Annotated in this window: 40 protein-coding genes and 1 other RNA gene; 19 read left to right on the plus strand and 22 right to left on the minus strand. The window is 65.2% G+C overall.

The window, feature by feature from the left end:
* Positions 1–247: 247 nt before the first annotated feature.
* Together JNJ68_RS04970 and JNJ68_RS04975 are read right to left on the minus strand one after the other, a co-directional pair.
* Positions 248–1,282 (minus strand): sterol desaturase family protein, encoded by a 1,035-nt coding sequence (locus tag JNJ68_RS04970; RefSeq protein ID WP_294979760.1) that lies wholly within the window; start codon positions 1,280–1,282, stop codon positions 248–250.
* A gap of 8 nt (positions 1,283–1,290) precedes the next feature.
* Positions 1,291–2,295: a LacI family DNA-binding transcriptional regulator gene (locus JNJ68_RS04975; protein ID WP_294979762.1), complete on the minus strand. Its 1,005-nt coding sequence runs from the start codon at positions 2,293–2,295 to the stop codon at positions 1,291–1,293.
* A 198-nt stretch (positions 2,296–2,493) separates the two neighbouring features.
* Here JNJ68_RS04975 and JNJ68_RS04980 point away from each other — a divergent pair, with 198 nt between their 5' ends.
* The 14 genes from JNJ68_RS04980 (at position 2,494) to iolG (ending at position 15,787) form a co-directional block, all read left to right on the plus strand.
* On the plus strand, positions 2,494–3,519 hold the full coding sequence (locus JNJ68_RS04980; RefSeq protein WP_294979764.1) for a sterol desaturase family protein: 1,026 nt from the start codon (positions 2,494–2,496) through the stop codon (positions 3,517–3,519).
* Between the two features lie 61 nt (positions 3,520–3,580).
* Entirely contained in the window at positions 3,581–4,549 is a 969-nt protein-coding gene (locus tag JNJ68_RS04985; RefSeq protein WP_294979765.1) for a substrate-binding domain-containing protein, read from the plus strand.
* 215 nt (positions 4,550–4,764) lie between these two features.
* Positions 4,765–5,670 carry an ABC transporter permease gene (locus JNJ68_RS04990; RefSeq protein ID WP_294979767.1) on the plus strand — a complete coding sequence of 302 codons (906 nt, stop codon included), beginning with the start codon at positions 4,765–4,767 and terminating at the stop codon, positions 5,668–5,670.
* Between the two features lie 7 nt (positions 5,671–5,677).
* A complete protein-coding gene (locus JNJ68_RS04995) occupies positions 5,678–6,682 on the plus strand; it encodes an ABC transporter permease (protein WP_294979769.1) in 1,005 nt (334 codons plus the stop codon).
* Between the two features lie 78 nt (positions 6,683–6,760).
* Positions 6,761–7,717 carry a substrate-binding domain-containing protein gene (locus tag JNJ68_RS05000; RefSeq protein WP_294979771.1) on the plus strand — a complete coding sequence of 319 codons (957 nt, stop codon included), beginning with the start codon at positions 6,761–6,763 and terminating at the stop codon, positions 7,715–7,717.
* Between the two features lie 102 nt (positions 7,718–7,819).
* On the plus strand, positions 7,820–8,899 hold the full coding sequence (locus JNJ68_RS05005; protein ID WP_294979772.1) for an ABC transporter permease: 1,080 nt from the start codon (positions 7,820–7,822) through the stop codon (positions 8,897–8,899).
* Positions 8,900–8,907: 8 nt separating this feature from the next.
* Positions 8,908–9,732: an ATP-binding cassette domain-containing protein gene (locus JNJ68_RS05010; RefSeq protein ID WP_294979774.1), complete on the plus strand. Its 825-nt coding sequence runs from the start codon at positions 8,908–8,910 to the stop codon at positions 9,730–9,732.
* A gap of 107 nt (positions 9,733–9,839) precedes the next feature.
* On the plus strand, positions 9,840–10,844 hold the full coding sequence (locus tag JNJ68_RS05015; protein WP_294979776.1) for a Gfo/Idh/MocA family oxidoreductase: 1,005 nt from the start codon (positions 9,840–9,842) through the stop codon (positions 10,842–10,844).
* A complete protein-coding gene (locus tag JNJ68_RS05020; protein ID WP_294979778.1) occupies positions 10,841–11,800 on the plus strand; it encodes a sugar phosphate isomerase/epimerase in 960 nt (319 codons plus the stop codon). The genes JNJ68_RS05015 and JNJ68_RS05020 overlap by 4 nt, the downstream gene beginning before the upstream one ends.
* Positions 11,801–11,810: 10 nt before the next feature.
* On the plus strand, positions 11,811–12,119 hold the full coding sequence (locus JNJ68_RS05025; RefSeq protein WP_294979780.1) for a MocE family 2Fe-2S type ferredoxin: 309 nt from the start codon (positions 11,811–11,813) through the stop codon (positions 12,117–12,119).
* A 1-nt stretch (position 12,120) separates the two neighbouring features.
* Positions 12,121–12,894: a TIM barrel protein gene (locus JNJ68_RS05030; RefSeq protein WP_294979782.1), complete on the plus strand. Its 774-nt coding sequence runs from the start codon at positions 12,121–12,123 to the stop codon at positions 12,892–12,894.
* Between the two features lie 18 nt (positions 12,895–12,912).
* A complete protein-coding gene (locus JNJ68_RS05035) occupies positions 12,913–13,731 on the plus strand; it encodes a 3-methyl-2-oxobutanoate hydroxymethyltransferase (protein WP_294979784.1) in 819 nt (272 codons plus the stop codon).
* A 4-nt stretch (positions 13,732–13,735) separates the two neighbouring features.
* On the plus strand, positions 13,736–14,764 hold the full coding sequence (locus JNJ68_RS05040; protein ID WP_294979786.1) for a Gfo/Idh/MocA family oxidoreductase: 1,029 nt from the start codon (positions 13,736–13,738) through the stop codon (positions 14,762–14,764).
* Positions 14,765–14,791: 27 nt separating this feature from the next.
* Positions 14,792–15,787, plus strand: coding sequence for an inositol 2-dehydrogenase (gene iolG / locus JNJ68_RS05045; protein WP_294979788.1), 996 nt, complete (start codon positions 14,792–14,794; stop codon positions 15,785–15,787).
* Between the two features lie 265 nt (positions 15,788–16,052).
* Here iolG and JNJ68_RS05050 read toward each other — a convergent pair whose 3' ends face one another.
* From JNJ68_RS05050 to JNJ68_RS05120, 15 genes are all read right to left on the minus strand, one after another.
* The gene (locus JNJ68_RS05050; RefSeq protein WP_294979790.1) at positions 16,053–16,367 is read right to left on the minus strand and encodes a metalloregulator ArsR/SmtB family transcription factor; all 315 of its coding nucleotides are present in this window, start codon (positions 16,365–16,367) and stop codon (positions 16,053–16,055) included.
* 8 nt (positions 16,368–16,375) lie between these two features.
* Complete coding sequence (locus tag JNJ68_RS05055; RefSeq protein ID WP_294979792.1) at positions 16,376–16,579, minus strand: DUF2892 domain-containing protein; 204 nt, start codon at positions 16,577–16,579, stop codon at positions 16,376–16,378.
* 4 nt (positions 16,580–16,583) lie between these two features.
* Entirely contained in the window at positions 16,584–17,870 is a 1,287-nt protein-coding gene (locus JNJ68_RS05060; protein ID WP_294979793.1) for an FAD/NAD(P)-binding oxidoreductase, read from the minus strand.
* An 18-nt stretch (positions 17,871–17,888) separates the two neighbouring features.
* Entirely contained in the window at positions 17,889–21,074 is a 3,186-nt protein-coding gene (locus tag JNJ68_RS05065) for an efflux RND transporter permease subunit (RefSeq protein ID WP_294979795.1), read from the minus strand.
* Positions 21,067–22,059 carry an efflux RND transporter periplasmic adaptor subunit gene (locus JNJ68_RS05070; protein WP_294979797.1) on the minus strand — a complete coding sequence of 331 codons (993 nt, stop codon included), beginning with the start codon at positions 22,057–22,059 and terminating at the stop codon, positions 21,067–21,069. The genes JNJ68_RS05065 and JNJ68_RS05070 overlap by 8 nt, the downstream gene beginning before the upstream one ends.
* A 208-nt stretch (positions 22,060–22,267) precedes the next feature.
* The gene (locus tag JNJ68_RS05075; RefSeq protein ID WP_294979799.1) at positions 22,268–23,662 is read right to left on the minus strand and encodes an aspartate aminotransferase family protein; all 1,395 of its coding nucleotides are present in this window, start codon (positions 23,660–23,662) and stop codon (positions 22,268–22,270) included.
* A 219-nt stretch (positions 23,663–23,881) separates the two neighbouring features.
* A complete protein-coding gene (locus tag JNJ68_RS05080) occupies positions 23,882–24,538 on the minus strand; it encodes a GntR family transcriptional regulator (protein WP_294979801.1) in 657 nt (218 codons plus the stop codon).
* Between the two features lie 81 nt (positions 24,539–24,619).
* Entirely contained in the window at positions 24,620–26,194 is a 1,575-nt protein-coding gene (locus tag JNJ68_RS05085) for a glycoside hydrolase family 43 protein (RefSeq protein ID WP_294979803.1), read from the minus strand.
* A 105-nt stretch (positions 26,195–26,299) separates the two neighbouring features.
* Positions 26,300–27,433, minus strand: a complete 1,134-nt coding sequence (locus JNJ68_RS05090; RefSeq protein ID WP_294979805.1) for a Gfo/Idh/MocA family oxidoreductase — start codon at positions 27,431–27,433, stop codon at positions 26,300–26,302.
* 11 nt (positions 27,434–27,444) lie between these two features.
* Complete coding sequence (locus tag JNJ68_RS05095) at positions 27,445–28,194, minus strand: sugar phosphate isomerase/epimerase (protein ID WP_294979807.1); 750 nt, start codon at positions 28,192–28,194, stop codon at positions 27,445–27,447.
* 14 nt (positions 28,195–28,208) lie between these two features.
* A complete protein-coding gene (locus JNJ68_RS05100) occupies positions 28,209–30,581 on the minus strand; it encodes a glycoside hydrolase family 2 protein (RefSeq protein ID WP_294979810.1) in 2,373 nt (790 codons plus the stop codon).
* Between the two features lie 3 nt (positions 30,582–30,584).
* Entirely contained in the window at positions 30,585–31,664 is a 1,080-nt protein-coding gene (ugpC, locus tag JNJ68_RS05105; protein WP_294979812.1) for a sn-glycerol-3-phosphate ABC transporter ATP-binding protein UgpC, read from the minus strand.
* A 3-nt stretch (positions 31,665–31,667) separates the two neighbouring features.
* Positions 31,668–32,582: a carbohydrate ABC transporter permease gene (locus JNJ68_RS05110; protein ID WP_294979814.1), complete on the minus strand. Its 915-nt coding sequence runs from the start codon at positions 32,580–32,582 to the stop codon at positions 31,668–31,670.
* Entirely contained in the window at positions 32,575–33,471 is an 897-nt protein-coding gene (locus JNJ68_RS05115) for a sugar ABC transporter permease (protein WP_294979816.1), read from the minus strand. Before JNJ68_RS05115 ends, JNJ68_RS05110 begins: the two co-directional genes overlap by 8 nt.
* A gap of 73 nt (positions 33,472–33,544) precedes the next feature.
* Positions 33,545–34,768 (minus strand): ABC transporter substrate-binding protein, encoded by a 1,224-nt coding sequence (locus JNJ68_RS05120; protein ID WP_294979818.1) that lies wholly within the window; start codon positions 34,766–34,768, stop codon positions 33,545–33,547.
* Positions 34,769–35,089: 321 nt separating this feature from the next.
* Between JNJ68_RS05120 and JNJ68_RS05125 the strand changes: the two genes are divergently transcribed.
* Genes JNJ68_RS05125 through JNJ68_RS05135 form a run of 3 tightly spaced genes read left to right on the plus strand, consistent with a single transcriptional unit; the run spans position 35,090 to position 38,375 of the window.
* Entirely contained in the window at positions 35,090–36,145 is a 1,056-nt protein-coding gene (locus JNJ68_RS05125) for a LacI family transcriptional regulator (protein ID WP_294979820.1), read from the plus strand.
* Positions 36,146–36,157: 12 nt separating this feature from the next.
* A complete protein-coding gene (locus JNJ68_RS05130; protein ID WP_294979822.1) occupies positions 36,158–37,213 on the plus strand; it encodes a sugar phosphate isomerase/epimerase in 1,056 nt (351 codons plus the stop codon).
* A gap of 4 nt (positions 37,214–37,217) precedes the next feature.
* Positions 37,218–38,375, plus strand: a complete 1,158-nt coding sequence (locus JNJ68_RS05135) for a Gfo/Idh/MocA family oxidoreductase (protein WP_294979824.1) — start codon at positions 37,218–37,220, stop codon at positions 38,373–38,375.
* Between the two features lie 27 nt (positions 38,376–38,402).
* On the opposite strand, the gene JNJ68_RS05140 is transcribed toward JNJ68_RS05135, so the two are convergent.
* From JNJ68_RS05140 to JNJ68_RS05160, 5 genes are all read right to left on the minus strand, one after another.
* Positions 38,403–39,272: an NUDIX domain-containing protein gene (locus tag JNJ68_RS05140; RefSeq protein WP_294979826.1), complete on the minus strand. Its 870-nt coding sequence runs from the start codon at positions 39,270–39,272 to the stop codon at positions 38,403–38,405.
* 1 nt (position 39,273) lies between these two features.
* Complete coding sequence (locus tag JNJ68_RS05145; protein WP_294979828.1) at positions 39,274–39,714, minus strand: TrgA family protein; 441 nt, start codon at positions 39,712–39,714, stop codon at positions 39,274–39,276.
* A gap of 22 nt (positions 39,715–39,736) precedes the next feature.
* Positions 39,737–40,951: a cyclopropane-fatty-acyl-phospholipid synthase family protein gene (locus JNJ68_RS05150; protein ID WP_294979830.1), complete on the minus strand. Its 1,215-nt coding sequence runs from the start codon at positions 40,949–40,951 to the stop codon at positions 39,737–39,739.
* A gap of 59 nt (positions 40,952–41,010) precedes the next feature.
* Positions 41,011–42,423: a deoxyribodipyrimidine photo-lyase gene (locus tag JNJ68_RS05155; protein WP_294979832.1), complete on the minus strand. Its 1,413-nt coding sequence runs from the start codon at positions 42,421–42,423 to the stop codon at positions 41,011–41,013.
* A gap of 176 nt (positions 42,424–42,599) precedes the next feature.
* A complete protein-coding gene (locus JNJ68_RS05160; RefSeq protein WP_294979834.1) occupies positions 42,600–43,826 on the minus strand; it encodes an aminotransferase class V-fold PLP-dependent enzyme in 1,227 nt (408 codons plus the stop codon).
* A 414-nt stretch (positions 43,827–44,240) separates the two neighbouring features.
* Between JNJ68_RS05160 and JNJ68_RS05165 the strand changes: the two genes are divergently transcribed.
* Complete coding sequence (locus tag JNJ68_RS05165; RefSeq protein WP_294979836.1) at positions 44,241–45,287, plus strand: extracellular solute-binding protein; 1,047 nt, start codon at positions 44,241–44,243, stop codon at positions 45,285–45,287.
* A 396-nt stretch (positions 45,288–45,683) separates the two neighbouring features.
* Positions 45,684–45,971: a transfer-messenger RNA gene (gene ssrA / locus JNJ68_RS05170) on the plus strand; the annotation flags it as partial.

Genomic DNA, 45,971 nt, shown 5'->3' on the forward strand with positions numbered 1-45,971 from the left:
CTGCGCTTCCGACTGTGAGGTCGAGAAGCGGGACAATCGTCCCAGCCGTCATAGTGTGAGTTCAAGCGCGTCTTAATTTTGTGAATATAATCAATATGTTAATTTGGAGAAGGTTGGATATCAGGCCCACTCCCTCCGCCAGCTTCCCTTGACCCTCTAGAATGCCAGAAAATCAGGGATTCTCCCTTGCTTGGGCACTAGAATGAATACTGGACTCGGACACCGCGGCCCCTCTCCGGCAGGTGTCTCATGGTCCAGGATCCTCCCTCCTCGATGAACTTCTTGACATTGCAGAGCTGGCTTTCTTGCGCTTGAAGCGCTCGGTCATCCTTGCGTGCGCTTCGGATGTCCCGTCGTGCCAGGTGCCAAACCACTTGTCCAAGGGCAACGCTCCGTCGGCATAATTCACCTCGAAGTACTTGTGGTGGAGGTAATGCGCATAGGCGTGGGTGTCGATGGCAGTCTCTTTCCCGGTCTCGATCTTGTCGAAGCCGACATGGCCGATCACGGCCCCGGTCCCCCCGATCTGCAGGTGGTAGAGAACCAGAAGTGGATGTGACGGAAGCAAAAGGTGGATCAGCGTATCTGACCAGTAAAGCAGATGCTCGACCGGATGCATCGAAAGAGAGGACCAGGGCGAGGGGTTGACCGAATTGTGGTGGACGGAATGGACCATGCGGTACAGCGCGGGGAGGTGGATCAAGCGGTGGATCGCGAAGAAATGCACCTCGTGAACGAGGGGGAGCGCGAGTGCGAAGACTGTCAGCCAGACGGGATGGTCGCCAAACGCTGCCCAAGGCCCGATCCCGTTCGCCCAAGCCCAGAGAATCAGCACTTCATACGCGGTCCAGATCGGCAGGCCCGACATGAAGGTGCGAAGGGTATTGTCCAGGTTCTGGCTCTTGAACCAGAAGACATCGGATTTGCGGTCAGCCGGGAAACTGCCGTTGTACTTGAACCGCAAGTCCTGCCGACGATGGACATAGAGCCGCAGTTCGAGCGCGCCGAACATCAAGAGCACGACCGCCGAATTGCGGATGAACAGGAAGGCGATCCAGCCAGGCGCCAGGTTTTGCATCGTCTCCCGCGAAGGTGTGGCCCAGGCCCAGAGTGCGACGGCAAGGGCGAAGAAGACCGCGTTCCACGGCAGGAAATACCCCGGCAGCCATTTCAGCACCCGTGCGGCGTTCCACGGCCAATCCAGCAGCGGGCCTACCTGAAGGGGTTCGTGTGGTGCCCATTGGCCGCGTTTGTCCCTGGTTCCAAAGCGATGCTCGTCCATTTCTGCTCTCACACATTTTCGGGGGTGTAGATCTCGAACCCCAGGGTGACGTTCAGGGCACCAACCTCCGTTCCTGCCTTCTTGGCCCGGACCATGGTCGCTACCGCCTCGCGGGCGAAGGTTTCCATGGGGTGCGAGATGACGAAGTTCAGTGTGCCGTCGATCAAGGCTGCGCGGGTGGCGTCGAACAGTTCGTACCCGACGGCGACGAAGTCATTGCGGCGCTGGTGGGCTCGCAAGGCGGCGAGCGCCCCTGTGATGCCGCCACCCGAAATGAACAGGCCGCAGAGGTCCGGGTGTTCGGCCAGCATTTCTTCCGTGATCTCACGAGCGACGTTGGACGATTCATAGGTGGCCCTGGGCTCCAGCAGCGTGAACGCGCTGTTATGCTCACGCATGTAGGACCGAAAGCCGCTTTCGTTCAGTTCCTGGTTGCGGTAGCGGTGGTTGCCCACAAGAATGCCGATCTTGCCCGGCTCACGGACCATTCGGTCGAACGCCCAGGCGGCAGTGCGTCCGACTTTCCAGTTGTCCAGCCCGACGAAGCAAACGTTGCCGCGCGCCGAGAGGGGCGCGATCAGCCCGGTGACAGGGGTGCCAGAGGCCAGAACCGAATCGATGGCGTCCGATATCATCGGGTGTTCGGCCGCGACCAGCGCAACCGAATCGCAGTTGGTGCCCAGAGCAATCAGCCGCGTTGCAATCGTCTCGGGCGAAAGGTCATCGAGAAACTCCAGCTTGAGGTCGACCTTTCCGTCGGGCGACTGTTCGGCGGCACGCCGAAGGGCATCGCCGAGATTGCGGTAGAAGGTACGGTTTCCCTGGTGCAGGAGCACCCCGATCCGATAGGATCCTCGGCTGGATTTCACTGAATTTTCAATGGTCCGGATGCCATAGAAGCCGATTTCCTCTGCGGCCTGAAGCACCCTTTCCCGCGTCGCCTGACGCACCGAATCCGCTTCCGAGATCACCCGGTTGACGGTTGCGACGGAGACGCCGGCGGCGGCGGCCAAGTCTGGAATCGTAGGTCGCTTCACGCCCAATCCTCCTGTCATTTCGTATCTTCGGCAAACCAGATAGATACTAAATGATATGAAATTCTCCCAGATCCCCAAAATAGATTGATTTGATCCGGATCAAATCGTCAAGAAGCCGTTCAACAACGGTGGTGCAAAATGTCGCACCCCCGGCGCCGAGGGGAGGCCGGTTCAATGGACGACATGCAATTTGGAACCCGCGACAAGCGCGGCAACTGGGCGCCGAATGAGCCGCTGGAAATTGCACCCTTCTGGCTGGGCAAGTGGAACAAGATGGGGCGGTGGATCATCGCCTACCTCTGGCCGCACAACACGATCTTCATGGCGGTGACTGTCGCCTACTGGTACTTCGTGCTGCCAGACTGGGACGTCATGAGGACTTTCTCCTGGGGCTGGATCCTGTGGATCCATGTTGTGAACAGCGCAGGCGTCTTCCTGTTCTTCGGTTCGGTCGAGCTGATCTACTACGTCAAGCGCAAGCAGGGGACGCGGTTCAAGTACAACCACAAGTTCCCGTCCGAGAACCCGTCGGACATCTTCTGGTTCAAGAGCCAGAACATCGACAACTTCCTGCGCAGCTTCCTCATTACGCTGCCGATCTGGACGCTGATCGAGGTGTTCACGCTCTGGTGCTTCGCCAACGGCTTCTCGAACGCGATTGATCCGTCCGAGCACTGGCTCTGGCTCGCGGTCCTGATCCTCTTGGCGCCCGCGATCCATGAAGTGCATTTCTACTGCGGCCATTGGCTGATCCATCAACCGCCGCTCTACAAGTGGATCCATTCGATCCACCACAACTCGATCAACCCGAGCCCCTGGTCCTCGCTCAGCATGCATCCGGTCGAAGGGGCGTTCTTCATCTCCGAGATGATGTGGCACCTGCTGCTGCCCTCGGCGCCCTTCGTCGCGATGTTCCAGCTGACCAGCACCGCCTATGGCGCGATCGTCGGCCACATCGGCTTCGACAAGCTGGAACTGACCGAAGGCCAGGCGATGGATAGCCACGCCTACACCCATTACCTGCACCACAAGTACTTCGAGGTGAACTACGGCGGCGACGGGCTCATCCCGCTCGATAAGTGGTTTGGCACCTGGCACGACGGCACGAAAGAGGCCGACGAGCAGATGAAGGAACGTTTCCGCAAGAAGAAGGAACGTCTGGCCCGCAAGGCCGGCAACGGGGCGACCCCGGCCGAATAGGTCCCGGGCAAGCCGATCGAACGGCCGCGGGAAGCGGTCATCATCTGGGAGGAGACCCAAAATGAAGCTTGGAAAGATTCTCGCCGCGACGGCGATGCTGACCCTGGTGGCCGGGATGGCCAGCGCCGAAGGTGCAAAGATCTTCGTCATCGGCGGCAAGCCCGACGACCCGTTCTGGTCGCGCGTCAAGCTTGGCGCCGAACATGCTGGCAAAGTCGCAGAAGCCCAAGGGGGCTCGGTCACCTGGCTTGGTCCGCAGAACTACGACAACCTCGGTCCCGACGCTGCCGAACTGATCCGTCAGGCGATCGACCAGGGCGCGGACGCCATCGTCGGCCCCGACTGGGTTCCGGAAGCGATGGACCCGGCCTTCGAAGCTGTCGTCGCCGCGGGCATTCCGCTGGTCATCTACAACGCCGGTGGTCTTGAGGCGGCGGACCGTCTGGGCGCGATGAACTATGTCGGCGCGGTCGACTACAAATCGGGCTATGCCGGCGGCGAGTACCTCGGCAAGGCGGGTCACAAGAACGGCGCTTGCGTGAACACTCTGCCGGGCGCGGCCAACATTGAAGCCTTCTGCAACGGCTTCAATGACGGCCTGGCTGCGGCTGGCGGCACCGGTTCGGTCCTGCAATTGCCCGCAACTGCCTTCGGCGATGCGACGGCCGTTGCCCAGGCCGTCCGCGCGCACCTGCTGGAAAACCCGACGATCGACGCGATGTTCGCCATCGGCGACCAGGATACGAACGCGACGATCAGCGGCATCCAGCAGGCGGGCAAGACCGGCGCGGTCCATGTCTGCGGGATGAACTTCAACGACTCGATCCTCGCGAACATCCAGGCTGGCAGCCAGGCCTGCGCCATCGACCAGCAGGGCTATCAGCAGGGCTTCTTCGCCGTGTCGATCCTGAACAACTTCGTCAACTACGGCGTGACCATCCCGACCCGGGAAATCCTGACCGGACCGGGCGTCATCGATGCCTCGAACGTCGAGCTGGTGATCGAAGGCGTGAAACTCGGCGCCCGCTAAGGCGAACCCAAAATGCCCGCCGGCCAGACCGTCGGCGGGCAGACCTTTGCTGGCAGCTGCACATTGCTCGCCAAAGCCCCCTAGCAACAGGAACCACGCAGATGACACAGAACAGGGAGGGTCGCTCGTCCGGGATGTCGTTTGGCAGTCTTGCCAGACGGCCCGAGGCTGGTTCGCTCGTCGGGCTCGTTCTTGTCTACACATTCTTCGCCATCATGGGCGGTGCCGTCTTCGTCGGCGCACCGGGCTGGTCCAGCTGGCTGAATATCGCGGCAGAGGTCGGCATCGTTGCCTTGCCTGTCGGCCTTCTGATGATCGCGGGCGAGCTTGACATCTCGGTCGGGTCGGTCATCCCGGCCTCGCAGATGACGGCCGCCATCATCTCGGGCCATTTTGGCCTGCCGATCTTGCTGGGAATTGGCTGCGGCCTGGGCGTCGGGCTTCTGGTCGGCTACATCAACGGTCTTCTGGTCACCCGGACCACGATTCCGTCGCTCATCATCACCATCGGCACGATGTTCGGCGTCATGGGCCTGACGCTGGGTTTCGCCGTGCTGATCGCCGGATCGACCAGCGTGTTCCTGGTGCCCACCCCGCTGACCAAGCTTGTCCTGGGCACGTTCCTGGGCGGGATGTTCAACGTCTCGATCTTCTGGTGGATCGCCTTCGCGATCGTCATCTACTTCCTCTTGCATTTCTCGCCGCTCGGGAACTGGATCTTCGCCCTTGGCGGCGACCGTGACAGCGCCCGCAACGCGGGCATCCCGACCAGGGGTCTGACCATCTGGCTTTACATGCTGTCGGGCTTTGCCGCAGCCTTCGTCGGCATCCTGCAGCTGATGACCTATCAGAACGCGCAGGTCGCCACCGGCCAGTCCTTCATCTTCAACTCGATCATGTGCGTCGTGATCGGCGGGGTCATCCTGACCGGCGGATCCGGCTCGGTCATCGGCATCGTCATCGGCACCGCGACCTTCGCAATCGTGAACCAGGGCATCTTCTTCTCGGGCCTCGATCCGAACATCGGCTCGATCATCATCGGCGCGCTTCTGCTTGCGGCGGTCCTGTCGAACGACGGCTTCCGCGCGCTCGCCCTCAAGTACTCGACGAAGAAAGGCTGAGCCGCGCATGTTGAGCACATTCGCCCCCTTCCTGCGCCGCCCCGAGGCTGCCTCGATCATCAGCCTTGTCGGGATCGTCGCCTTCTACGTCATCATCGGCGGCGTGGACCTTCGCACGCTCTTCGGAGCAGCCAGCTGGGTGAACTTCGCCGCCAACCTTGGCATCGTGGCAATCCCGGTCGGCATCCTGATGATCGGGGGCCAGATCGACATTTCCATCGGGGCGATGATCCCCGCCGGGTCGATGACCATCGCCATCCTGTCCGGCTACTACGGCCTGCCGATCGAAGTCGGGATCATCGGGACGCTCGCGCTTGGCGCTGTGGTCGGCCTGGTGAACGGCCTCTTGACGGTGCGCACGACCGTGCCCTCGCTGATCGTGACGCTGGGGACGCTGGTCGTCATGCAGGGCGTCGTGCTTGCGGGCGCCAATCTTCTGACAGGGGCGGCCAGCGTCAAGCTTGAGGCTCCTGCCTGGGCAAAAGCCGCCTTCGGCAGCCTGATCGGCCCCAGCCACCAGGTCATCATCTTCTGGTGGATCGTCATTGCCCTGATCTTCGCCTTTGCCATTCACAAGACGCGCTTTGGCAACTGGGTCTACGCGATGGGCGGCGATCTGGTTTCGGCGCGGAACGCAGGTGTGCCGACCGCGCGGCTGACCATCATCCTGTTCATGCTGTCGGCAATCAGCGCGGCCTTCGTCGGGATGTGCGGCGCGATCCAGTTTAACTCCGCCCAGGTGTCGGGCGGTATGGGCTACATCTTCAACACCATCGTCAGCATCGTTGTCGGCGGTGTGCTGCTGACCGGCGGCTTCGGGTCGGTGATCGGGATCTTCATCGGCACGATCACCTTCGCGATTGTCAGCCAAGGCATCTACTTCACCGATATCGACCGCAACTGGTCGAACCTGATCATCGGCGTGACGCTGCTTCTCGCCGTCGCGATGAACGAAAGCTTCCGGAAATTCGCGCTGCGGGCCGGGCCGAAGAAGAAGGCCGCCAGCAGCTGAGAGATCGCCCAAAAGGGCGTTAACCGGTCGAAAGACCAGAGCATGCGCCGATGGTAGCGCAAGGGGGAGGAAGACACGATGAACTTCAAGGCAAAGGCATTCGCCGCGGCAGCTGCCGTCGCTCTGCTGTCCACCGGGGCCATGGCGCAGGATATCGCCGTGATCGCGGGCTCGGTCGAAGACGCGTTCATGGACAAGATCAAGAAGGGCGTCGATGACGCAACCGCCATGGTCACCGCCAATGGCGGAACCGTCCAGTACCTGCGCACGCAGAACTACGAGAACTTCGGCCCGGACCTGGTGACCCTTATCAACCAGGCGGTCGCGCAGGGCGTTGACGGCATCGCGATCCCGGTCTGGGTTCCGGATGCGCAGATTCCGGCGCTGCAGGCGGCCCGCGAAGCCGGTATCGTGATCATGCAGTACAACTCTGGCCTGCCGGTCATGGGCGATGTCGGCGCGATCAACTACTTCGGATCGGATGAGTACGCTGCCGGATTCGGCGGCGGCAAGTATCTGGCCGAGAAGGGCGCCAAGCACATCCTCTGCCACATCCAGGTTCCTGGCGCGATCAACCTGACCGAGCGTTGCCGCGGCGTGACCGACGGCGCGACCGAGGCGGGCGCGAAAGTGACCGTTCTGGAAACCCCACCGAACCTTGACGGCGACGTGACCGGTACTGCCGAGGCCTTCAAGGCCGCCTTCCTCGGCGACAACACCATCGACGCGATGGTCTCCTGCGCCGACTTCGGTGCGGCGGCAGGTGCGAACGCTGTCGAGCAGACGGGCGCCAAGATCATGGTTTCGGCCTTCGACTTCAGCCCGGCTTCGCTTGACCGCATCAAGGCTGGCACGCAGACCATGGCCATCGACCAGCAGCCCTACCTGCAGGGCTTCCTGGCGACATCAATGCTGTTTGCCCACCTGAAGTACGGCACCAACATCTCGACCAACCCGGTCCTGACCGGCCCGGCGATCATCGACGCCTCGAACGTCGAGGCTGTCATGGCCGGTGCCGCGCTCGGCGCCCGCTAACCCTTGCCACCGCTCCCGGCCGGGCTCATCCGGCCGGGGCGATCTTCTGGTGCAGGCCCAAATAGCCAAGCACCCCAAAGAAATCTCGGGGGAGATGGACCGATGACAGATAGCAAGACAACAGTACCTGGTGCATCGGCAGGCGGAGGCTTCTCTCTGCAGAACATCTTTCGCCGCCCGGAAGCGGGCGCAGCCGCGGGTTTCCTTATCATCCTGATCTTCTTCGGATATTTCGGCGTCCAGAACAACTTTCTGACGGCGCTCGGGACATCGACCTGGCTCAACTTCGCCTCCAAGGTCGGCATCATCGCCATTCCGGTAGGCTTCCTGATGATTGCCGGTGAGATGGACATCTCGGTCGGCGCGCTGATCCCGGCGGGCGGCATCGTGCTGGCCATGGCAAGCGAGCTTTACGGGCTGAACATCTGGCTTTCGCTACTTCTCAGCCTCGGGATTGCGGGGGCCATTGGTTACGTCAACGGCATGCTGGTCACGCGGACCAGGGTGCCCTCGCTGATCGTGACTCTCGCCACCCTCTTCGTCGTGGCGGGTCTGAACATCTTCGTCTCGAAGAAACTGGCCGGAACCACGCAGCACAGCGTTCAGGACGCGGGCCCCGTGTCCGAGTTCCTGCTGGGCGACTACCATACGCTGCAGTTCGGTGCGGACGATGCGCCCTTCATCATCTTCCAAAGCCTGCAAAGCTCGTTCTTCATCTGGATCGTCTTTGCAATCATCTGCTTCTTCGTCCTGCACCTGTCGCCCTGGGGCAACTGGATCGCGGCGATGGGCGGCGACCAGCAAAGCGCCCGCAACGCAGGGATCCCGACGAACCGGCTGAAGATCGCACTCTTCATGCTGTCGGCAATGGCGTCGGCGCTGGTCGGGATGACCGAGGCCGTCCTGGCCAACACCGCCAGCACGACGACCCAGTTCGGCATGATCTTCAACTCGATCATCTGCGTCGTGGTGGGTGGCGTCCTTCTGACCGGAGGATTTGGAACGGTGACGGGCATCGTCTTCGGGACCCTGACCTTCGGCATCGTCTTCCAGGGGATCAACTTCACCACCTTCGACAAGGACCTGAACCTTCTGTTCATCGGCGCGCTTCTGCTGATCGCAGTCCTGATGAACGAAACCTTCCGTAAAATGGCGACCAACTGGTCGTCCTCCAAGAAATGAGGCCCGACATGTCAGCCAATGCCCCCATTCTTGCCCTTCGCAACGTCAACAAGAGCTTCGGCCCGATCGACGTGCTGCACGACATCAACCTGGAAGTCCGCGCTGGCGAGGTGTTGTGCCTCCTCGGCGACAACGGTGCAGGCAAGTCGACACTGATCCGCATCCTGTCCGGCGTCCACCAGCCCACGACCGGCGCCATCGAGATGGATGGCGGTCAGGTCAGCTTTCCCAACCCGCGCGCCGCGGCCGACAAGGGGATCGCGACCGTTCACCAGTTCGGCGGCACCTTCCCGCTGATGTCCATCGGTCGGTCGTTCTTTGTTGGCGTGGAGCCGACGAAAGGCTGGGGGCCGTTCAAGGTCTATGACCGGAAGAAGGCCAACGCCATCGCCGTGAAGGCCGTGCAGGACTTCGGCATCACCCGGATCGACGATGGCGACCGTCTGGTCGGCGGCCTCTCGGGCGGCGAGCGCCAGTCGCTCGCCATCGCCCGCGCCGTCCACTTCGGCGCCCGCGTGCTGATCCTCGACGAACCGACTGCGGCGCTCGGCGTGAAACAGGCGGCGCACGTCCTGCGCATCGTGAACGAGGCAAAGCGGCGGGGTCTGGCGGTGATCTTCATCACCCACCAGGTCATGCACGCCATGGCTGTGGGCGACCACTTCGCCGTGCTGATCCGCGGCGCGGTCGCTGCCGATTTCAAGAAGGGCGAAAAATCCCGCGAGCAGATCACCGACCTGATGGCCGGTGGCGAAACCATGGCCGACCTGGAGAAATCCATCGACGGCTACATGAGCACCCATGGCGGACACCCGCCGCCGCCCGCGCACTGAGCCTCCCTGGAAGGCCGCCTTCTCCCCTGTGGCCTTCCCTTGTCCGGGCCAGATTGCCCTCTGGCCCGGACAGCAAACCAACCGATACCGAACCCGAGGCGGGACAAATGACACAGAGAATTGCTGTAATCGGCGCAGGCCTGATGGGGGCCGACCACGCCCGTATCGTGGCCGAGGATCTGCCGGGCGCAACCCTGCAGGTGGTCTGCGACATGGATCAGGCCCGTGCACGAGATGTTGCCGATGCGCTTGGCGCAGCGGATGTAGGCAATGACCCCGAAGCGGTCATCGCGCGTGCCGATGTCGATGCCGTCATCATCGCGAGCCCGGACTTCACCCATGCACCGCTCAGCCTCGCCTGCATCCGCGCGGGCAAGCCGGTGCTTTGCGAAAAGCCCTTGTCGCAGAAGCCCGCCGAATGCATCGCCGTGATGGATGCCGAAATGGCCGCTGGCCGCCGCTTTGTGCAGGTCGGCTTCATGCGCCGTTTCGATCAGTCCTATGTCGAGATGAAGGCCGCGCTGACCGGCGGCAAGCTGGGCCGCGCGCTGATGATGCACAACTTCCACCGCAATGTGGAAACCCCGGCGTCCGACTTCACTGGCGCCATGGCGATCACCAATTCGGCCCCGCATGAATTCGACGTGGTCCGCCATGTCCTCGGCTGCGAATATGCTTCGATCTCGGCCTATCAACCCAGGCGGTCGGATGCCCGCGTCGCTCCGGTGGTCATGGTGCTTGAAACCACCGACAACCAACTCGTCACCATCGAGATCAACAACAACGCCGCCTACGGCTATGACGTCCGCGCCGAGCTGGTGGGCGAGGCCGGGTCGATTGCCATGACCAACGTGGCCTACACCCGCACTGACATGAAGCTGTCCTCTGCCACGGTCTATGACGCCGATTGGCGTGGTCGCTATCACGAGGCCTATGTCCGCCAGAACCGGGCGTTCATGCACTTTGTCAACACTGGCGAATTCACCGCGATCGGCTCCAGCGCCTGGGATGGCTATGCCGCTGCCAAGGTTGCTGAAACCGGCGCCAAGGCCCTGGTCGCCGGAACCAAACTCGCGGTCGAGATGATCGACAAACCGGAGTTCTACAAATGAAACTGGGGTTCGTATCCGACAGCCTTGGCGGAATGCCCTTCGACACCATGCTTGACCACGCCGCCCGCATGGGCGTGTCCGGCGTCGAGGTGAACACCTGCGGCTGGTCCACCGCCCCGCATTTCGACCTTGCGGCGATGACCCGCGACGCGGGCGCCCGAAAGGCGTTCCTGAAGGCCTTCGCCGACCGAGGGCTGGAGGTGATCGCACTGAACGCCAACGGCAACCCGCTGCACCCGACCGACCCGAAGCAGGGACAGGGACTGAAGGACACCATCCGCGTCGCCGGCGATCTGGGCATCAAGACCATCGTCACCATGTCCGGCCTGCCCGCCGGGCGCGACGGCGACCTGATGCCGAACTGGGTCGTTTCGTCCTGGCCGCCCGAAACGCAGGAAATCCTGCACTACCAGTGGCAGGAAAAGCTGATCCCGTTCTGGACCGAAATCGCCAGCCTCTGCCACGAGCATGGCGTGGAGAAGATCGCGCTGGAACTGCACGGCAACCAGGTCGTCTATAACGTCCCCAGCCTCTTCAAGCTGCGCGAAGCGGTCGGCCCGGTCATCGGCGCCAACCTAGACCCCAGCCACCTGATGTGGATGGGCGCCGACCCGCTCGTCGCCGCTGAACGTCTTGGCTCGGCCGTCTATCACGTCCATGCCAAGGACACCTTCCTGAACGCCCCCGTCCAGGCCACCACCTCGCTTCTGGAAAACGGCAGCCTGATGGACATCCCGGCCCGGTCCTGGTCCTACATCACCCTGGGCTTCGGCCATGGCGAAGAATGGTGGCGGCAATTCTGCTACCGCTTGAAGATGGGCGGCTACGACGGCTGGCTGTCGATCGAGCATGAAGACGTGCTTCTCAACTCGCTGGAAGGGCTGGAGAAATCCGTGGCGCTTCTGCAGGGCGTGATGCCGAAGGCCCCCGCCGACTACAAACCACAAGCAATCTGAGAGACGAGTCATGGCCTGGATCGACGCCTGTTCCACCGACGACATTCCCAGCGAAGACGTGATCCGCTTCGATCACGGATCCCGCACCTTCATCATCGTCCGCGATCACGAGGACGGCTACTGGTGCGCCGACGGACTTTGCACGCATGAGGATATCCACCTCTGCGATGGAATGGTCGTCGAATGCACCATCGAATGCCCAAAGCATTCCTCGATCTTCAACGTCACCAATGGCGAGGTCGAAACCCCGCCCGCCTGCAACAACCTGCGCACCTACCCGACCAAGGTCGAGGGCGGGCGCGTCCTGATCGAGATCTGACATGGCCTTCCAACTTGCGGCCTGCGCCGAAATGCTGTGGCGGGACCGGCCGATCTCGTGGCGGGCCAGCCGCCTGAAGGAGATGGGTTTCGGCGTCGGCCTCTGGAACTGGCCGGACTGGGACATCGCAGCGCTGGAACGGACAGGGGCCACCTTTACCATCATGAACGGCTATCTTCAGGGCCGCCTGACCGATGCGGAAGGCGCGGACGCGCTGGTGAAGTCGGCCCGTGAGACCGCGCAGGTCGGCAAGCGCCTTGGCGTCCACCGGCTGAACCTGCACGGCACGGCTCTCGGCGATTTCGGCCTGCCAATTCCGCATCTGACCACGTTCTCTCCGGGAATGGAGCTGCGTGCCCGCGATACGCTGCATCGGATATGCGATCTGGCCGAGCAGGAAGGGGTAACGTTCACGCTGGAGAACCTGAACTTGCGCGAACATCCGGGCTGCCCTTTCAACTCGACCGCGTCGGTGCTCTCGCTGGTTTCTGCGGTGAACCGGCCGCAACTTCGCATCAACCTCGACCTCTACCACACCCAAATTGGCGAGGGCGACGTGATCCGTTGGGCAGAGGCCTGTCTGCCGTGGATCGGCGAGGTTCAGGTCGCCGACAACCCGGGCCGCTGCGAACCCGGCACGGGCGAGATGAACTGGCCGATGATCGCCCGGGCGCTGGACGCGATGGGCTACGCCGGACCTGTCGGAATGGAAGCCTTCGCCAAAGGCGACGAAGTGGCCGCGCTGGACGCCTTCCGCGCTGCCTTCACACTTTAAGGGAAGACCGAAATGGGCATGTATCACAACCGGCCGCACGTTCAGGACCTGCGCGCGATGAAGAAGCGCGGCGAGAAGATCTCGATGCTCTATGTCTCGACCCATGACGAGGCTGCGGCGGCTGCGGCGGCAGGCATCCACATGCTGTCGATCGAAGGCAAGGTCTTCGACGCCCAGATGCGTGAGGCGGCGGGCGACTGTTTCGTCCAGGTGGGCCTGCCCTATGGCGGCTGGGGCTCGTTCCAGGGCCGACCGCTCGCAACTGCGGAAGACTACCTGCGCGCGGCCTTTCACTATGCCGCTCTTGGTGGCGACGCCTACTATTGCTCGGCCTCCTACGACATCCAGAAGACGCTGGCCGACAACCACATTCCGGTCGTCGGCCACATCGGTCTGATCCCAAGTTACATCAGCTGGACCGGCTGGCGTGCGGTCGGCAAATCGGCCTCCGAGGCCGAGGCGCTTTGGAAGCACACGCAGATGCTGGAAAAGATCGGCGTCTTCGGCGCCGAGCTTGAGGTGGTGCCCGACCGGGTGGCCAAGTACCTGTCCGAGAACTCCTCCGTGCTGATGCTGGGGATGGGCGCGGGCAAATATGCCGACGCACAGTATCTCTTTACCGAGGATGTCTGCGGCTATGGCGTCAACCACAAGCCGCGCCATGGCAAGGTCTATGCCGAACTTGGCCCCAAGCTGAAAGCGATCCAGGACGAGCGCATCGCCGCCTTCAAGGCCTTCAAGGCCGATGTGGACAAGGGTGGCTATCCGGGTCCCGAACACACCGTTCCGATCAAGGACGAGGAATTCGACGCCTTCCTGAAGTCCGTGAAAGGCTGATCCGATGCTGAGGATCGGGGTCGTCGGATACGGCACGGGCGGACAGCATTTCCACACACCCTTCATCGCGGCAGCCGAAGGTTGCACGCTGGCCGGTATCGTGGCGCGTGCCCCGGAAACGGTGGCCAAAGCACACGCCGATTGGCCCGATACCCCGATCTTCCCGAGTCTTGCGGCGATGATCGAGGCCCGCGTTTGCGACGCCGTCACCATCACCACTCCTCCGCAAACCCGGCGCGAGCTGGTGCTGGAGGCAATCGCGGCCGGAATGCATGTCATCGCCGACAAGCCCTTCGCGCCGAACTACGACGGCGCGATGGAGCTTGACCGCGCCGCCAAGGCCAAGGGCATTACCCTCGGCGTCTACCAGAACCGCCGCTTCGACTCCGACCTGCAGACGCTGAAGAAGATCATCGACGACGGGCGCCTGGGAAAGATCTGGCGCATCGAAAGCCGGATGGACCAGGATGGCGCGCATACCGTGGAACAGGGCCCCACCGGCGGCCTTCTTCGCGATCTCGGCAGCCATGTGGTCGACCAGATGGTGTACCTCCTCGGCCCGGTCGCAGTGGTCGACGCGCAAATGGACTACGCCCAGATGCCGGGCGGGCTGACCGATGTCAGCTTCACCATCACGCTTCGCCATGAAAACGGTGCGCACAGCCATCTGTCAGCCTCCAAGCTGAACCACATCGATGCGCGCGAATTGCGTGCCTATGGCGACAAGGGCGCCTACGTGTCCTCGACCATTGACGTGCAGGCGCAGGACATCTTCGCCGGCAAGCGCCCGGTGCACGACCTATCCGCATGGGGGTATGAGCCCGAGGCGAACTGGGGCACGCTGTTCACCTCGGTGGGCCGTGAAACCATCCCGTCGGAGCAGGGTCGCTACCACGATTACTACGAGGCTTTCGCAAGGGCCGTCCGTGAACGCACCCCGCCGCCCGTCACCGCCGAAACCGGCGCCCGCACGCTCGCCATCCTCGACGCCGCGCGGCAAAGCGCGACCGAGGGGCGATCCATCGCTCTCTAGATCTCCTTACGAAAAGGCTTCTTGTCCATGCTCAAAGTCGGACTTCTCGGCGCAGGCCGCATTGCAGGCGTCCATGCCACCGCCATCACCTCCAATCCCGGCTCGACCCTCGTCGCCGTGTCGGACATCAACGCGGACGCTGCCGCGAAGCTTGCTGCCCAGTATGGGGCAAAGGCACGGTCGACGGACGCGATCCTGAACGATCCGGCCATCGACGCGGTCCTGATCGCCACCTCGACAGACACCCATTCCGACCTGATCGAACGGGCAACCGGGGCCGGAAAGGCCGTCCTGTGCGAAAAGCCGGTCGACCTGTCGCTGGCCCGCGCGCAAGCCTGCCAGAAGGTTGCGGCCAAGAACGGCAAGCCGGTCATGATCGGATTCAACCGTCGCTTCGACCCGAACTTCGCGGCCCTGAAAGCTGCGCTGGACAAGGGCGAGATCGGCAGGCCGGAGCTTCTGTCGATCACTTCCTTTGACCCCGCTCCGCCGCCGGTCGCCTACATCAAGGTGTCGGGTGGCCTATTCCGCGACATGATGATCCATGACTTCGACATGGCGAATTTCCTGATGGGCGCGGCGCCGGTCTCTGTCAGCGCCGTCGGCACATCCATTGTCGATCCAGCCATCGGCGCGGCAGGCGATGTGGATACTGCTGTCGTGACCCTCTCCTATGCCGACGGCCGCATCGCCGTGATCAAGAACTCGCGCCGGGCGGTCTACGGCTATGATCAGCGGGTCGAGCTTCTTGGGTCCGAAGGGCTCTTGCAGGCGCAAAACATGCTGGAAAACACCGTGGTCAAGTCTACCGCGGCGGGCGTTACAGGGGCTAAGCCGACCTATTTCTTCCTGGAACGCTACATGGCGGCCTATGCTGCCGAATGGGCGGCCTTTGTGGCGGCGGTGACTGAAGGAACTCCTGTACCCGTGACTTTGGGCGATGGCGTGGCGGCACTTGCCATGGCTGAAGCCGCGACCCGTTCAGCGAAAGCGGGCCAGCCCGTGAGCCTCTCCGATGTCTGAGCCCCTGGATGTCATCACGATCTGCCGCTCCTCGCTCGATCTTTGCGGCGATCGGCTTGAGGACACGCGACCACGATTCTGGTATCCTGGTGCCGCCCTGACCAAAAGCAAGGCAGTGGAGAAGGTTTGACGCCAGTCCCATCCTCTCCGCCAGATCCCCTGAAGGTTCCCGCGGGCGGCGGCGACCGGAAGGACGCCAAGAAGGCCTGAGGCCCTCTCCCGGCGCGATGTCCGGGTCGGGCCTCAGATCGAACCCGGTGGCCGCCTAGTGCCGCTTGCAGAACGTGTCGCGCAGGGTGGTGACGACGGCGGCCACCTCCTCGCGCGCCAGGCTGTAGATGACGCTCTTGCCCTCGCGCCGGGTCTGCACGATCCCCTCGGCCCGCAGCCGCATCAGCTGTTGCGAGACGCTGACCGGGCTGGACCCCAGCGCCTCGGCCAGCTGGCTGACGCTCAGCTCGCCATCAACGAGACAGCAGAGGATCTGCAACCGCCCCTCGTGCGACAGCGACTTCAGAAGCGCCACCGCCTTCGAGGCCTGTTCCGGCGTGCCGCCGAATCCTTCCAGAATCTCCGCCATCTCCGCCCTCACTCGAACGCGCAGCCCTTCTTAACACCCAGCGCCCGGAACACCATCGCCGCCGGGCAGAAGCCGGTGAAGGACGATTGCAACAGGTTCAGCCCGATGAAGACGGTGAACCAGACGAAGAGCGGCGAGACATAGACCGTCAGCACGACGCTGAGCAGCACCATCACCCCTGCGAACCGCAGCACGGCACGATCAATCGACATTTCCTTATCCTTTCGTGGTTTGCTTGAGTTTGTCGATCCCCAGCGCCTTCAGCGCGAGGTGTTCGTAGAAGGGTTCCGACTGGCCCTTCCTCAGTTTGCGCAGGAAGTATTTCTCGAACCCCGCTTTCGCCAGGTGGACCCATTTGCCCGACGACGACCAGTTGACGTTGCGCGGCGGGATCTGCGGCTGGGCCACGAAGGCGATGCCCCCGTCGCCGAAATCCGCCAGGCAAACGGCGTTCCAGCTGCCCACGCTGTCGGGTGCCTTGCCGCGCACGATGTTGCCGATGTTGTGTGCCGTGGCCGTGACCATGCTTTCGATCATGAACCCGGTCTTCGGCACGCCGCAGGGCACCGGCGTCGGCCCCATCGGGGGGATCGCCACGCAGACGCCGACCGCGAAGATGTTCGGGAATTTTGGGTTCTGCTGGTGCTTGTCGACGATGGTGAAGCCGCGCGGATTGCTCAAGCCCTCAATCCCGGAGACCGGCTTGATCCCCCGGAAGGCGGGCAGCATCATCGAGAAGGCGAAGGGCAGATCCTTCTCCGCTTTCGCCACACCGTCCTCGCCCACCTCCTCCACGAACATATGGCCGTCCTCCACCCGCTTCACGCGGGTATTGGTCATCCATTTGATATGCTTCTCGCGCATCTGGGATTCCAGCAGGCCCTTGGTGTCGCCTACGCCGTCGAGGCCAAGGTGGCCGATATAGGGCTCCGGCGTGACAAAGGTCATCGGCACCCGGTCGCGCACCTTCGCACGCCGCAGGGCCGTCTCCAGGATGAACAGGAACTCATAGGCCGGGCCGAAACAGCTCGCCCCCTGTGCCGCCCCGATCACCACCGGGCCGGGGTTCGCCACCAGCTTCTCGAACACGCTCTTCGCCGCCTCGGCATGGTCGATATGACAGATCGACTGGGTGAACCCGCCATGCGGGCCGAAGCCCTCGATCTCGTCGAAGGCCAGCTCCGGCCCCGTGGCGATCACCAGATAATCGTAAGTCACCGACTTCCCGTCCACCAGCGCGATCCGGTTCTCCTCCGGCACCAGCTTCTCCGCCGCGACGGGCACGAACCCGATCCCCTTCTTCGCCATCGTGGGCGCCAGGTCCACCGTGATATCCACCCGGTCGCGCCAGCCCACCGCGATCCAGGGGTTCGAGGGCACGAAGTGATAGGTCGGGTCCTTGGTGACGACCGTCACCTTGTCCTCGGGACGCAACTGGTCCTTCAACTCGTAAGCCATGATGGCGCCGCCCAATCCGGCCCCCAGAACAACGACATGTGCCATTTCAGTCTCCTCCTCTGATCAGGCAGTGGCTTCCGGCCCGGTCCGGAACACGCGGTAGATCGCCGGGATGACAAGGACGGTCAGCAGCGTCGAACTCAGCAGACCGAAGAGCAGGGAAATCGCGAGACCTTGGAAGATCGGGTCCGCCAGGATCACCACCGCGCCGATCATCGCCGCGATGGCGGTCAGGAGGATCGGCTTGAACCGGATCGCACCCGCCTCGATCAGCAGGTCCACCGTCACCCCGCCGCCATGCCGGATGAAGTCCACCAGCAGGATCGAGTTCCGCACGATGATCCCCGCCAGCGCGATGAACCCGATCATCGAGGTCGCCGAGAACGGCGCGCCGAACAGCCAGTGCCCCGCCATGATCCCCAGGAACGTCAGCGGGATCGGCGTCAGGATCACCAAGGGCAGCCTGAACGACCCGAACTGCGCCACGACCAGGATGTAGATGCCCAAGAGAGCCACCCCGAAGGCCGCCCCCATGTCGCGGAAGGTGACGAAGGTCACTTCCCACTCGCCATCCCACAGCAGAGTGACCCGGCTCTCATCCTCCGGCTGCCCATGCAGCGAAATCTCCGGCTTGGTGCCTTCCGGCCAGTCCATCGCCTCGATCCGCTCGGCCACCGCCAGCATCCCATACAAGGGAGCCTCGAAATCCCCCGCCAGTTCCGCTGTCACCATCTCGGCATCCCGGCCGTTGTGCCGGAAGACCGGAAAGCTCGCCGCCTCCTCACCCACCGTCACCACGTCGCCCAGCTCCACCACCCCCCGCGCGCCCGGCAAGGCATTGGCCGGAATGGGCGTCGTCAGGAAGCGCTCGTCCAGCACCCGGTCCGCCTTGTCGCGCCCCACCACCAGCGGGATCGGCAAGCGCCCCTCGCCCCGGTGCGAATAGCCGACCACCTGCCCCCCGTTCAGCGCCGCCAGCGTGTCGAATACATCCGCTTCCTGCACCGAGTAGAACTCCAGATCGTCGGTCGAAATGGTCGCCCGCAACCGCCGCGCCTGCACCCCGAAACTGTCGTCCACGTCCACGATGAACGGCACCGCCTGGAACGCAGCCCTGATCATCCCCGCCGCTTCCCGCCGGGTCTTGGCATCCGGCCCGTAGACCTCGGCCAAGAGCGTCGAGATCACCGGCGGGCCGGGCGGCGGCTCCACCACCTTCAGGCTCGTCCCCTCCGGCACCGAAAGCCCCGCCAGCCGCTGCCGCAGGTCCAGCGCGATGTCATGGCTCTCCCGGTCCCGGTCCGCCTTGCCCACCAGGTTGATCGCCACCTCCCCCAGCTGCGGCTCGCTGCGGATATAGTAATGCCGCACCAACCCGTTGAAATTGAACGGCGCCGGCGTCCCCGCATAGGTCTGGACCGACGTGACCTCCGGCAGCCCCAGCACCACATCCGCCACATCCCGTGCCACCCGGTCCGTCGCCTCGACCGAGGACCCCTCGGACAAGTCGATCACCACCGACAGCTCCGACTTGTTGTCGAAGGGCAAGAGCTTCACCGTCACGTCGCGGGTATAGAGCAGCCCCAGCGACCCGAACGACAGCGCCGCCGTCACCAGCAGGAACCCCAGCGCCCGGCCTTTCGTCGCCAGCACCGGCCGCGCCACCGTCGCATAGGCCCGCCCCAGCGCGCCGCCATGATGCCCGCCGTGCCCGTGCCCCTCGCCCGCCGCCCGGCCCGCGATCTTCACCATCAGCCAGGGGGTGATGATCACCGCCACGAAGAAGGAGAAGATCATCGCCGCCGAAGCATTGGCCGGAATGGGAGACATATAGGGCCCCATCAGCCCGCTCACGAACAGCATCGGCAACAGCGCCGCCACCACCGTCAGCGTCGCCACGATGGTCGGGTTGCCGACCTCCGCCACCGCCTCGATGGCCGCCTGCACCCGCGATTTCGTCCGGTCCAGCCCCCAGTGGCGGTCGATGTTCTCGATCACCACGATGGCGTCATCGACCAGGATGCCGATGGAAAAGATCAGCGCGAACAAGGACACCCGGTTCAGCGTGTAACCCATCACCCAGGCCGCAAACAGCGTCAGCAGGATCGTCACCGGAATGACGATCGCCACCACCCCCGCCTCGCGCCAGCCGATCGCGAGCCAGACCAGAGCGATGATCGACACCGTTGCCAGCCCCAGATGGAACAGCAGTTCGTTCGCCTTCTCATTCGCCGTCTCGCCATAGTCGCGCGTGACCGTCACCGTCACACCTTCGGGGATCAGCTTCGGTTCCAGCGCATGAACCCGGTGCAGCACGGCCTCCGCCACCACCACCGCATTGGCCCCCGCCCGCTTGGCAATCGCCAGCGTCACCGCCGGGCCAGCGGCCCCGCCCTTGGCCCGATGCGAGACGATAGTGTCCTTCGTATTCTCCACGTAGCGCACGGCGGCGACGTCCGAGACATAGATCGGCCGCCCGTCCCGCGTGGTGAGCAAGAGGTTCGCCACCTCGGCGGGCGCGGTCAGCGTCTCCCCCGCCGCCAGGTCGACCATCTGGCCCCCGTCGCGCAGCTTGCCGGTGTTCAGCACCCGGTTCGCCTGCGCCACCTTCCCCGCCAGTTGCTGCAAGGTCACGCCATACAAGGCCAGCCGGTCCGGGTCCGGCTCGATCCGGATCGCATCCTGCGCATCGCCGACCAGATAGGTCAGCCCGACATCCTCGGTCTTCGCCACCTCGGTCTGCAAGGTCCGCGCGATCCGCGTCAGGTCATTCGCGCTCACCCCCTCGCCCGACAGGGTCAGCGTCAGGATCGCCACATCGTCGATCCCCCGGCCCACGATCAGCGGCTCCGGGATGCCCACCGGAATCCGGTCGATATTGGCCCGCACCTTGTCATGCACCCGCAGGATCGCATCCTCGACCCGCGTGCCGACCTCGAACCGCGCCGTGACCATCGCCGCATCGTCGCGGGTATTGGAGTAGACATGCTCGACGTCGTTGATCCCCTTGACGATGACCTCAAGCGGTTCCGTCACCAGCTTGACCGCATCCTCGGCCTTCAGCCCCGGCGCCTGGACGTGGATATCCACCATCGGCACCGAGATCTGCGGCTCCTCCTCGCGCGGCAGGCTGATCAGCGCGACCAGCCCCGCCGCCAGCGCGGCAAGGATGAACAAGGGCGTCAGCGCCGAGCCGATGAAGGCCCGCGTCAGCCCCCCGGCAATGCCCAGCGGGTGCCTGTCACTCATGGCCCACCTCGGCAGCGGGAACCACCACATCCCCGGCCGACAGGCCCGAGATCACCTCGACCATCTCGACCCCGTCCACCAGTTGCACCGCACCCGGCACGATGGACCGCAGCCCCGCGCCATCCGCCCCCTGCACGCCGATGAAATCCAGCCCCCCGCGCGTCACGAGGTCAGCCTTCGGCACCAAGAGCGCCTCGCGCTCGCCGACCGGCAGCCGCACCAGCATCCGCGCGCCGACGAAGGTATCCGGCAGGTCCGCGATCTCCACATCCGCGACCACCCGGCCGCCCTCGATCAGCGGATAGACCCGGGCAAGCTTGCCCTGAAGGTTCCCCTCCACACCCGAAACCTCAATCGCATCGCCGGTCTTCAAGGCGCCCGCATGACGCTCCGGCACCGCGATGCGCAGATAGGTCCCGCCGCCGCCGATGACAGCGATCCCCTCGCCCGGCATCACCACCGCGCCCTTCGCCACCGGCACGTCCAGCACCCGTCCCGCGACCGGGGCCAGCACCACGCCTTCCTTGGCCTGCTGGCTGATCACATCCGCCTGCGCCGCCAGCGCCGCGATCTGGCCGGTCAGCACATCCACCTGCGTCCGCAACGCATCGACCCGCTGCGTCGTGGTGACACCGTTCTTCAACAGCTCCTCACCGCGCTTCAGGTCGGCCCCGGCATTGGCCAACTGAGCCGCCAGCGCCTCCTTCTGCGCCGCAAGGGCCGCAAGCTGGAAATCCAGCTTGTCATCGACGATCCGCGCCAGCTCCTGCCCCGCCTGAACCTCGTCGCCCTCCGCCACCGACAGCGCGACCAGCACCCCGCCGATCCGCGCCCGCGCCGGGCTGCGATCCCGCGCCTCGACCGTGCCGTAGACCGCCTTCCACTCCGTCACCGTGACCGGGGCCAAGGTGACAGGCTCGGCACCGACCGGCAGCGCGGCCAGTCCCAGAACGGCGGACAGAAGCAAGGCGGAAGTACGGGTCATGCGGATTGGTCTCCGGGTTTGACCTATACATATTTAAAGCTTCATAGCTATGCAATATGTAAATCCGAATTGTCGCATCCCACCAACGGCAAACGGCGCGCCTGACCCCGTCAGACGCGCCGCCCCGCAAGTGTTAAGATTTCCTGAACGCCCGCAGGCAAGCCTCTGATTCCTCAGGGTTTACCCGGATTGTCCACCGTGGACAGGCTCACGCCTCGACCCACAATCCCTCGTCCTGGACGATCTTGTAGGCCTCGTCCAGCGACGTCTTCGCACGGCTGACCAGGACGTCGATCTCGGCCGGAGTGATCACCAGCGGCGGAGCGATGATCATCCGGTCCCCCACATGCCGCATGATCAGGTTGTTGGCGAAGCAGCGCTCCCGGGTCTTGAAGCCGACCGTCCCCGCCTCGCTGGCAAAGGCCGCCCGCTTCGCCTTGTTCGGGGTCAGCGCGATCGACCCCATCAGCCCCACGAGCTTCGCCTCACCCACCATCGCATGCTCGGCCAGCTTCTCCCAGCGTTCCTTCAGATAGGGATGCGCCACGTCGCGGACATGCTCGACGATCTTCTCGTCCTGCATGATCCGCAAGTTCTCCAACGCGACCGCACAGGCCACCGGATGTCCGGAATAGGTGTAGCCGTGGAAGAACTCGCCCCCACCACCGACGACCTCCGCCACCTCGTCGCAGACGATGCTGCCGCCAATCGGCGCGTAACCCGAGGACAGCCCCTTCGCGATGGTCATGATATGCGGCCTGATCCCGAAGGTCTCCGACCCGAACCAGTTCCCCGTCCGCCCGAAGCCGGTGATCACCTCGTCGGCGATCAGCAGGATCCCGTACTTGTCGCAGATCCGCTGGATTTCCGGCCAGTAGGTCTTCGGCGGGATGATCACGCCCCCCGCCCCCTGCACCGGCTCGCCGATGAAGGCCGCCACGTTGTCGGGCCCGACCTGCAGGATCTTCTCCTCCAGCTCCCGCGCGCGCAGCAGGCCGAACTCGTCCTCCGGCATGTCCCCGCCCTCGCCCCACCAGTAGGGCTGGCCGATATGCTCGATCCCGTCGATCATGCCGCCATGCGAATGGATCGGCTTCATCCCCCCCAGCGAACCGCCACCCATCGTGGACCCATGATACCCGTTCCACCGCGCGATGATCGTCCGGCGCCAGGGCTTGCCCATCACGTCCCAATAGCGCCGCACCAGGCGGATGTTGGTATCGTTCGCCTCCGACCCCGACCCCGCGAAGAACACATGGTTCAGATCGCCCGGCGCCAGCTTGGCGATCTCCGCCGCCAAGGCGATGGCCGGGACATGGGTGGTCTGGAAGAAGGTGTTGTAATAGGCCAGCTCCTCCATCTGCCGCGCCGCGACCTGGGCGAGTTCCTTGCGCCCGTAGCCGATGTTCACGCACCAGAGCCCGGCCATCCCGTCGATGATCCGGTTGCCCTCGCTGTCGGTCAGCCAGACGCCCTCGCCCCGGGTGATCACCCGCGCGCCCTTGGCCGCAAGCGCCGCCTTGTCGGTGAAGGGATGGAAGTGATGCGCCGCGTCCAGGCGCTGCAACTCGGCGGTCGGCAGGTGGTTGGTGATCATGTTCATGGGGAACCCTCGCGGAATCGGCAGGGCCCTCATGCCCCGCTTTCCAGAAAGGATATGATCAAACGCGGCGGCGTTCAAGGAATTTGATCAAATTCTTCCGGGCACCCCTGCCCCTTTCACATTTGCCCAAGTATCCCCGCCGGAGGCATCCCGAGGAGGAGGCGCAGCCCGACGACGAGACAAAAGTCTCGCGCCGCAAGGCGCTCGATTTTGCAACCGTCAGTGCCCCTCGGCCAAGGCCTGCCGCACATGGTCCAGACCCTGCTGGATGTCGCGCCGGATCGCCTCGGCCAGCGCGCCGGCATCGCCCGCCCGCATCGCCGCAAGCGCCTCGCGGTGCAGGTCCGGCGCGACCTCGCGGCCATAGCGGTCGATGACCGCCCGAAGGCTCGGTCCCGCCCGCAGCCACAGGGACCGCGCGAGGTCTAGGAGCACGGGGGCCTCAGCCGCCTCGTACAGCGCAAAATGGAAGGCATGGTTCGCCGCCAGGTAATCCGGCAGCTTCCCTGCGTCGATGGCCCGGTTCACTGCCCCGTCGATCGCCTCCAGCCGGTCGATCTGCGCCGGTGTCAGGCGCGGCGCTGCCAGTTCCGCCAGCTTCGGCTCGATGGCCAGCCGGGCAAAGGCCACCTGCTCCAGCATCTCGGCCGACAGCTCAGGCACCGCCACCCGCCGGTTGCCCTGCGGCAGAAGCGCACCCTCGGCCGTCAGCCGCCGGATCGCCTCGCGCACCGGGGTCATGCCCGCGCCAAGGTCCGCGATCAGCCCCTGGATCGTGACCGGAGCGCCCGGGGCCAGATGCCCGAAGAGGATCATGTCGCGCAGCCGCGCGTAGGTGACCTCGTGGCTGGGTATCTTCCGGCTGTCCGCGTCCATCGGGGGCCCTTTCCGCTTCGCCCCTTTATGACGGCATCGGCCCGGCAATCAAGAGTTGATCAAATCCGCCCGCCCAAATCCTCAATCCGCTTTGGGCGCATAGCGGAAGCGGGTCACATCCGCCGTCCAGCCCTGCCCGGTCAGGTCATGCGCGACCACCCCGACGAAGGCCCCGGTAAAGCTCGCATGTTCGCCCCGCCCGCCTTCGTCCGACACCACCGAGGCATCCAGCTCCGGCCCCACCGCCACCCCGTTCACGCGGAACCGCTGCACGGCGCGGTCCACCGTCACCCCCAGCGTGACCTTGCCTTCCGCCACCGGGAACCGCCCGTGGAAGGTCAGCGCCTCGCCCGGCCAGTCGCCGAGGCAGGAGACCAGCACCACAACCCGCTCGCCCGCCTCACGCGTCACCAGCGCCGCATGGAACTTGTGCCGGTTGTAGTACGTGATCAGCCCCGCCGCCCGCTGCCAGTTCGGCGGATCGGCCACGAGGTCGCACTCCGCCGCATAGGCTGGTTCATCCTGCCGCCGGGCGACCAGCGCCTGTTCGAACCAGGACCCCAGACTTTCCCGCCCGATCAGCCGCAGGGCGCTGCCGGTCAGGGCGAAGATGCGCTCGGGATAGGGCGTCCGCAGCCACTGGAAATCGACCGGCAAGTCCGGTCCAGTGAAGCCATAATCCACCGCGTCGGCGGCCCTCCGCTCGATGGGCAGGTCCACGGTGGCCGGAGGCAGCACGCCCCCGTCCTTCAGCCACAGCCAATCGTCCCGCCACACGACCTCCGCCAACCCCGTTTCGCGCCCCGTCGCGCAGAACGGCCCGCGCGGCCCCTGCTGCGGCCGCCCGCAGAGGAATGAATGCCAGTGCCGCCCGTCATGGCCTTCGACATACTGCCCATGCCCCATCCGCTGAATGGGGTTCTCCGGGTCGAACCGCGCGGTGATCAGGTGTTTCTGCGGATGCGTCTCATAGGGCCCCCGGATGTCCCGCGACCGCGCCAGCGTCACCGCATGGTCATAGCCTGTGCCGCCTTCGGCAGTCGTCAGGTAATACCAGTCCCCACGCCGGAACAGATGCGGCGCCTCGGTCAGGCCGAGGTCCGTGCCGGTGTAGATCGTCGTGACCTCGCCCAGAAGCCCCCTCTCCGGGTGCCATTCCTGCACCTCGATCCCGTCGAAGGCGTCATGCGCGGGGTTCAGCCCCGTCCCCTTGCCGCGATGGTTCCAGCGCATGTTGAGGAACCACTTGCGTCCGTCCCGGTCATGGAAGAGCGATGGGTCGAAGCCCGAGGAATTGACGTAAACGGGGTCCGACCAGTCGCCCTCCACCGTGGCGCAGGTGACGATGTAGTTGTGCGCGTCCTTGAAGGCCCCATCCAGCCGCTTCACGTCGGTATAGACCAGCCAGAACCGCCCGTCGGCATGGGACAGGCAGGGCGCCCAGATGCCGCAGCTGTCGGGGTTGCCGCGCATGTCGAGTTGACTGGCCCGCCGCAGGGGCCGCGCCACCAGCCGCCAGTTCACCAGGTCGCGCGAGTGGTGGATCTGCACGCCGGGATACCATTCGAAGGTCGAGGTGGCGATGTAATAGTCCTCGCCCACCCGGCAGAAGGACGGGTCGGCGTTGAAGCCGCGGATCACGGGGTTTTCCAGCATCTTCAGCCTCCTGCACGGCCCTCCCGCATGGGTCGGGCGGAGGGCCCCCTCACGCCCTCCGCCCGCAAGGCCCGCCCGGCGGGAGAGGCCGGGCAGGCCGGTTCGTCAGCGCAGAAGCGCCCGCGCCTCCTCGGGCGACAAGGCGGCAGGCCGGGTGCAGGTCGTGGTCAGCGTCACGAACTGCCCGGTTTCGCCCGATTTCAGGCAGGCGGTCATCACCTCCACCCCGTGCAGCGCGCGCTCCAACGAGCAGCGCGGATCGCGCCCCTCCTGCAAGGCCGCGACCATGTCGGCCAGCCCCGCGGTCCGGTAGTTCGCCAAGGGACCGCGATCCGGATGCTCCTGGTTTGGCACGCCGAACGGGTGGTCCCAGGCGTCCAGCTCGGTCAGGCTGCCGTCCTTGCCACCGATCTCCACCGTGCCGCCGAAGAAGTTCGGATCGGGGACGTAAAGCGTGCCCTCCGTGCCATACAGTTCGAAATGGTTGCGTTTGTGATGCCAGACATCCCAGCTGGTCGACAGGGTGATCGTCGCCCCGCTGTGGAATTCCAAGAGCGCGTGGATGTTGGTCGGCGTCTTCACCGGCACCGTCTCGCCCTCGCGCGGCCCGTTCGAGATCACCCGCTCCGCCTGCGCCGAAGAGGTCAGCGCCCCCACGCGGGCGACCGGGCCGAGGAAGTTGATCAGGTCGGCGACGTAATACGGCCCCAGGTCCAGCATCGGCCCGGCACCGGGCAGGAAGAAGAAGTCGGGGTTCGGATGCCAGTGCTCCATCCCGTGGTTGAGCACCGCCGCGGAACCGGCGGTGATCGTGCCCACCCGCCCCTCGTCCAGCACGGCCCGGGCCTGCTGGTGCGCGCCGCCCAGGAAGGTGTCGGGCGCGCAGCCCACCGCCAGGCCCTTCGCGCGGGCCAGGTCGCGCAGCGTCACCCCCTCCTCCAGCGTCAGGACCAGCGGCTTTTCCGAATAGGCGTGCTTGCCCGCCTCCAGGATGCGCTTCGTCACCGCGTAATGCGCGTCGGGGATGGTGAGGTTGATCACCACATCCACCTCCCGGTTGGCGAGCAGGTCGTCGACCGACTGCGCCTTCACGTTGAACTCCTCGGCCCGCGCCTTTGCGGCCTCCATGTTCACATCGGCGACTGCCCGCACCTCCAGCCCCTTGAACAGCGGCGCCAGCCGCAGGTAGCTGGTCGAGATATTGCCGCAGCCGATGATACCGATACCCAGGTTTGCCATTTTTCTTGTCCTCAGAAGGATTTGGCCGAGGCGATGGAGCGGGCCGCGAACCGCGCGTCGTCCTTCGGGTTGTCATGTTCCATGACGAAGTGTTTGACCCCGATCTTCCGCAGCGCGGCCATGATCGTGTTCCAGTCCACCGTGCCGTGCCCCACGTCCGCCCAGCCGTCCTCGTCCTTGTTCTGACCGGCGTTGGCGATGTCCTTCACATGGGCCGCAGTGATCCGGTCCTTGTATCTGTCGATCCAGACCAGCGGGTCGGCCCCGCCCCGGATCACCCAGGCGACGTCCATCTCCCATTCGAGCCCCAGCCCACCCTCGAAGATGCGGTCCTGCGGCATCGAGCCATCGGCCAGCGGCTTGAACTCGAAGTCGTGGTTGTGCCAGCCGAAGCCGTAGCCCGCCGCCTTGTAGGGCGCCCCCGCCTTCTGCAACCGTTCCCCGAAGGCCGTCCAACCGGCCACGTCCGCGGGCCGGTCTTCGGGCAGGACATAGGGGCAGTACAGCCGCTCCATCTTCAACGCCCTGGCGATGCCAAGCACCTTGTCGACCTCGGTCTCCAGCTGCTGCAGGCCGAAGTGTCCAGTCGGCATGGTCAGCCCGGTGGCCTTGAGCCCCTCCTGGGTCGCCGCCACCGCCGCATCGTCGGCATAAAGCGCGCCATAGCCTTCGACGGCGGTATAGCCCGCCTGCGCGACCATTTCGAAGGTCTTCGACATCGGCCCGAAGTTGCGCGAGGAATAAAGCTGATAGCTGAACATGGGATTACCTTTCGTCAGCCGCCATAGGTGGCGGAATGGAGATCGCGGAGGGTGAAGACGGGCACCGTCGAGGGGTCCTCGGGGGTGAAGGTGATCGTGGCCGGGTGGCCGGGGAACAGCGTGACGGCGTTGGTGGAGAAGCGTCCCGGAACTTCAGATTCCACTGCAACAAAGGGGGAGAGTGCGTTGACCTGCAATGTCAATTTCCAGACATCGTTCTCGCGCTGGATGTCTGCCGTCAGGCCTGACGGCAGCAGGTCATAGGCCTTCCATGGCTTCGGCGCATGGACGTCCCCGCCTTGCGCATCGCCCGACCAGACGAAGGCCAGCACCTCATCCGCCCGCAATGCGCCCGGGGCCACCGTGAGCACCGGCACCGCCGCATCAGTCGGCACCGTGACCACCGCCTCCGCCAGCTTTCGCACCGTCCCATCCATCGCAGCTGCCCGCGCCATGACGGTGATCGTCACCGCCTCGGCCCGGTCATTCACCGCCCGAAGCTCAATGCCCCCGTCCACCGGCACCGCCACGACCGTCACCGGCGCATAGAACCGAGCGGCCATGTGGTGCAGCAGCTTCCAGTTCCCGCCGTGATCCAGGCTCGACCAGGAGCACACCGGCCAGGTATCGTTCAGCTGCCAGTAGAGCACCCCCATGCAATGCGGCTTCAGGCTCCGCCAATGGGTGACGGCAGTCTTGATCGCCAGCCCCTGCTGCACCTGGCTCAGGTAGACGAAATTCGGGAAATCCACCGGGAAGCGGAAAGTGCGGAACATTGTCTCGGCGATCCGCGCGTTCCCGCCGGGGTTCTTCTGATGGCTCTCCATCACCGGGCTGGCGATGTTCCAGTCCTTGCGCTCGGCAAACCGCTTGATCGCCGAGAGCGAGGGATAGGACTGGAAGCCGAACTCCGAACAGAACCGGGGGCTTACGTCCCGATAATGATCGAAGTCCCGCCCCTCGTGCCACACGCTCCAGAAATGCATGTCGCCACTGGAGTCGTCATGCCAGGCATCCCCGAACGCCAGCGGCCCCGGCGAGGGCGACGACGGCCACCAGTTCGCCCCCGGCAACACAGCCAGCAGCGCCGCCTCCACCGCGCGGTTCAGCCGGTCGTAGTTCACCAGATAGCGGTCCCGGTCCTTGCGGGACTCGGGAAACCAGGTCAGCGCGCCGATCAACTCGTTGTCACCGCACCAGAGCGCGATGCAGGCATGGTGGCTGATCCGCCCCACCACATCCCGAACCTCGGCATCGACCTCCGCCAGGAACTCCGGGGTGGAGGGATAGAGATGGCAGGCGAACATGAAGTCCTGCCAGACCATCAGGCCCAACTCGTCGCAGAGGTCATAGAACCAGTCCGGCTCATAGCGCCCGCCGCCCCAGATGCGGATCATGTTCATGTTCGCATCAACGGCGGATTGCAGAAGGCCCCGCACCGCATCCGGCGTGATCCGCCCGAACAGCGCATCCGCCGGTATCCAGTTTGCCCCCTTGGCAAAGACCGCCCGCCCGTTCACCCGCATTCCGAAGGAGCGCCCCGCTGCGTCCGGTTCGCTGACCAGCGCCATGTCCCGCAGCCCGATCCTCCTGACTGCTGTCGACCCGCCGCCCGTCAGGACCAGTTCGTGCAACGCCTGCGCGCCCTGGCCCGCGGGCCACCACAGCACCGGGTCACGGATGACCAGCGCCAGGTCGGCCATGCCGCCAACCACAGGCGCAGTTTGCCATACTCCGCAGAGACTTGCCGTCACCTCCTCAGACGTCGCATGAACCCGCAGCCGCACCTCGACCTGCCCCGGAGAATGCACCTGATCCACCAGCACATCCCCGATCCGAGGACCCGCCGCCTCCAGCCGGATCGCTCCGGAAACTCCGAAGACCCCCAGCGCGATGTTCCAGTCCCAGCCGAAGTCGCACTGCTGTTTCCGCAGCATGTTCGCGTGCGGGATCGGCCCGTTGACCTGCTGGTAGGGGATCGGGAAGGGCATCCGCGCCGCCCGAGCCGCCGCCTCGCGGACCGGAGAGCGGAACAGGATCTCGACCGCATTCTCGCCCGCCGTCAGCGCGGACGACACATCCACACGCCAGCGCCGGTGCTGGTTCGCCGCCGACAGGACCAGAACTCCGTTCAGCCGCACCTCGGCCACCGTGTCCAGCCCCTCGACCACCAGCTCTGCCGCCGACCCGTCGTGCCGGAACACCCGCCGCGCCACCCAATCCCGCTCGGCCACCCAGCGGCAATCATACTCGCTCCGCCCCCAATACGGCTCCGGGATCACCCACGCCTTCGCCAGCGCGGTGATCCCGTCCCCGGGCAGGTCCATGGCAACGTTATGGGCGCCGCTTTCATCCGAAAGCGTCCAGCGCCCCGCCAGGTCGAGCATCCCTCAGATCCTCTGTTCCGTCTTCGCGTCGAAGAGCGACGCCTTGGGGATATCCAGCCCCAGATGCACCTTCGTGCCCGGCGGCAACCGCCCCTCGACCGGCACCCGCACGCTCAGGTTCGCCCCTTCCGCCTTCAGCCACAAAAGACTGTCGGCCCCCAGATGCTCGTCGATCTCCACCTCCGCCGGGATCGACGGGCCGGACAGGGGCGAGGTCGAGACGGTGATATGCTCGGGCCTGACCCCCAGGATCGCCTGGTCGCGCTCCAGCACCGCGCCCCCGTCATAGCCCGCCAGGTCGATCTTCGTCGCCCCGAACTGGAAGGCCCTGCCCCCCTCCACCGTCCTGCCCTTCAGGAAATTCATCGAGGGGCTGCCGATGAAGCCCGCCACGAACAGGTTCGACGGGCGGTTGTAGATTTCCAAAGGCTCTGCAAGTTGCTGGATCACGCCGCCCTTCATCACCGCAATGCGGTCCGCCAGCGTCAGCGCCTCGATCTGGTCGTGGGTCACATAGACCATCGTGTTGCCCAGCTGGTTGTGCAGGCGCTTGATCTCCACCCGCAATTCGCTGCGCAGCTTGGCGTCGAGGTTCGACAGCGGCTCGTCGAACAGGAACACATCCACGTCCCGCACCAAAGCCCGCCCGATCGCCACCCGCTGCCGCTGCCCGCCCGACAAGGCCGCCGGCTTCCGGTCCAGAAGCGGCTGGATCTGCAAGATCTCCGCCGCCCGCGCGATCCGCTTGTCGATCTCGGCCTGTGGCACCTTCGCGTTCTTCAGCCCGAAGGAAAGGTTCCCCCGCACCGTCATCTGCGGGTAAAGCGCATAGGACTGGAAGACCATGCCGATCCCCCGCTCCGACGGCTCGGCCCAGGTCACGTTCTTGCCCTTGATCCAGATCTGCCCGTCGGTGATGTCGAGAAGCCCCGCGAGGCAATTCAGCAGCGTCGACTTCCCGCAGCCCGACGGCCCCAGAAGCACCACGAACTCCCCCTCCGCCACGTCGAGGTTCATGTTCTTCAGGACCGAGATCGACCCGAAGTTCAGCGTCAGATCCTTGACTTCAATCGAGTTTCCCATGCATCAGCCTTTCACGGCACCGGCGGCGATACCGCGGACGAAGAGTTTCCCCGAGACGAAATAGACCACCAGAGGCACCAGCCCGGTCAGCAGCGTCGCGGCCATGTTGACGTTGTATTCCTTCACCCCCTGCACCGAGTTGACGATGTTGTTCAACTGCACCGTCATCGGGTAGAGGTCGGGCTTGGTGAAGACCACGCCAAAGAGGAAGTCGTTCCAGATGCCGGTGACTTGCAGGATCAGCGCGACGACGAAGATCGGCAGGCTCATCGGCAGCATGATGCGGAAGTAGATGCCCCAGAACCCCGCGCCATCCACCCTCGCGGCCTTGAAGAGTTCCTCCGGGATCGCGCTGAAATAGTTGCGGAAGAGCAGCGTCAGGATCGGCATCCCGAAGATCGTATGCACGATGACAAGACCCCAGAGCGTACCGTAGATCCCCGCCTCGCGCAGCAGGATGACGATGGGATAAAGCATGATCTGGTAGGGGATGAACGACCCGAAGATCAGGATGGTGAAGAAGATGTCCGACCCCTTGAAGCGCCAGTTGATCAGCGCGTAGCCGTTCACGCTGGCGATGGCGATCGACAACACCACCGAGGGCACGGTGATGATGACCGAATTCCAGAAGCCCCGCGAAAGCCCGTCGCAGTTAAGCCCGGTGCAAGCCTCCTTCCAGGCCTTGACCCAGGGCTGGAAGGTGAACTCGACCGGGGGCGAGAAGATGTTGCCCAGCCGCACCTCGGGCATCCCCTTCAGGCTGGTCATCACCATCACCCAGAGCGGCAGGAGGTAATAGAGGCAGACCACGATCAGCGTGCCGTACAGCATGATGTTGCGGGGAGAGAGCGTCTTGCGCGGCTTGGCGCCGCGGGGCCCGGCCATCGCGGCGGATCGGGTCATGGAAGCGTCAGCCATGCTTCTTGCCTCCGAATTCCAGATAGGCCCAGGGGATCAGCACGATCAGCACAGAAAGCAGCATCATCGTGGAGGCCGCGAACCCCTGCCCCAGGTTCTGCGCCTGGAACATGTAGTCATAGACATACATCGCCGGGACCTGGGAGGCGTTACCCCCTGGCCCGCCGGAGGTCATCGCCACCACCAGGTCGTAAAGCCGGATGATGCCGCTGGCGACGATCACCAGCGTGGTGATGAAGACCGCCCGCATCATCGGGATGATCACAACCACATAGGTCTTCCAGGTCGGGATCCCGTCGACCCGGGCGGCTTTCCAGATATCCTCGTCGATGCCGCGCAACCCCGCCAGCATCAGGCACATCACGAAGCCGGTGCCCTGCCACAGCCCCGCGATCAGAAGTCCGTACAGCACCGTCTGCGGGTTGTTCAGCGGGTCGAAGGTAAAGCTCTCCCAGCCCCAGTCCCGCACCACGCCCTGAATGCCGAACTGCGGGTTCAGGATCCATTGCCAGACCAGCCCGGTCACGATGAAGGACAGCGCGAAAGGATAGAGCATGATGGTGCGGAACGTGTCCTCGTGCCGGATCTTCTGATCCATCAGCACCGCCAGGATGAAGCCCATCACCACGGTGAAGACCAGCGACATGACCCCGTAGAACATCAGGTTCTGGATCGAGATCGTCCAGCGGCTGGTGGCCCACAGCCGCTCGTACTGGTCGAAGCCGACGAAATTCGCCTTGGGCAGCAGCTTGGAGTTGGTGAAGGAATAGACGACGGTCCAGATCGTGCCGCCCAGGAAGACCACCAGCGCCGTCGCGATCATCGGGATCGCCGCGATCTTCGCACTGATGTTGCGGGTCCACCGCGCCCGCCCGCGCGCTTCTGCCATCGGTTCCTGCCCCCGGTTTCAGGTAGAAAAGGGGCCGTCCGTCGCCGGACAGCCCCCGGTGGTCAAGCCGGTCTCAGAGGCCCGACTTCAGGATTTCCACCCATTTCGCCTGGGCTTCCTCGGCCGGCATGTCCGACTTCCAGAACTCCACCATCAGGTCTTCGGCCTGCTTCTGCACGTCCGGGTTCCAGTTCATGTCGCCCGAGGGGACGATGTTGCCGCCGGCCAGGATTTCCAGACCCTTCTTCATGCAGTCGTTGGCCGCCGACAGGTCGATGTCGCCACGGATCGGCAGCGAGCCCTTCTTCAGGTTGAAGGCCACCTGGACTTCCGGGCTGACCAGCAGCGCGGCCAGACGCTTCTGGGCAGCTTCCTTCTCGGGATCGTCCAGTTTCGGGAAGTAGAAGGCGTCACCACCGGTCGAGATGTACTCGTTCAGGCCCAGGCCCGGCAGGCAGGTATAGTCCTTGCCGGCCACTTCGTTCGCCACCTGGAATTCACCCTGTGCCCAGTCACCCATGATCTGCCCGGCGGCTTCATCGGTGATCACCAGATTGGTCGCCTGGTTCCAGTCCTGAACCGTCGACTTCGCCGCCAGTTTCCGGGCATCCGCCGCCGCCTGGAAGACCTTGGCATATTCCGGACCGGCCGCGACATCCATGTTCTTGTCGACGTTCACCGCCTTCCAGGCGTCAAGCCCGGCCACGGCGATCTGCATCGCGCCGAAAGCCAGGTTCGACTGCCAGGGCTGGTTGCCCAAGGCCAGCGGGATCTTGCCCGCCGCTTCCACCTGCGGGGCGGTCGCCACGAACTCGTTCCAGTCCTTCGGAACCGGAATCCCGATGTCCTCATAGACCTTGTTCGACAGCCACAGCCATTCCGGCGAGTGGATGTTCACCGGCGCGCAATAGATCTTGCCGTCGACGGTGCAGGCATCCAGCAGGCTTGGCGGATAGACGATCTCTTTCCAGTTGTTCGCCTCGGCCACGTCGGTCAGGTCCAGCATCAGCCCGGCCTCGACCAGTTCCAGCGCCTGCTGGCCGTGGTTGAACTGGGTCGCACCCATCGGGTCGCCCCCGGTGATCCGGCTGATCATGATCGGACGCGCCGTGCCGCCCCCGCCCGCGATGGCGCCGTCGATCCATTTGTCGCCCGAAGCGTCGAAGGCCTTGGCCAGCTCCGCCACCGCCGCCGCCTCGCCGCCGCTCGTCCACCAATGCGTGACTTCAAGCTCTGTCGCCATGGCGGGCATCGCCACCGAAGCACAAAGCGCCGCCGTCAGTTTCGTCAGCTTCATCCGTTCCTCCCGGTTTTCTATAACGTTATAGAAACAGCCTATAACGTTATAGATTTACCGATCAACCGATCTTTTCGCTTGTCGCCGCCCCGCGCAGAAGTTTTCATGGGCCGATGATCCGCGCCTTTCGGGCCGGAAAACCGGGCCAGACCAGACCGATGCCGCAGCGCCAAATCTTCGCCAACCTGCCCCGCCGACTGGCAATTCCCCCCTGCCCGGTTCGGGTGGTTTCTGCGCCCGCGAAGATAGCGCTACCATCCGAATCAGCTGCCGGGATTCCGCCCCTCCCCGGCTCATCCCGCGCGAAAGAGGAGGGCGACCATGCCGCCGCCCGCTGATCGCGTCCCGCTCCCGACCACCGATTCGGAGCCCGAGCGCCCCACGCTCAAGACCATCGCCGTCGCGACAGGCCTGGCCGTCGCCACCGTCTCGCGCGCCCTGAAGGACGCCCCCGATATCGGCGAGGAAACCAAGCGCCGCGTGCGCGAAACCGCCGCCCGCCTCGGCTACCGCCCGAACCGCGCGGGCGTCCGCCTGCGCACCGGCAAGACCAATGTCATCGCGCTGGTGCTGTCGACCGAAACCGATGTGATGAACCACACCTCGCGGTTGATCTACTCGATCGCCAACGCGCTGCGCGGCACGGCCTACCATCTGGTCGTCATGCCCTTCTTCCCCGACCAGGACCCGATGGAGCCGATCCGCTACATCGTCGAGACGGGCAGCGCCGACGGCATCATCCTGAACCAGACCAAGGAAGACGACCCCCGCATCCGCTACATGCATGACCACGGCTTCCCCTTCGCCGCGCATGGCCGGACCGCGATGGGCATCGACCACATCTACTTCGACTTCGACAACGAGGCTTTCGGCCGCCTCGGCGTCCGCGCCATGTCCGAGCGCGGGCGCAGGCGACTGTTCCTCGTCGCCCCGCCGCAGGCGCATATGTATGCCCGCCACATGATCCACGGCTTCTCTGATGAAGCGGCGCGGCGCGGCCTGTCGTTCGAGCTGGCCGAGACCATCAACTCCGACAGCGGCGGCGATGCGGTGGATGCCGCGGTTCACGCCCGCTTCCTGCAACCGGACCCGCCCGACGGCATCCTCGTCGGTTCGACCACCGCCGGAATGGCGGCGATTGCCGGGGCAGAACGCGTCGGCCGTGTGCTGGGCCTCGATTTCGACGTGGTGGGCAAGGAAGCCATCGCCCTGCTGCGCCGGTTCCGCCGCGATATCATCATCGTGCGTGAAGATGTGGGCCATGCCGGTGATTTCCTGGCGAAGGCCCTGGTTGCGGCGGTCGAGAAGCGCGACTGGACCGAACGCCAGCGGCTGGAAATCCCGGTTCAGGTGGAAACCGGCCTCGGCGCCGGATAAAGGAGACCAAGCATGAAGACGATCAAGGGCCCGGCCCTGTTTCTCGCGCAGTTCGCAGGCGACACGGCGCCATTCAACTCATGGGCGTCAATCACCCAATGGGCCGCCGATTGCGGTTATCTGGGCGTGCAGGTCCCCTCCTGGGACGGGCGGCTGTTCGATCTGGAAAAGGCAGCCACGTCAAAGACCTGGTGCGACGAGTTCAAGGGAATTGCGAAGGAGGCAGGGCTTCAGGTGACAGAGCTGTCCACCCATCTGCAAGGCCAGCTCGTCGCCGTTCACCCCGCCTATGACACCGCCTTCGACGGCTTCGCCGCCCCGTCCGTGCGCGGCAACCCCAAGGCGCGGCAGGAATGGGCGGTGGACCAGGTGAAGAAGGCGCTGACCGCCTCGAAGAACCTCGGCCTTTCCGCCCATGCCACCTTCTCCGGCGCCTTGGCCTGGCCCTACCTCTACCCCTGGCCACAGCGCCCGGCGGGACTGGTCGAGGAAGCCTTCGAAGAGCTCGCCCGCCGCTGGCTGCCGATCCTGAACCATGCCGAGGATTGCGGCATCGACGTCGCCTACGAGATCCACCCCGGCGAGGATCTGCACGACGGCATCAGCTATGAGATGTTCCTGGATCGCGTGAAGGGACATCCCCGCGCCAACATGCTCTACGATCCCTCGCACTACATCCTACAACATCTTGATTACCTTGAGCATATCGACATCTACCACGATCGCATCCGCATGTTCCACGTCAAGGATGCAGAGCTGAACCCGACCGGCCGCCAGGGCGTCTACGGCGGCTTCCAGAGCTGGGTCGACCGCGCGGGCCGCTTCCGTTCCCCCGGCGACGGGCAGGTGGATTTCGGCGGCATCTTCTCCAAGCTCACCCAATACGGTTTCGATGGCTGGGCGGTGGTGGAATGGGAATGCTGTCTGAAACACCCCGAGGACGGCGCCCGCGAAGGCGCGGCCTTCGTTGACGCCCATATCATCCGCGTGACCGAGAAGGCCTTTGACGATTTCGCGGATGCGGGTACTGATGTTGCCGCTAACAGACGCATGCTTGGACTGGAGTGACCCAATGATCGACGCCGCCCATACCGCCCGCCCCGAACGCCTTCGCCTCGGCATGGTCGGCGGCGGACGCGATGCCTTCATCGGCGCCGTCCACCGCATCGCCGCGCGGATTGATGATCAATATGAACTGGTTGCAGGCGCTTTCTCCTCCAACCCGGAAAAGGCCCTCGCCTCGGCACAGGACCTTGGCGTCCCCCGCGCCTATACCTCCTTCGCCGAGATGGCTGCCAGGGAATCCCGCCGCAAGGACGGCATCGACGCCGTCGCCATCGTCACCCCCAACCACATGCACGCCCCCGTCGCGATGCAGTTCCTGAAGCGCGGCATCCATGTGATCTGCGACAAACCCCTGACCGCGACGCTCCCAGAGGCGAAGAAGCTCGCGAAAGCCGCCGAGGCCTCCGGCGTGGTCTTCGCGCTGACCCACAACTACACCGGCTACCCGATGGTCCGGCAGGCCAAGGCGATGATCGCTGCGGGCGACCTCGGCGAGATCCGCCTCGTCAACGTCGAATACGTGCAGGACTGGCTGACCGAAGCGGTGGACAACAAGCAGGCCGAATGGCGCACAGACCCCGCCCGCTCCGGTGTTGGCGGCTCGACCGGCGACATCGGCACCCATGCCTTCAATCTGGCGAACTTTGTCTCCGGCCTCACGCTCGACACGCTCGCCGCCGACCTCTCGTCGTTCGTCCCCGGTCGCCGGGTGGACGACAACGGTCATGTGCTCATGCGCTACCAGGGTGGTGCCAAGGGGATGCTCTGGTGCAGCCAGGTCGCGCCGGGCAACGAGAACGGCCTCCGCCTGCGCATCTACGGCAGCAAGGGCGGGCTGGAATGGGCGCAGGAAGACCCGAACTATCTCTGGTTCACCCCCTTCGGGCAGGAGAAACGCAAGATCACCCGCGGCGGCGCCGGATCAGGCCCCGAAGCCTCCCGCGTCACCCGCGTGCCCCCCGGCCACCCGGAGGGCTACCTGGAAGGCTTCGCCAACATCTACACCGAGGCCGCCCGCGCCATCCGCGCCGCCAAGGCCGGTGAGCCGGTGCCCGCAGGCACCACTTTCCCCGGCCTGAAAGAGGGGCTCGAAGGTGTGGCCTTCGTCGACGCCTGCGCGCGGTCGTCCGCCCGCAACGGCGCCTGGGTCAGCCTGAACCTCTGACGGACGGTGGGTGAAACCCACCGCCCCCTACCCCCGCAACCGCCGCCGTTCCCGCTGCAACCACAGAACCGTAAGCAACAACGGCGCATTGCCGATCTCCCCCGCCGCCATCACCTCGACCAACCGGTCGAAGGACAGGAGATGCCCCTTGATATCCTCCGCCTCCTCCGCCGCGCCGAAGACCCCCGCCACCCCGTCCGGCAGGTCGCAGAGCGCGACGTAGGAATACAGATACTCCGTCACCGCCCCCGGCGTCGGATAATATTCCGCCACCTTCTCCAGCGCGCCCAGCACCAGCCCCGCCTCCTCCACCGCCTCGCGCCGCGCGGCCGCTTCCGGCGTCTCGCCCGGGTCTATCCGCCCCGCGATCGCCTCCAGTTGCCAAGGCAAGGGATCGCCCCGCCCCAGCGGCCCCATCCGCATCTGTTCGATCAGCAACACCCGGTCGCGCAGCGGATCATAGGGCAGCACCGTCACCGCATCGCCCACCACGAAGACCTCGCGCGCCAGCCAGGGGCTCATCCCCCCGTCGAAGCGCCGGTGCCGCAGCCGGTGCACATCCAGCCCGAAGAACCCCGCATGCGACGGCTCGACCCGGCCCGTCTCCACCTCGCCGCTGCCGACCCTCAGTCCTCGCCCCGCAGCCCCGGCCGCGCGCACCCGGCTCGCCGCCTCCACCCGCAGGGACGGCAGGCGGCGCGCGACCGCTTCCGCCGGAATCCGGCCCCAAGCCCGCATCACCAGCCCGGCCAGCGCCAACTCCTCCGGCCCCGGCCGGTCCGGCGCCGCCCCGATCACCGCCAGATAGAATCCCGCGCGCGCTTCGGCCTCGGGCCCCCGGGCATCGCCCAGCACCGCGTCCCGCAGCTCGGGGGCCATGGCATCCGCCAGGGACATGCTACTTCCAGCGCCGACCGGCGTTCTCGGTCAGAAGCCCGCCCAGCACGCCACCGAACAGAATCGTCCCGAACACCCCCACCGACAACAGCGCACCCGAGCGCCGCGCCATCGTCTGGAATATGTCCAGCAGCGCCTCCAGCGCGCCGTCATAGCGCATCTTGACCGAGTTATCGAGCATTTCGGCCAGCGCGAGCAGGAACAGCGCCGCGACGGCCAGCACGATCGCGGTCCTGACCCCGGCGCCGGCCGCCTCGACATAGCCCTTGCCGACCGCCGGTCCCATGACTTTCCAGCCGGTGATCGCGCCCACCAGCGCCGCAACCTCGCGGATCGGGCCGGCAGCAGAGGCGTCGGGCATGTTCATTGCGTAGAAATTCGCCAGCACCCAGCCCACGACCGCAAAACTCGCTGCGGCCATCAGCTTGGCACCGGTCGGCATGGGTGTCGGCATTCGAAGCCCCTCAGCTGGGACGCGTCACCGTGATCTGCGTCACGTCGCAGTTTCCACCCTGGAATGCGCCCGCGCAAGAGGCGAGGTAGAAATCCCACATCCGCTTGAAACGGTCGTCGAAGCCCAGCGACTTCACCTCGGCCCAGCGGGCGGTGAAGGTCTCGTGCCAGCGCCTGAGCGTCAGGCTGTAGCTCTCGCCGAACTCGATGGTTCCCTTGACCCGCAGCCCCGCCTTCACCACCTCGGCCCGCAGCACCGAGGGCGCGGGCAGCATCCCCCCCGGAAAGATGTGCTTCTGGATGAAATCCACTCCCCGCCGGTAAAGCTGCCAGCGCGCGTCCGCGACCGTGATGATCTGCAAGGTGGCATTCCGCCCCGGCTTCAGCCGCTCGCGCACCGCGTCGAAATAGACCGGCCAGTAGCGTTCGCCCACCGCCTCGAACATCTCGATGCTGGCGATCCCGTCGTAGCTGCCCCGCTCGTCGCGATAATCCTGCAACCGGATCTCCACCCGATCCGCCAGCCCCGCCCGCGCGATCCGCTCCACCGCGAAATCGTGCTGCGCCTGGCTGATGGTCAGCGCCGTCACCCGAAGCCCTCGCTCCTGCGCCGCGAATTCGGCGAACCCCCCCCAGCCGCAGCCGATCTCCAGCACATGCTCGCCCGCCCGGGCCCCCATCTGGTCGATCATGCTGGCGTATTTGCGCCGCTGCGCCGATTCCAGGCTTTCCTGCGGATTCTGGAAGATCGCCGAGGAATAGGTCATCGTCTCGTCCAGCCACAGCCGGTAGAACTCGTTGCCCAGGTCGTAGTGATGGGCGATGTTCTTCTTCGCCTGCCGCTTCGAGTTCGACTGCATCCAGAACCGCAGCCGCTCATAGGCCCGGACCAACCTCAGGCCGGGAAAGCCGTCGCCGACCAGCGTGTTCACCGGCAGCTGGATCAGGTCGAGAAAGGCTTGCAGGTCGGGCGTCGTCCACCAGCCGTCCAGATAGGCATCGCAGAAGCCCAGGTCGCCCTCGCGCAAAAGCCGCGCGAAAAGGTCCGGATGCTGCACCGTGATCTCTGCCGCGATGCCCGGAGCCCTGCCCTCGGCGCGGAACCTGCGGCCATCGGGCATCACGAAGTCAAGCCGCCCCTCGCCCAGCCGTCCGGCGATCTCGAAGACCGTGGGAAACCAGCGCGGCAGGTCGGCCTGTCCCTTCACCGTCGTCAGCACGTCCATCGGCCCACCCCCCTGGGTCTCTGTCGCTCGCGACAGTTTCACCAAAGTCGGGCCGTCGCTCAAGCCTTTCCTGCGCCATACGCCGCAAGGGCTCGCGCCCGCCCCTCGGCAAGGTCGACAACCGGCGCGGGATAGGCCTGCCCCGGTGCAAACCCCCAAGACCGCGGCACGGCCTCGAAGAAGGCCATCGCCTCCGGTCCCGGCGCCTGCGACAGCTCCGCGACGAAGCGGCGGCGATAGCGTCCCTCCGCGTCGAACTTCTCCGCCTGCCCCGCCGGGTTGAAGATGCGGAAATAGGGCGCCGCATCCGGCCCGGACCCCGCCACCCATTGCCAGCCCATCGCATTCGCCGCCGGGTCCCAGTCGGTCAGGCAGTCCGCGAACCAGTCCAGACCGACCTTCCAATGCGTCATGAGATGCTTTGTCAGATAGCTCGCCGCCACCATCCGCGCCCGGTTGTGCATCGTCCCCGTGACATACATCTCCCGCATCGCCGCATCGACCAGCGGCTCGCCCGTCATCCCCCGCCGCCAGCGCTCCGCCTCCGGGTTGTCGCTGCGCCAGGGGAAGGCATCCCATTCCGCCCGCCAGTTGCCGCTGACGATCCTCGGCGTGTGATGCATCAGGTGAGAGCTGAACTCGCGCCAGGCCAGCTCGCGCAGGAAGCTCTCCGCCCCCGCCCGCCCCTCGGCCCGCGCCCGCAGGCCCGCATGCCAGACCTCGCGGATGCCGATCTCGCCATAGGTCAGGTTCTCCGACAGGCGTGAGGTTCCCGCGACCCCCGGAAAATCCCGCATCTCACTGTACCGATCGACCGGCCCTTCGAGGAAATCCCCCAGCTTCTCCCGCGCCGCGGCCTCGCCCACCGACTGATAGCAGGCCACCACCGCCGCGCCCCGGTTCATCGCCGCCCCCAGCCGCCAGTCCGCCAGCCGCTCGCCCACAGGCCAACGCTCCACCCCCCGCGACCGCGTCGGAGCCGCCGCCGGAGCCGCCACCGCCATCCCCCGCATCGCCTTCCAATAGGGCGTGAACACCCGGTAGAACCCGCCCTGCCCGGTCTCCACCTCCCAGGGCTCGTGCAGAAGATGTCCCGAGAAACTCCGCGCCTCGATCCCCTCGCCCTTCAGCGCCGCCTTGACCTCGGTATCCCGCGCCACGCTCGCGGGGTCATACAGCCGCGACCACCAGACCCCGCCCGCCCCCGTCTCGGCCACCAGACCCCGCAGCACCGCCAGCGCCGGCCCTCGCCGCAAGACCAGCCGCAGGCCAACCCCTTCCAGCGCCTTGCCGAAGGCCTCGACCGACAACCCCAGCCGCCATTTCGGCGCCGCGCCCAAAGCCTCGGTCTCCGGGTCCAGAACGAAGACCGGCAGCACCGGACGCCCCGACGCCACCGCAGCCGCCAGCATCGGCTGGTCCGAGAGCCGCAAGTCGCGACGAAACCACAGGATCAACGGTCCGTCGGTCATTCCCCAAGCCTTTCCCATCGGACCGATACGCCACGTCTCCGAGCCCGGATCACCCGATCCCTTTCACATTTGCTCAAATATCCTCGGGGGTGGAAAACCCCCAACACCGTCCCTGCGCACTCTTCGCGCAGGGACAAACGCAAAGGCTTGCGCGCCAGCGCTCCGTTAAGCTGCCCTCACAGCACCCGGTCCAGCGCCGCGATCAACCGGCTGACCTCCTCGGCACTGGTATAGTGCACCGCCGACATCCGCAGCACCCCCTTTTCCCGGTCGATCCCCAGGGCCTCCAGCGGCCGCACGGCATAGAAATCCCCCGCCCAGCAGGCGATCCCGTTGCGGCCCAGCTCCTCCGACACCGGCTCCGCAGCCCGATCCAGCTCCACCGCAACCGTCGGCGCCCGCCGCCCGGCCTCCCGAGGCCCCAGGAGACGCACGTCATTCCGCTGCCCCAGATAGTCCAGCAAGGGCTGGATCACCGCCACCTCCTGCGCCCGCATCAGGTCATGCACCCCCCGATTCCGCGCCGCCGCATCCCCGCCGATCCCATGCCGCGCCGCCAGGGCGTCGATGTAATCCGCCATCCCCGCACAGGCCGCGACCTGCGCATGGTCCGGCCCGGCAGGCGTATGCCGCTTGTACAGCACCCCGTGGTTGAAGAAATGCCCCTGCCCCGGCAGCTCGAACCCGAACGTCTCGCGCAGAACCATGATCCCCTGGTGCGGCCCGAAGGTCTTGTAGGCCGAGAAGAGATAGACATCGCAACCAAGCACCGGAATGTCCGGGAAGCCATGCGGCGCATAACTCACCCCGTCCACCACCGTCCGCGCCCCCGCCGCCTTGGCCATCGCGCAGATGGCGGCCACATCGTTGATCTCGGCGATCACGTTGGAACATTGCGGGAAGCACACCAGCCGCACCTTGCCATCCGCCAGCAGCGCCCCCAGCGCCTCCAGCCCCAGCGACCCGGTGGCAGGGTCCAGCTTCCACTCGCGGACCTCGATCCCCTCCTCCGCCAGCCGCCGCCAGACGCCCGAGTTCGCCTCGTGGTCCTGGTTCGTCACCACCACCGCGCCGCCCGTCCCCGCCAGCCACTTCCGCACCGCTTGCGCCAGCACATAGGTGTTGGCGCTGGTCGAGGGCCCGAACGACACCTCCTCGCGGCGGACCCCCATCATCGCCGCCAGCCGGTCCCGCGCCTCGTCCATCTCCGCCCCCCCGGCCTCGGCCCCCGGATAGGGCCCATAGGGCTGCACCTTGCGGTCGCGGTAGAACCGGGTCAGCCGGTCCACCACCTGCATGCAAGGATAGCTTCCCCCGGCATTCTCGAAGAAGGCATGCGACGAAAGCACCGGCGATGCGAACGCCGGGAATTGCGAACGGACAAAGTCTAGATCAAGCGCCACCTGACGGCTCCTTGTTGGGGCCGCAGACCGGATGGCCCCGACGCGAGGCGGGAAATCCCGGTCCGCGGCAGGTCTTCCAGCCAGACCCGCGGATGTCTCTCTGCGGGCCAGAGCCGGGCGCCCTGCATGGGGGTCCCGGCCTCGACCGCCACGCTATCCGCCCCGCCCCGCCGCCGCAACCCCGTCCGCCATCCCGCCATCGCCCGATTCCGCCGCCCCATCCGCCGCGTCACCGGGATTTGCGCCGCTTTCTTCCGCATCCGCCGCGGATTCCCGCAATTTCCCCTTGTCCTTTTTTTCCGACCCCACCACCTTTCCGCCATGGACCGGGCCAAGGGGGCCGGTCTTCCACATCGACAAAAGAACACCCGGGGGCCCTTCGGGACCCGCCGCGTGTCGCGCAGAGGAGCACTCATGACCCGTCTCTCCCTTTCCGTGTTCAGCGCCGCTTCGGTCCTGGCACTCACTGTAGCCGCCCATGCGGCCGACCCCGAACTGACCGTGCTCGACTGGGCCGGCTGGGAAATCGACGGCATGCTGCAACCCTATGTCGACAAGAACGGCGAAAAGCCCAGCTACGTCTTCTTCGCCGACGACGACGAGGCCTTCCAGAAAGTGTCCTCCGGCTTCAAGGCCGACGTCGTCCACCCCTGCGCCGCTGCCGTTCCGCGCTACATGGATGCCGGCCTGATCGAACCCTGGGATGTCTCGAAGATCCCGGAATTCGCCAATATCCCCGAACGCCTGACCAAGCCCTTCACCAATGACCAGGGCGTCTGGTTCGTGCCCACCGACTATGCCTATACCGCCATCGCCTACAACGCCGAGACGGTCCCGGCCGAGGACGTGGCCTCGATCCAGATATTCGCCTCCGACAAATATGCCGGCCGCATCGCGCTCCCGGACAACACCGACGACGTCTGGTCGCTCGCCTTCATGGCCACCGGCGTGACCTCCTGGGACAATGTGACCGACGAACAGTTCACCGCCGCCGCCGACTGGCTGCGCAAGGTGCACCCGAACGTCCGCGCCTACTGGTCCGACCCCTCGGAACTGTCGCAGCTCATGGCCTCGGGCGAGGTGCAGGTCGCCTGGTCCTGGAACGACCCGGTGGCGATCCTGACCGCCGAGAACTTCCCCGTCGGCTTCAACCGCGCCCCCGCCGAGGGGGCCGCGACCTGGTATTGCGGCTTCGTAAACATCAAGGATGGCCCCGGAAGCGAAGACAAGGCCTATGACTTCATGAACTCGCTCCTCGCGCATTCCTCGGCCCAGCCGCTCCTGGACGCCATCGGCTATGCGCTGGCCAACGATGCCGCCATGGCCGAAATCCCCGCCGAAGCGCTGAAGGCGGCTTACGTCGACCCGGTGACGACGCCCCTCTTCGTGCAATCGCCCCCCACCAACGAATTGCGGGAACGGATGATCGAGGAATTCGAGTCGATCAAATCGGGGTTCTGATCCCGGCCATCTGACCAAGGAACGCCCGAGGGAAACCCCGGGCGTTTTGGCTTGAGCTCCGTCTTTCAGTCGCCCTTTCGGTCCTTGCAACGGTTGCAACCGCCGAAACCATCAAGCGTAGGGCGGTTGCCAACCCACCACTATCCATGGCGGCCAGCAAACGCAGGGTGCGTGATTTCACGCACCATCCCTGATCCCCCCATGCCCCGACATCAATCTTGGGGTAGGTGCCAACCCAGCACCCACCCACCACCACCCCCCGACACCCTGACACCACCCGCAAAGCTCGCATACCCCGCTCGAAAGCCCACCACCGACCCCTTTCCAACTCCCTAACGCCCAGATCCAACCCCTTGATTTTCCATGCCCCGAAAACCTGTCCACGCGTGGCGCGCCCACCTTGCGCCCCCCGCCCCTGCCCCCTATATTGACCGCTGTCGGGGGCAACCCCGACTATGGCGATAAACGCACCTGTAATAATCGGCTCGGACCCGGGGGCGGTACCCGGCGGCTCCACCAACACCCCGTTCGTTGCGGGAAGATGGGGCCGAAATAGGATCGACGAACGACCAAAGAGGCCAGCTTTCGCTCGGTGAGGTACCACCGTTATCGGTCCATGATCACAGTTGCCAACGACAACCGTGCTCCGGTGGCGCTGGCCGCGTAAGCGGCTCGCAATACCAA

The organism is Tabrizicola sp. (assembly GCF_016793705.1).
GTDB lineage: Bacteria > Pseudomonadota > Alphaproteobacteria > Rhodobacterales > Rhodobacteraceae > Tabrizicola.

What these genes read in the sequence shown, in the direction of transcription:
- JNJ68_RS05040 (WP_294979786.1), top strand. Translation starts at nt 13,736, where the DNA reads ATGCTGAGGATCGGGGTCGTCGGATACGGCACGGGCGGACAGCATTTC.
- JNJ68_RS05030 (WP_294979782.1), top strand. Translation starts at nt 12,121, where the DNA reads ATGGCCTTCCAACTTGCGGCCTGCGCCGAAATGCTGTGGCGGGACCGG.
- JNJ68_RS05140 (WP_294979826.1), bottom strand. Translation starts at nt 39,272, where the DNA reads ATGTCCCTGGCGGATGCCATGGCCCCCGAGCTGCGGGACGCGGTGCTG.
- JNJ68_RS05150 (WP_294979830.1), bottom strand. Translation starts at nt 40,951, where the DNA reads ATGGACGTGCTGACGACGGTGAAGGGACAGGCCGACCTGCCGCGCTGG.
- JNJ68_RS05120 (WP_294979818.1), bottom strand. Translation starts at nt 34,768, where the DNA reads ATGAAGCTGACGAAACTGACGGCGGCGCTTTGTGCTTCGGTGGCGATG.
- JNJ68_RS05005 (WP_294979772.1), top strand. Translation starts at nt 7,820, where the DNA reads ATGACAGATAGCAAGACAACAGTACCTGGTGCATCGGCAGGCGGAGGC.
- JNJ68_RS05155 (WP_294979832.1), bottom strand. Translation starts at nt 42,423, where the DNA reads ATGACCGACGGACCGTTGATCCTGTGGTTTCGTCGCGACTTGCGGCTC.
- JNJ68_RS05110 (WP_294979814.1), bottom strand. Translation starts at nt 32,582, where the DNA reads ATGGCTGACGCTTCCATGACCCGATCCGCCGCGATGGCCGGGCCCCGC.
- ugpC (WP_294979812.1), bottom strand. Translation starts at nt 31,664, where the DNA reads ATGGGAAACTCGATTGAAGTCAAGGATCTGACGCTGAACTTCGGGTCG.
- JNJ68_RS05095 (WP_294979807.1), bottom strand. Translation starts at nt 28,194, where the DNA reads ATGTTCAGCTATCAGCTTTATTCCTCGCGCAACTTCGGGCCGATGTCG.
- JNJ68_RS05055 (WP_294979792.1), bottom strand. Translation starts at nt 16,579, where the DNA reads ATGTCGATTGATCGTGCCGTGCTGCGGTTCGCAGGGGTGATGGTGCTG.
- JNJ68_RS05060 (WP_294979793.1), bottom strand. Translation starts at nt 17,870, where the DNA reads ATGGCACATGTCGTTGTTCTGGGGGCCGGATTGGGCGGCGCCATCATG.
- JNJ68_RS05115 (WP_294979816.1), bottom strand. Translation starts at nt 33,471, where the DNA reads ATGGCAGAAGCGCGCGGGCGGGCGCGGTGGACCCGCAACATCAGTGCG.
- JNJ68_RS04970 (WP_294979760.1), bottom strand. Translation starts at nt 1,282, where the DNA reads ATGGACGAGCATCGCTTTGGAACCAGGGACAAACGCGGCCAATGGGCA.
- JNJ68_RS05075 (WP_294979799.1), bottom strand. Translation starts at nt 23,662, where the DNA reads ATGAACATGATCACCAACCACCTGCCGACCGCCGAGTTGCAGCGCCTG.
- JNJ68_RS05035 (WP_294979784.1), top strand. Translation starts at nt 12,913, where the DNA reads ATGTATCACAACCGGCCGCACGTTCAGGACCTGCGCGCGATGAAGAAG.
- JNJ68_RS05130 (WP_294979822.1), top strand. Translation starts at nt 36,158, where the DNA reads ATGAAGACGATCAAGGGCCCGGCCCTGTTTCTCGCGCAGTTCGCAGGC.
- JNJ68_RS05050 (WP_294979790.1), bottom strand. Translation starts at nt 16,367, where the DNA reads ATGGCGGAGATTCTGGAAGGATTCGGCGGCACGCCGGAACAGGCCTCG.
- JNJ68_RS04980 (WP_294979764.1), top strand. Translation starts at nt 2,494, where the DNA reads ATGGACGACATGCAATTTGGAACCCGCGACAAGCGCGGCAACTGGGCG.
- JNJ68_RS05070 (WP_294979797.1), bottom strand. Translation starts at nt 22,059, where the DNA reads ATGACCCGTACTTCCGCCTTGCTTCTGTCCGCCGTTCTGGGACTGGCC.
- JNJ68_RS05080 (WP_294979801.1), bottom strand. Translation starts at nt 24,538, where the DNA reads ATGGACGCGGACAGCCGGAAGATACCCAGCCACGAGGTCACCTACGCG.
- JNJ68_RS05015 (WP_294979776.1), top strand. Translation starts at nt 9,840, where the DNA reads ATGACACAGAGAATTGCTGTAATCGGCGCAGGCCTGATGGGGGCCGAC.
- JNJ68_RS05065 (WP_294979795.1), bottom strand. Translation starts at nt 21,074, where the DNA reads ATGAGTGACAGGCACCCGCTGGGCATTGCCGGGGGGCTGACGCGGGCC.
- JNJ68_RS04990 (WP_294979767.1), top strand. Translation starts at nt 4,765, where the DNA reads ATGGGCGGTGCCGTCTTCGTCGGCGCACCGGGCTGGTCCAGCTGGCTG.
- JNJ68_RS05020 (WP_294979778.1), top strand. Translation starts at nt 10,841, where the DNA reads ATGAAACTGGGGTTCGTATCCGACAGCCTTGGCGGAATGCCCTTCGAC.
- JNJ68_RS05100 (WP_294979810.1), bottom strand. Translation starts at nt 30,581, where the DNA reads ATGCTCGACCTGGCGGGGCGCTGGACGCTTTCGGATGAAAGCGGCGCC.
- JNJ68_RS05000 (WP_294979771.1), top strand. Translation starts at nt 6,761, where the DNA reads ATGAACTTCAAGGCAAAGGCATTCGCCGCGGCAGCTGCCGTCGCTCTG.
- JNJ68_RS05165 (WP_294979836.1), top strand. Translation starts at nt 44,241, where the DNA reads ATGACCCGTCTCTCCCTTTCCGTGTTCAGCGCCGCTTCGGTCCTGGCA.
- iolG (WP_294979788.1), top strand. Translation starts at nt 14,792, where the DNA reads ATGCTCAAAGTCGGACTTCTCGGCGCAGGCCGCATTGCAGGCGTCCAT.
- JNJ68_RS05085 (WP_294979803.1), bottom strand. Translation starts at nt 26,194, where the DNA reads ATGCTGGAAAACCCCGTGATCCGCGGCTTCAACGCCGACCCGTCCTTC.
- JNJ68_RS05135 (WP_294979824.1), top strand. Translation starts at nt 37,218, where the DNA reads ATGATCGACGCCGCCCATACCGCCCGCCCCGAACGCCTTCGCCTCGGC.
- JNJ68_RS05025 (WP_294979780.1), top strand. Translation starts at nt 11,811, where the DNA reads ATGGCCTGGATCGACGCCTGTTCCACCGACGACATTCCCAGCGAAGAC.
- JNJ68_RS05090 (WP_294979805.1), bottom strand. Translation starts at nt 27,433, where the DNA reads ATGGCAAACCTGGGTATCGGTATCATCGGCTGCGGCAATATCTCGACC.
- JNJ68_RS04985 (WP_294979765.1), top strand. Translation starts at nt 3,581, where the DNA reads ATGAAGCTTGGAAAGATTCTCGCCGCGACGGCGATGCTGACCCTGGTG.
- JNJ68_RS04995 (WP_294979769.1), top strand. Translation starts at nt 5,678, where the DNA reads ATGTTGAGCACATTCGCCCCCTTCCTGCGCCGCCCCGAGGCTGCCTCG.
- JNJ68_RS05010 (WP_294979774.1), top strand. Translation starts at nt 8,908, where the DNA reads ATGTCAGCCAATGCCCCCATTCTTGCCCTTCGCAACGTCAACAAGAGC.
- JNJ68_RS05125 (WP_294979820.1), top strand. Translation starts at nt 35,090, where the DNA reads ATGCCGCCGCCCGCTGATCGCGTCCCGCTCCCGACCACCGATTCGGAG.
- JNJ68_RS05145 (WP_294979828.1), bottom strand. Translation starts at nt 39,714, where the DNA reads ATGCCGACCGGTGCCAAGCTGATGGCCGCAGCGAGTTTTGCGGTCGTG.